This is a genomic window from Pseudonocardia nigra, from assembly GCF_019396355.1.
GTDB lineage: Bacteria > Actinomycetota > Actinomycetes > Mycobacteriales > Pseudonocardiaceae > Pseudonocardia > Pseudonocardia nigra.
On record NZ_JAHKRK010000012.1, the window covers coordinates 1 to 57,671 of the forward strand.

The window sequence follows — 57,671 nt, forward strand, 5'->3', positions numbered from 1 at the left end:
TGCATGACAGCCTCCTCGCTGCTAGCCCAGTGGGGAGGCACCCTTGTGTTCGGTGCCGGGACGCGACTGCCAGTGCGCTCACTGATCGGCGCTCGATGGCGCTCAGCCCTGTCGACGGTCGGCGCGTCCCGGGGAACCACCGGGCCCCGCGAAACTCATGCTGGACGTCGCAGCGTCGAGCGAGCAGGGCGGTGACCCAGGGGCACCTCGGGTGCATCAGCAGCCTGGCGGCTACCGACACAAGGATGGTGCACCAGTGAGCCGCCGCAGCCGGGCGGTCAGCGGGCGCTCGCTGCCCACTCCGCCGACGACGACCCGCAGCCCCTGCCCGGCCAGCGCGTCGCCGAGGCGCGCGAACCGGTCGACGGGCCACCGCCGGGTCGGCGCACTCGCCCCCGGATGCAGCACGGCGTACCCCCCGGGCCGCAGTCCGTGGCGCCGCGCAAGTCCGGCGAGGCGCTCCCGTTCGGCGGCACGCACCGGCACGCCCATCCGGGCGGCGTCGGGCGGGAGCGCGATCCCGAGGTGCTCGACCAGCCGCAGGTGCCGCCACACCTCGTGCTCGGTGACGGGGTAGGGCAGGTGCAGCGCCGCGTCGCGCTCGGGCCGCCACCCGGTGGGGGCGAAACCGCCGACGCGATCCGCGCCGAGCGCGGCGGCCACGGCGTTGGCACCCGGCCGGTCGCCGTAGGCCTGCAGTGCGAGGTCGAACCGGCGCTCGGCGGCGGCGGTCCGGAACCGCGTCCAGCCCGCATGGTCGGCGGGCCGCTCGGGAATGGCGGGGTGCCCTGGGAAGGGCAGCAGGTCCACGTCCGCGCCGTGCAGCCGCTCCACGAGCGGGCGCATCTCGGCGTAGGTGATCACCGTGACGCGCACGTCGGGCCGGGCGCAGCGCAGCGCGCGCCAGGCGGGCAGCGAGCAGAGCCAGTCACCGAGCCCGACCCGAGGCCGCACGAGCGCGACGCGGCGCACGTCGCCGTCGGTGCGGGCGAGGAGGTCGATACCGGCGGCTACCCGCTCGTCAGCGTGCTCATGCCGGCCTACGGGCAGGCCGCCTTCCTGCCGAGGGCGGTGAGCAGCCTGTTCGCCCAGACCGTCGGCGGCTGGGAGCTGATCGTCGTCGACGACGGCTCGCCCGACGACGTGGCGGCCGCGCTGGCCCCGTTCCGGCCCGACCCGCGGATCCGGCTGATCCGCGTGCCCACGAACCGCGGGCTGGGCGCGGCACTCAACATCGGCCTGGTCACCGCACGCGCCCCACTGGTGGCGTACCTGCCATGCGACGATCTCTACGACCCCGAGCACCTCGCCGCGCTGTGCGCCGTGCTCGAGGTCCCCTCCCGGGTGCTGGCCTGGTCCGGCGTGCGCCACCACGACGGCGCGACCAGCCGGGATGGACCGCCGGAGGACGGGCTGCAGCTGGTGCAGGTCATGCACCGGCGCACCCCGGACCGCTGGGTGGAACGGGCCGAGCTCGAGTCCGACGACCTGGAACGGCTGCTGTTCACGCGCCTGCGCGAGCGCGGCCCGGCCGCGGGCACCGGCCGGGTCACCTGCACCTGGACCGACCACCCCGGGCAGCGGCACAAGGCCATCCGTGAGCGCGACGACGGTGGGATCAACGTGTTCCGCAGCCGCTACCGCGTGCCCGGGCCGCTGCGCCTGCACTCGCGCGACAGCGGGCTCGTGGACGAGGTCGGGCTGTACGAGCGGTTCCGGGAGCGGCGGATGCCCGTGGCGCCGGACGCGCTGCGCGTGCTGCTCGTGGGCGAACTGTCGTTCCATCCGGAGCGCGTGCTGGCCCTCGCCGAGCGCGGGGTCGCCCTGTTCGGGCTCTGGACCTGCGACGGGCTCGGCCGCGACAACCGTCGGTCCGGTGCCGTTCGGGCACGTGGTGGACGTCGATCCGGCCACCTGGTGGGAGGACGTGCGCCCGGACGTGATCTATGCCCAGCTGAACTTCCGCGCCGTACGGTTCGCGCACGACGTACTCGCGGCCGCCCGCGGCGTCCCGTTCGTGTGGCACTACAAGGAGGCCCCGCAGCGCAGCATCGCGCGCGGCGACTGGCCCCGGCTCGCGCAGCTGTGCACCGGCGCCGACGCGGTGGTGCTGTCGAGCCCCGAGGAGCGGTCGTGGTTCGAGCTCGCGCTGCCCGGCGGGCTCGACCCCGACCGCACCCTCGTACTCGACGGCAGCCTGCCCAAGGCCGACTGGTTCGCGGGGCGACCGGCCGACCGGCTGTCCACGACGGAGGGGGAGGTGCACACGGTCGTGCTCGGCCGCCCGCTGGGCCTGGAGCCGGACTTCCTCGCGACGCTCGCGGCCTACGGCGTGCACGTCCACTTCCACGGTCTCAGCGACGGGCCCGGTCCCCAGGGCACGTGGCGGCAGTGGCTGGCCGAGGCGCGCAGGCGGGCCCCCGGCCACGTCCACGTGCACGATGCGGTCGACCAGCGCGGCTGGGTGCCGGTGCTGTCGCGCTACGACGCGGGATGGATGCACCGGATCAGCAGCGACAACGGCGGCGACCTGCGCCGCGCCACGTGGGACGACCTCAACCACCCGGCCCGGATCGGCACCCTGATGGCCGCCGGGCTGCCGATGCTCCAGCAGGAGAGCCCGGGGTCCACCGTGGCGGTCGACGAGCTGGTGCGGGCCACCGGCGCCGGCCTCCTCTACAGCGACGCGGAGGACGTCGCCGCCCAGCTGGCCGATGGCACGCCGGCGGCCGCCGCCCGGCGCTCGGTCGCCGCGGTCCGCGACCGGTTCACGTTCGACGCCCACGCCGACGAGCTCATCGGCCTGTTCGAGCGCCTCGCAGGTCGCCGCTGAGCGCGACGGCCCGGTGACCGGCGACGTTCCGCTGCGGTCGGCCTGCGCACGAGCGGGTCGCGGCGCAGGTCCCGGGTCAGCGCGACGGGGACTCGCTCATTCCCCGGCGCCCGCGAGCTGCCGGGTGACCCAGGTGTGGAACTCGCCGATGTGGTGCTCGCTGGGCACCAGCACCCCGCCCTCGGCATAGGCCTTGGACGACGCGGCGAGCTGGCAGCGCTCGCAGGCGTCGAAGTCCTGCTGGTTGACCCGGTGGAACAGCTCCACCGACCGATCCAGATCCTTCCCGCCCTCCACCACCTCGGGCAGATACAGCCAGTCGCACTCCACCACCGTGCGATCCGCCGCCACCGGGTACATCCGATGGAAGATCACATGATCCGGCACCAGGTTGATGAACACCTGCGGGTTCACCGTGATCGCGTAGTACTTCCGGTCGTGCGACTCGTCCACCCCCGGAAGCACCGTCAGCCCCTCCGAGCCGTCCACCGTGAACCCCTTCGCCTCCTCGGCGAACGCCGCCCCGTGCCCCACGAAGTACTGCGCCGCATACCCGTCGGCGAACTCCGGCAACACCTCCGTCAACTCCGGATGGATCGTCGCGCAGTGGTAGCACTCCATGAAGTTCTCAATGATCAACTTCCAGTTCGCCGCCACCTCGTAGCGGACCCGCCGACCCACCACCAGGTTGTCGATGTCCCACCCGTCGATCACATCCGCCCCGCCGAGCCGCTCGGCGACCGCCCCGATCACGGTCTCCTCGAACGAGGGCGGCTCATCGGCCACACACACCCACACGTAGCCCAGCCACTCCCGCAGATGCACCGCCACCAACCCGAACTCGGTGCGGTCGATGTCGGGCATCTTGGTCAGGTTCGGCGCCGCGACCAGCTTGCCGTCCAGCCCGTAGGTCCAGGCGTGGTAGCCGCACTGCAGGTTGCGCTTCGCCACCCCGGACTGCTCCATGCACACCCGCGCACCCCGGTGGCGGCACACGTTGAGGAACGCCCGCAGCTGCCCGTCCCGGCCGCGGACCAGGACCACGTTCTCCCGCCCGACGTCGACGGTGCGGAACGCTCCCGTCCCGTCGATCTCCGCGCTGCGGGCGGCGGCGAACCAGCGGGCCTCGAAGATCTTCTCCTGCTCCTCGGCGAAGATCACGGGATCGGTGTAAGAGGGGCCGGCGAGGGTGGGGATCAGGCTCCCCGGCAGCGCCTTGCGGTCGGTCAGGGCAGTACGAGCGGACACGGAACACACCTCTCGATGCGGAACGTGGGTGGTCGGGTCGATCAGGGGGTCGGTCAGGAGGGGTGGGCGACGGCCGCCCTGGCGGGCACGAGCTGCCGGCGCCACTTGCCGAAGAGCTTCGGCTGGTTCATCGCGAAGACCGCGACGAGCTCGCCGTCGCGCCGGTAGCCGGCCACGAACCGGCGGGACTCGAGGTCGCCCTCGAGGACCTCGACCGCGTCGCCGGGCAGGCGGTGCCCGGCGAACTGCAGGCGCGCCCCGTACTGGTCCGACCAGAAGTAGGGGGCGACCGGACGCGACGTCTCGATCGCCCGCCCGAGCAGGCTCGCCACGGCGGCGACGGGCTGCTGCAGTGCGTGTGCCAATGCTCCTGGCGCAGCGCGGTGCCGGCGAAGGAGCAGTCGGAAAGGGTGCAGTCCCCGGCCGCCACGACCTGGGCGATGTTCGTCGCTCCCGCGGCGTCGGTGCGCACGCCGCCGGGGCCGACCGCGACGCCCGAGCCGGCGAGCCACTCCACGTTGGGCAGCGCGCCGATGCCGACCACGACCGCGTCGGCGGGCTCGACCCGGCCGTCGGCCAGCTCCACCCCGCGCACCCGCCCGTCCCCGAGCAGCCGGGTGACGCCGACGCCACAGATCAACCGGACGCCGTGCTCGCCGTGCAGCCCGGCGCAGACCGCGCCGAGGTCGGGCCCCAGCACCCCGGCCAGCGGCGCCGGGGTCGCCTCGATCACGGTGACGTCCACGCCCAGCGCGCGTGCCGTCGACGCGACCTCGGCGCCGATGAAGCCGGCCCCGATCACCACCAGGCGCGCACCTGCTCGCAGCTCGTCGCGGAGGGCGAGCGCGTCGTCCACGGTGCGCAGGGTGTGCACGCCACCGAGCTGAGCCACGGGGAACGGCCGCGCCCGCGCGCCGGTGGCGACCACGACCCCGTCGGCACCGATCTCCTCGCCGGACGCCAGCACCACGGCTGCGGCCGCACGGTCCAACCGGGCGGCCGGGACGCCCAGCCGCCAGTCGAGGTCCAGGCCGTCGTCGTCGGCCGTGGTGAGCGCGAGGTCCTCGAGCCCGACCTCGCCGGCCAGGAAGTCCTTCGACAACGGCGGGCGGTCGTAGGGGAGCCGGTCCTCCGCCCCCACCACGACGATGCGGCCGTCGAACTGTTGGTCGCGCAGCGCCCGCGCGGCACCGAGGCCGGCGAGCGAGCCGCCGACGATCGCGACCGTGCGCATCAGACCCCTGCCGTGACGGGCGCGGTCACCCGGACGTAGACGAGCCCTTCCTCGACGACCACCTGGTGGGTGCGCACGGGCGTCTTCGCGGGCGGCCCGGACGGCATCCCGGTGCGGAGGTCGAAGCAGGAGGCGTGCAGCGGGCACTCGACCGTGCAGCCCTCGAGCCACCCGTCGGCGAGCGACGCGTCCTGGTGCGTGCAGGTGTCGTCGACGGCGTACAACTCGCCGTCCACGTTGAACACCGCGATCGGCACCGCTGCCTCGACGCGCACGGCCTCCCCGACCGGGATGTCCGCCAGCTGCCCAACGAGGATCATCTCACCCCTCCGTACCGTAATACGCAACGCCTGTCGTGATAGGCAACAGAATGAGTCCGGTGGGCAGCGTCGTCAAGGCCTCTGCGACGGGCGGACGAATTCGCCCCCGTATGGTCGAAGAGTGACGAACGGTGCAGGGCAGAACGACAAGGGCTCAGCCCCGTCGCAGGTGCAGTCGGTGGACCGCGCGATCGCGATCCTGTACCTGCTCGCCGAGCGCGGCACCGCGGGCGTCACCGAGGTCGCCGCCGAGCTCGGCGTGCACAAGTCGACCGCGTTCCGGCTGATCATGGCTCTGGAGAACGGCGACCTGGTCGAACAGGTCGAGGAGCGCGGCAAGTACCACCTCGGACGCGGCATCCTGCGGCTCGCGGGCGCCACCACGGCGCATCTCGAACTCCCCACCGAGAGCCGGCCGGTGTGCAAACGCCTCGCCGTCGAGCTGGGCGAGACGGTCAACCTCGCCATCATCGACACCGGCGAGGCCACCAAGATCCTGCAGGAGTACGGCAGCTCGGCGATCACCGGACGCAACTGGATCGGTCAGCGCACCCCCCTGCACGCCACGGCGAGCGGGAAGGTCCTGCTCACCTGGGGCGACCCCACCGAGACGAAAGAGGCGCTCGCCGCAGTCCTCGAGCGCTACACGCCCGCCACCATCACCGACCCCGCCGTCCTCGACGTCGAGCTGCAGCAGGCCCGGGAACAGGGCTGGGCCTCGACCGTCGAGGAGTTCGAGGTGGGCCTCAACGCGGTCGCCGCGCCGATCCGCAACGCCGCGGGCGACGTCGTCGCCTCCGTCGGGGTTTCCGGTCCGTCGTACCGGCTCACGGTGGAGTCGTTCCCGGAGGTCGCCGAGCGCCTCCTGGACGGGGCCCGGGAGATCAGCGCGCGCCTGGGGTACTTCGGGGCGGCGCAGCAGTAGCGCTACCCCCGTCGTCGGCCTGGCGGAGACGCTGACGAAGGCCGACGGCCGGGAGGTCATCCTCGGAGGATGGGATCGGGAGGTCCGGCAGCCGCAGCCCGGAGAACCGGTCCGGGGTGAACGCGGGCTCGTCCAGCACCGGTGCGCCCTCCAGGATGTCGCGGGCCACCATCTCGGCGGTGATCGGCGCCAGGACGATGCCCCACATGCCGTGGCCCGTGGCCACCACGAGGCCGGGACGGCGGGCGCTGCGCCCCAGCGCCGGGACCCCGTCGGGGGTGCTGGGGCGCAGCCCCGCCCACGTCTCCACGGTGCGCCGCGGCCGCAGTCCCGGGAGCCCGTGCAGCCCGGCGTCGCGGATCGCCTGCACGCGCCCGGCGTGCATCGGGGCGGAGTCGCTGCCCAGCTCGAGGGTGCCGCACAGCCGCAGCCGGTCGGGGTAGGGCGTGGCGACGACCCGGCGTTCCTTGAAGGTCACCGGGATCCGCGGGGCGCCCTCGGCGACGTCGAGGTCGAGCACGTACCCCTTCGCGCCGCGCAGCGGCAGCCGGAGTCCGGCGCCGCGGGCCAACCCGGCGGACCCGAGGCCGGCGGCGAGCACCACGTGGCCCGCGGTGAACGTCCCGTCCGGGGTCTCCACCCCGGTCACCCGGTCGCCGTGGCGCAGCAGCCGCGTGACGGCGACACCCCACCGCACCCGGGCCCCGTCGCGCTGTGCCGCCTCCAGCAGCGCCCGCACGAAGCGGCGGCTGTCGACCTGCGCGTCCTCGGGGTGGTGCACGGCCCCGGCCACCTCGCCGACGGCGGGCTCGAGCCGGCGCGCTTCGGCAGCGTCCAGCAGCTGCGCGCCGGCCGGGACGTGGGTGGCCGCCCGTTCCCAGCGCTCGGGTGAGGAGTAGACGTCGAGCGAACCCAGCTGCTGGTAGCCGGTCTCCAGGCCGGCCGCGGCGTACCCGGCGTGTAGAGCGAGGCTGCGCGTCGCGAGCTGCTGCATCCGCGCGGTCAGCCTCCGCACCCGCTCCGGGGCGGCCGATCGCACGAACCGGGCCAGCCAGGGCACCAGGCGCGGGTCGGGCCGCACGTGGAACGGGCTGCGTGGGGAGAACAGGAACCGCAGCCCGGCGGCGACGTTCGCCGGGGTGGCGAGCGGCTCCACGTGGCTCGGTGAGAGCAGCCCGGCGTTGGCGTAGGAACATCCGGTCGCGGGGTGAGGGCCGCCGTCGAGGACCATGACGGAGGCGCCGCGGCGGGCGCTCTCGTAGGCGATGCTCGCCCCGACAGCGCCCCCTCCCACGACGACGACGTCAGCAGCGCGGTCCGGTGAAGTGGGCACGACCTCTCCTCGGGCATCAGGCGGCGGCCCGGCACGGCCGTCTGCCGGCACGGTAGGCAGGCGGCCGGAGGCGGCGGATCAGCCGCGCGGGATGATTTCCGCAGGAGGAGGGGCGATGGTCGGGAACGCCGGCGGTGACACCGCCAGGATCCGGGTGGTACTGGCCGAGGACCACCCCATCGTCCTGGTCGGGCTGCACACCGTCGTGTCGAGCCAGCCGGACCTCGAGCTCGTGGGCGAGGCCGCCACCGCCGACGAGGTGCTGGCGCTCACCCGCGAGCGGCGCCCGGACGTGGTCGTGCTGCCGCTGCGCCTGGAGGGCGAGCTCAAGGGCGTCGAGATCTGCCGTGAGATCAAGAGTTCCGGCGCGGCGCAGGTGCTGATCTACACGTCCTACAACTCCGGGGAGGACGCCGCGGCCTGCCTGCTGTCGGGCGCCGACAGCTTCGTGCACAAGGGCGAGGACCCGGTCCGGCTGCTGGAGACGATCCGGGCGACCGCGGCGGGCCGCCGGGTCTGGCTACTGGGCGGGGAGACCCGCGACGAGTCGAGCCGCGTGCAGCGGCTCGTGGAGTCCTCCGGGCTCACCCGCCGTGAGCAGGAGGTGCTGGGGCTGGTGTTGCAGCGGCGGACGAACGCCGAGATCGCCCAGGAGCTGTTCCTCGGGCTGCCGACGGTCAAGACGCACGTCAGCAGCATCCTGCGCAAGCTCGGGCTGCGCAGCCGCCAGGAGTTGTTCTAGTGCGTCGCGTCCTCCTCAGGCTGGCTGCGGGGTCAGTGCGCCGCGCCGGGCCAGGAGACCGATCACCACCGCACTCGCCAGCGGGACGGCGGCGAGCGCGAACCAGGCGACGGCGGGCGGCGCGACGGCGGGGTCGAGCAGTGCGCCCGTCGCGGTGCTGCCGACGAGCACGGCGAGCCCGCCCGCCGACGACAGCACGCCGAAGTGGGCACCGAGGCGGCGCTCCCCGGCGAGCCGGGGCACGAGGTCCTGGGCGATCGGCTGGGTGATCATCTCGGCCGCGGTGAGCAGCACGACGAACCCGACGGCCGACCACAGCGCGAACACGCCCGGTGGCGTCGGGAGCAGGACCGCCGTGGCGACGAGCAGGAACGCCAGCGCCATCAGGCCGAAGCCGAGGACGATCGCGGTGCCCGCGGCCCGCTGCCGGGCCCACCGGGTCACGGGCAGCTGCCCGACGATCACCATGACCGAGGCCAGCGCGAAGAGCCAGCCCAGCGCGGTCTGCTCGCCCGTCGCCCGCCCCAGCTCGACGGGCAGGGCCAGGTAGAGCTGGTTGTAGCAGAGCAGGTAGCCGGAGTAGCCGGCGGCGAAGGCGAGGAAGCGGCGGTTGCGCAGCACCTCGGCCCACCCGGCGAGCACCGGCTCGCCGGCGTGCGGGGCAGGCCTGCGGGGCAGCCAGCGCACGTGCGCCAGCCCGATGACGACGAACGCGGCGGCCGCGACGAGGCACGCGAGCCGGAAGTCGGCGAGCAGCAGCAGCGTGCCGAGCAGCGGGCCCACCACCGACCCGACCTGGCCGCTGACGGCGAACATGGCGAACACCTCGGCGCGGGTCGGCCCGCCCTCGTGCCGGCGCTCCCCCGCCTCCCTGGCCAGCGACGACTCGACCGCGGGCGAGAACAGGGCGGCGGCGAACCCGGTGAGCAGCGCCCCCGCGATCACCCCGGTCAGGCTGCCCGCCGCGCCGAGCAGCACGAACCCGAGCACCCGCAGCGCGCAGCCCGCGAGGATCACCGGCTTGGCACCGAAGCGGTCGGCGAGCGTGCCGCCCACGACGAACAGGCCCTGCTGGCTGAACGTCCGCAGCCCCAGCACCAGCCCGACGACGCCGCCCGCGAGCCCGAGGTCGTCGACGAGGTGCGCGGCCAGGTACGGCAGCACCATGTAGAAGCCCACGTTGAACGCGAGCTGGGTGAGCACCAGCAGCCGCATGGCGGGCCGGAGGCGCTTCAGCCCGCCGAGGACGCTCCAGCGGCGCAGGCCGGACGAGGCGGCGGTCACGGGCGGCTTCCGGTCACAATCGCCAACATCTAGCACCTGCTCAGAGTAGGTGACAGAATGGGGTGCCCATTCATGCGCCGGCGCGCACATGATTGACAGTCCGTTCAGATGGTCAGATGATCCTGGCCGTAGTGATCCCGGAGCCGCCACCGATGCCGCTCCCGCCCGGCCGCCGGGCGCCCCTGCCGGAAGGCCCACACGTGTCCGACCTCGCCGCCGCGCGGCCCCGCCATGCCCCCCGCACCGCACTGGCGTCGCTGCTCGCCGTCGTCACCCTGCTGCTCGCCGGGTGCGGCAGCGGTTCCGCGCAACCGCCTGGCGCGCCCGTCGCCGATGGCACACTGACCGTCGCCCTGCCCTTCGCACCCCGCTCGGGCTACGCGATCGACACCGACGACGCCTTCGGGCTGAGCCAGCTCGGTGTCACCGAGACCCTCGTCGGCACCGGCGAGGACCTGCAGGCCGAGCCCCGGCTGGCCACGGCCTGGACCCAGGTCGACCCCCTCACCTGGCGGTTCGAGCTCCGGCCCGGCGTGCGTTTCCACGACGGCACCCCGATGACGCCCGAGGCCGTGGCGGGCGCGCTGAACTGGGTGGCGGGCGTCGCCGCTCCCCCGCGCGCCGTGCGCGGCATCGGGCTCACCGCCACCCCGGACGGCGAGGCGGCGGTGCTGGTGGGCACGACCGCGCCGGACCCGATCCTGCCGCTGCGGCTGACCAGCCCGAACACCGCGATCCTCGCCCCGTCGGCCTACCGCGGCGACGGCCCGCCCGACGTGCTCGGCACCGGCACCGGCCCGATGCGACTGACGGTCGTCGAGGGCGTGCGGGGCGCCACGCTGGAGCGGTTCGACAGGTACTGGGGCGGCCGCCCGCAGCTCGCCGTCGTGGACGCCCGGTACGTGCCCGACCCGTCCGCACGCGCGCTCGCCTTCCGGGCCGGCGACGTCGACATCGCGCTGGGCCTGCCGGAGGCCGCGGTGCTGGAGCTGGCGGCGACCGCGGGCGTCGAGGTGCAGACAGTGTCGGCGCCACGGACGGTGTCGCTGCTGATGAACCAGTCGGCCCCGCCGTTCGCCGACGTGCGGGTCCGGCGCGCGGTGCAGCAGGCGGTGGACCGCACCGCGCTCGCGGAACAGGCCCTCGCCGGGGCCGCGCTGCCGGCGGCGGACCTGTTCGGCCCGGCCGTGACGTGGGGTTCCGAGGAACCGCCGCCCCCGCCGGACCCGGCGGCCGCGCGGGCGCTGCTGCAGGAGGCGGGCTACGGCCCGGACAACCCGCTCACCGTGCGCCTGGCGACCTACCCGAACCGGCCGGAACTGCCGGTGCTCGCCACCGCGGTGCAGGCGATGCTGGCCGAGGTGGGGATCGACGCCGAGATCCAGGTCGGCGAGTACGCCACGCAGGAGCCGGACCTGCTCGCCGGCCGCTACGACATGTTCCTGCTGTCGCGCAGCTACCTCACCGACCTCCCGGACGCGGCGGGCGTGCTCACCAGCGACTACACCTGCGCGGGCTCCTACAACATCGACCACTACTGCTCGCCGGAGTTCGACGCGCTGGTCGCGAGCCTGTCCGGGATCACCGAGCCCGATCGCCGGCGCGAGGTGTTCGCGCAGGCCGCGCAGCTGCTCGTCGACGACGTCGCCGGCGTGCCGCTCGTCCACTCGCAGGAGAGCGCGGCCGCCCGCGACGTCACCGGCTTCACGCTGGACCCCACCGCGCGCTCGCTCGTGACCGCCCGGCTCGCGAAGACCGCCTGAGGCATGCTCGCGACGCTGGCGCGCCGGCTGGCGCCCCTGCCCGTCGTGCTGCTCGTGGCGTCGGTCGTGGTGTTCCTGCTGCCGCGGCTGGCCGGGGTGGACACGGTGCGGGCGGTGCTGCGCGCCCGGTCCGCCGAGTCGATGCCGGACCCGGCCGTCGCCGAACGGATCACCCGCGAACTGGGGCTCGACGCGTCGCTGCCCGAGCAGTACCTGCGCTGGCTGGGCCGGGTGCTGCAGGGCGACTTCGGGCTGTCGTTCGCCACGCGCACGCCGGTCGGCCCGCAGTTGCTCGACGCGCTGGGGGTGTCGGCGCTGCTCGCCGCGGTCGCCGTCGCGCTGGCCGCGGCCGTCGGGATCCCGGCGGGGGTGCTGGCGGCCCGCAGGCCCGGCGGCCCGCTCGACCGGGCGGTCACCGGGCTGTCCGTGCTCGGCGTGGCCGTGCCGGAGTTCATCCTGGCCCCGGTGCTGGTCCTCGGCTTCGCCGTCGCGCTGCCGCTGCTGCCCGCGACCGGCTGGGGCGGGTCCGCCGACGTGGTGCTGCCCGCCGTGACGCTGGCGCTGTTCCCCGCGGCGCTGGCCGCGCAGCTCACCCGCGCCGAGATGCTCGACGTCCTCGCCCGCCAGCACGTCGTCCTCGCCCGTGCGAAGGGGCTGACCGAGCGGCGCATCCTGTGGGCGCACGGCGCGCGGCTGGCGTGCACCTCGGTGACGTCGCTGTCGGGGATGTTCTTCGCGGGGCTGCTCGGCGGGGCCGTCGTGGTGGAGGTGGTCTTCGCGCTGCCGGGGCTGGGCAGGCTGCTCTACGACGCCGTCATCGGCCAGGACCTGCCGATGGTCCAGGCCGGGCTGCTCGCGGTGATCGCGGTGGCGGTGCTCGCCAGCGCGCTCGCCGACGCGCTGCAGCTCGCCGCCGATCCGGTCGCGCGGACCAGGGTGGGCGCGTGAGGCGCGCCGCCCCGATCGCGGTCGGCGCCTGCGTGGTCGCGCTCGCGCTGCTCGTCGGCGCACTGCTGCCGTTCGACGCCGTCGCCACCGACCTGTCCGACCGGTTCGCCGGGCCGTCGCTCGCGCACCCGCTCGGGACCGACCACCTCGGCCGCGACGCCCTCGCCCGGCTCGCGGCGGGCGCGCGGCTCTCGGTGGGGTTCACGCTGCTCGCCGTGGCGATCTCGGCCGTGGCCGGGACGGCGCTGGGGCTGCTCGCGGGCTACCGGGGCGGCTGGCCGGCGCAGGTGCTGCAGCGGATCGTCGACGTGCTCATCGCCGTGCCGTCGATCGTGATCGGGCTGGTCCTCGCGGCGGTCCTGCGGCCGGGAGTCACCACGCTGCTGCTCGCCGTGCTCGTCACCGGGTGGACGCCGTTCGCGCGGCTGGCCGCCGGACTCGCGGTGCGCGAGGCGGGCGCGGAGTACGTGACGGGCGCGGTGGCGCTCGGGGCGGGCGACGCGCGGATCCTCGCCCGGCACATCCTGCCCAACGCGGTGCGTCCGCTCACCGCGCACGCCTGCCTGCGCTTCGCCAACACCCTGCTCGCGGTCGCCGGGCTGTCCTTCCTGGGGCTGGGACCGCAGCCGCCCACACCCGAGTGGGGCGCGATGCTGAACGAGGCGCGCCCGTACCTGTTCCTGCGACCGGGGCTCGTACTCGTCCCGGCCGTGGCGATCGTGGGCGTCGCCCTGCTGGTCACCCTGCTCGGTCGCGCCCTGGACCGCCGATGGAACTAAGGTGGCACCTGCACATCAGATGCGACAGCCGGGAGGTGGCGTGGCCGAGATCGGGAGCGACGGGCGGCGACGGGGGACGGTGCGGCCCGAGCTGAAGGAGCTGCTCGCGCCGCTCGGCGTGGTGCCCGCGCGGGCCGAGCCCGGCGAGGCGCGCGCGGTGCTGGAGCGCGACGGCGCGGTGATCCTGTCCGGCCAGGGCGACGACCCGGAGGAGCTCGTCGTGGCCGCGGCCCGGCTGCTCGGCGGCAGGCTGCGCGAGGTGTTCGGGATCCGCGGCCAGCACGGCGTCGACGCACCCGCGCTCGGGCTGCACTCCGACGGCGCCACCGTGGTGGTCGACGTCCACGCGCGCCAGGTGCGGCTGCGCGACCCCGACGAGGACTACCTGCTCATGCTCTGCACCGACCCGGCGCAGGAGGGCGGCGACTCGGTGCTCGTCGACGGCTACGGCCTCGTCGACGAGCTGCGCACCGCCCGGCCGCAGCTGCACGCGTTCCTCACCGGGTGCGACGTCGACTACTTCGGCGGGTGGACCACGCCCGCCCGCGGCGTGCCTGCCGTGCCGCTGGTCCGCAGGCTCGTCGAGTACACCCGCGGCGGGCGCCGGGTGGTGCGCGCCAGCGACTACGCCGCGCCGGTCCCCCGCGAGCCGCGCTGGGCCGAGCACGTCGCGTTCCTCGACGAGTACGCCGACGTGCTGGCCACCGCGCAGGAGTGCGGCGCCCGGTTCCGGCTGGACGCCGGAGAGCTGCTCGTGCTGGACAACTACCGCTTCCTGCACGGGCGCGACGCCTTCCGCGGGGAGCGCAGGCTGCATGTGCTGACGGTCCGCACCACCGAGGCGTTCTGATCAGACATCTGAGGAGACGTTGATCTCATTGCGCTGAGCCTCCGGAGGCCCCGAGGATCATCGCGGCACGATCCCCGTGCGCGGCCCTCGACGAGGAGAGCAGTGGATCTTCAACTCCTGCTGGCACTGGTGCTCGGCATCGCGACGATCGTCGTGATCGTCCTGCGGACGCGGCTCGACGCGTTCGTGGCCCTGCTGATCGCCGCACTCGTCACGGGTGCGGTGGCGGGGTCGAGCCCGTCCGACATCATCTCCTCGATCACCACCGGCTTCGGCAACACGCTCGCCTCGATCGGGATCGTGATCGGGCTCGGCGTCGGCATCGGGAAGATCCTCGAGGTCTCCGGCGCCGCCGACTCGCTCGCCCGCGCGTTCGTCCGGCTGCTGGGCCCCGGCCGGGAGCCGTGGGCGATGGCGGGTACGGGCGCGCTCGTGTCGATCCCGGTGTTCTGCGACTCCGGCTACGTCATCATGAACCCGCTCGCGCGGTCGATCGCCCGGGTGCAGCGCGCCGGGTACGTGACGCTGGCGCTCGCCCTCGGCTGCGGGATGACGCTGACCCACCACCTCGTGCCGCCGACCCCCGGTCCGCTCGGCGTGGCCGGCATCATCGGCGCCGACCTCGGCGCGCTCATCCTCGCCGGGCTCGTCTTCTCGGTGATCCTGCTGCCGGTGGTGGTCCTGTACGCGAAGTGGATCGGCCCGACGCTCGAACCGCAGATCGACCCGGTGGTCCGCACCGCCGTCTACGGCCGCGAGCACGAGCGCACGGTCACCGTCGACGGCCACGGCGGCTCCGGCGGTGCGGGTGGCTCCGGCGACGAGCGCGACGACCCGGCCGCCGACGACCCGGCCGACGACCCGGCCGCCGCGCTCGGCACCCCGCCCGCGGGCGCGCCCGCCCACCGCGTCGGCGCACTGCTGGCGTCCGTGCCGCTGCTCGTGCCGCTGCTGCTGATCGTCGCCAACACCGTCGGCACGGCGATCGACCGCAACAACCAGGGCGTGCTGAGCGGGAGCGACTACGAGGCGTCGGGCTGGGCCGCCGCGCTCGCCTTCATCGGCAACCCGGTGATCGCGCTGATCATCGGCATCGCGCTGGCCGTCTACCTCCTGCTCCCTCGCTGGACGCCGCGGGGCAAGGTGCACGGCTGGCTGGCCGAGGCCGCCGCGTCCGCCGGGCTGATCATCCTCATCACCGGGGCCGGCGGCGCGCTGGGCCAGGTGCTGCGTTCGTCGGGGGTCGGCGACGCCCTCGCGGAGGCGATCGCGGCGATCAACCTGCCGGGCGTGCTGGTGCCGTTCCTCGTGGCCACGCTGGTCCGGCTGGCCCAGGGCTCGGGGACAGTGGCGATGATCACCGCGGCGTCCGTGACGGCGCCGCTCGTCGGGACGCTGGGGCTCAGCCCGTTGATCGCGGCGCTGGCGTGCTGCGCCGGGTCGATGGTGTTCAGCTACTTCAACGACTCGTACTTCTGGGTCGTCACCCGGTTCACCGGCCTCGAGGGCGTGGCGGCGCTGCGCGGATGGTCGGGCATCACCACGGCGGCCTGGCTGGGCTCGCTGCCGCTGCTGCTGGTGGCCGACCTGCTGATCGGCTGAGCCGCACGGCCGAGTAGGTGGGGCGACCTCGGGTAACCCCGGGGCCATGAGTGCAACCCGACCACTCGCCCTCGTCACCGGCGCCTCGAGCGGGATCGGCCTGGAGCTGGCGAAGCAGTTCGCGCAGCACGGCTACGACCTGGTCGTCAACGCCGAGGACGCCACCATCGAGATCGCGGCGCAGGATCTCGCCACAGCCGGCGTGGACGTCCGGGCGGTCCGGGCCGACCTGCGCACCGACGACGGCGTGGCAGAGCTCTACGCCGCCGTCACCGCCACCGGCCGTCCGCTCGACGCGGCCGCCCTCAACGCGGGCGTCGGCCAGGGCGGCGCGTTCCTCGACAACGACCTCGCCGCCGAGTTCGCGATCATCGACCTGAACATCCGTTCCACCGTGCACCTGGCCAAGCGCGTGCTGCGGGACATGGCCGCCCGCGACGCCGGGAAGGTGCTGATCACCTCGTCGATCGCCTCGACGATGCCGGGCACGTTCCAGGCGGTCTACAACGCCTCCAAGTCCTTCCTCCAGTCGTTCGCCGAGGCGCTGCAGAACGAGCTGAAGGACACGGGCATCACGATCACCTCACTGATGCCCGGCCCGACGGAGACCGAGTTCTTCCACCGGGCCGACATGGACGACACCCGAATCGGCCAGGCCTCCAAGGACGACCCGGCCAAGGTCGCGAAGCAGGGCTTCGAGGCGCTGATGAAGGGCGAGGACCGGGTCGTCGCCGCGTCGGTGTCGACCAAGGCACAGGAGGCGGTGGGCAAGGTGCTGCCGGACAAGGCGAAGGCCGCCATGCACCGGCGGATGGCCGAGCCCGGTTCCGGCGACAACTAGACCTGCGGAGGTTCCCCGATGAAGGCCGTTACCTGGCACGGCAAGCGCGACGTGCGCGTCGACACCGTCCCCGACCCCCGCATCCAGGATCCGACCGACGTGATCGTGCGGATCACCTCGACCGGCCTGTGCGGCTCCGACCTGCACCTGTACGAGGTGCTCGGACCGTTCCTCGGCGAGGGCGACATCCTCGGCCACGAACCGATGGGCGTGGTCGCCGAGGTCGGCCCGGACGTCACCGAGCTGAGCGTGGGCGACCGCGTGGTGGTGCCGTTCAACGTCTCCTGCGGCACCTGCTTCATGTGTGGCCTGGGGCTGCACTCGCAGTGCGAGACCACGCAGGTCCGCGAGCACGGCAGCGGCGCGGCGCTGTTCGGCTACACCAAGCTCTACGGGCAGGTGCCCGGCGGGCAGGCGGAGTACCTGCGGGTGCCGTTCGGCAACACGCTGCCGATCAAGGTGCCGGACGGGCCGCCGGACGACCGGTTCGTCTACCTCTCCGACGTGCTCCCCACGGCGTGGCAGGCGGTGGAGTACGCCGCCGTTCCGCCCGGCGGCAGCCTGGTGGCGCTCGGGCTGGGCCCGATCGGCGACATGTCCACGCGGATCGCGCGCCACCGCGGCGTCGAGACGGTCATCGGGGTCGACCTGGTGCCCGAGCGCCTGGAGCGGGCCCGGAAGAACGGGGTGGAGGTGCTGGACCTGCGCGGGCACGGCCAGCACCTCGGCGACGCCGTCCGGGAGCTCACCGGGGGCCGGGGCGCCGACTCGGTGATCGACGCGGTCGGCATGGAGGCCCACGGGTCACCGCTGGGCAAGCTCGCCCACCAGATGACCTCCCTGCTGCCGGACGCGATCGCGGCGAAGCTGATGACGACGGCGGGCACCGATCGGCTCGGCGCGCTCTACTCCGCGATCGACCTGGTGCGCCGCGGCGGCACGATCTCGCTCAGCGGCGTGTACGGCGGGATGGCCGACCCGCTGCCGCTGCTCACCCTGTTCGACAAGCAGATCCAGCTGCGCATGGGGCAGGCGAACGTGCTCCGGTGGGTGCCCGACATCCTGCCGCTGCTCACCGACGACGATCCGCTCGGGACGCAGGACTTCGCCACCCACCGCCTACCGCTGGAGGCCGCGCCCGAGGCGTACTCGCGGTTCCAGCAGAAGCAGGACGGGATGGTCAAGGTGCTGTTCCAGCCGTCAGGGGCCTGAACCCGTCCGGCCGTGCACACCCCGGCGTGGCCGTGCACACGGCCGGAGGTGTGCACGGCCGTCGCGCGGTGTGCACGGTCGCGTCACGCGTCGCGGTGCACCGTGTCGGGCGCGAACGCCGGCAGGCACACCGCCACGTACTCGGCGCCGTCCCGGCCTGGCGAGCTGTAGCGGATCCACTCCCCCGGCGCGGTGTGCACCGCCTGCCCGGCCTCGACCGTGATCTCCCCGCCCTCGTGCTCCACGCGCAGGGCACCCCGCAGGACCAGCGTGAACTCGTCGAACTCGGGGCGCTGCCCCGGCTCCGACCACCCCGACGGGCTGCGCATGTGCGCCATCGAGACCCTGTCGTCGCCGGTGTTCACCCGGCCCACGTACTCGTCGATGGTCTTCGGCGGCTCGCCCGCCGCCGTCACCCGGCTCGGATTCGTGATCAGTCGCGGCACGCCGCCATCCTGCCAGTCCCGGTAGCCTCGGCGGTGTTCTCCGGCATGGGGGGAGAAGCACGTGAGCGACGCGTACTGGCAGCGCTACGAGTCCGTGATCGACCAGCAGGTCCGCAAGGCGCAGGAGCGCGGCGACTTCGACGACCTGCCCGGCAAGGGCAAGCCGCTGCCCGGGCTGGACGGCCCGGACGACGAGATGTGGTGGGTCAAGGGCTACATCCGGCGGGAGGGGCTGTCCACCGACGCCCTGCTGCCCACGCCGCTGCAGCTGCGCAAGGAGATCGAGCGCCTCCCGGAGACGGTGCGCGACCTGCGTTCCGAGCGGGAGGTGCGCGACGTCGTCGCCGACCTCAACCGGCGGGTCGTGGACTGGCTGCGCGCGCCGTCCGGCCCGCCGGTGCCGATCGGGCCGGTGAACGTCGAGAACGTGGTGGCCCGCTGGCGGGCGGACCGGCCCGCCGCAGATGTGCCGGCGCCCGCGCCCGTCGAGGAGCGGGTGCGCACCCCGTGGTGGCGCCGGCTCCTCGGCCGGACCTGACGCCCTGCGGCACCCGCCATCCGAACGCCGGCAAGGTGGCGATGCTGCCACTGGACGGCAGCATGGCCACCTTGCTGCGACACGGGCGCGGGGTCCCGACAGCCACCCCGGCGTCGGCGGCTACGGCACCAGGAGCTGCGGCTCCGCCACCGCGGCGGGCCGGGCGGTGTTCGTCAGCGCCACCCCGGCGAGGATGAGCGCGCCGCCGAGCGCCTGCACGGCCGTGGGCACCTGCCCGAGCAGCAGCCAGGACGCGACGGCCGAGGCCACCACCTCCAGCAGCGCCACGAGCGCCCCGCGCGCCGCGCCGATCCGGGCGATCGCGGCCACGCCGGTGAGGTAGGCGATCACCGAGGACACCACGACGAGCAGCGTGGCGGCCACCGGCCACCCGACGTCCACGCCGGCCAGCAGCACGGGCGACGCGGCGGTGTCGATGACGATGGGGAGCACCCCGGCCAGGCCCAGCAGCGCCACGACGACGGTGCCCACCGTCATCCCGACGCCCGCGAGCACGAGCGGCGGGGTGGCGCTGCCCGCGCGGTCGGCCACGAGGAAGTACGCGGCCTGGCACACGGCGGCGGCGAGCCCCCAGGCGAGGCCCTCCCACCGCAGCCCGACCCCGGACCACACCTCCACCACGAGCGACAGCCCGACCAGCGCGACGCCGGCCCCGAGCACCGTGCGCGGGCTGGGCGGCTGCTTGCGCACCAGCCACACCCACGCGATCACGATGATCGGCCCGGTGTACTCCAGCAGCAGCGCGATGGCGACGGGCAGGTACTGCAGGGCGTTGAAGAACGCCACCTGCACACCCGCCATCGCGAGCATGCCGTACAGCACCAGCGCGGGGCCGTCGGCGCGCAGCGCGGCGACCACCCCGGGCCGGGTGACGGCGAGGACGACGAGCAGGATCGCCGCGGCCCCACCGAGCCGCACCAGCACGGCCCCGTTGGCCGACCAGCCGGCGTCGGTGAGCGCCTTGGCGAACGGGCCCGACAGCCCGAACGTGACGGCCGAGACCAGCGCGAGGGCGAGCCCGGCCCCGGTGCGGTCCCCCCGGGTGACGAGAGCCGTGGCGGTCAGTCCTCGGCTCCCGTCTGGGCGACGAGCCCGGCCGCCTCGATCCCGGCTACGGCTGCGGCCTCGTCGTTGAGCGACGCGTCGCCCGTCACGCCGACGGCGCCGAGCAGCCTGCCCTCACCGTCACGGACGAACACCCCGCCGGGCACCGACAGGATCCGCCCGCCGGCCAGCGCCGCCACCGAGGTGAAGAACTCCGGCGAGTCGGCGGCGCGGGCGGCGATCGCCCGGTTCGTCATGCCCATCCCGAGCACGCCCCACGCCTTCGCCACGGCGATGTCCGGGCGCAGGTTGCCCGAGCCGTCCTGCCTGGCGAGCGAGACCAGCGCGCCGCCGGGATCGAGCACCGCGACTGTGAGCGGGTTGAACCCCTGCTCCGTGCCGTGCTCCAGGGCTGCGCGCGCGATCGTCTGGGCCTGGTCGAGCGTGATGGTCACGGGGTGTGCACCTCCGGGTCGTGGGAACGCGCTGCTCGGTGCTCAGCCCAGCCGGCTGAGCACGAACACCGGGATCGTCCGCGTGGTCTTCTGCTGGTACTCCGCGAAGCCCGGTGCCGCTGCCACCACACGCTGCCAGATGGCGTCGCGCTCCTCGCCCTCGACCTCCGTGGCCACGACGGGCAAGGTCTCGGCGCCCACCTCGACGTCGATCTTCGGGTTGGCCCTGAGGTTGTGGTACCACGCGGGGTGGTTCGGGGCCCCACCCGCCGACGCGATGATCGCCATCTGGCCGTCGTCGTGCGGGAACCACACCAGCGGCACGACCCGCTCGACGCCGGACTTCGCGCCGATGTGGTGGATGAGGATCATGCGGGCGCCCTCGAACATGCCGCCGACGCGGCCTTCGTTCGCGCGGAACTCGTCGATGATCTTCTGGTTACAGTCGTTCGGTGTCGTCATGGTGTCCCCCCTGGGTTCGGCTACAGCAGCAGGATCAGGGCCGCGATGATCACGGCCCCACTCGCAGCCAACCCGAACAGGCCCGTCCACATTCCGCCGGGTACTCCCGTGAGCCGCGCGAGCGCATCGGCGTCCGAGGTTCCCCGGTGGCCGCGCCGGAGCCCGCGCTGCAGCTCCCGGACCGCGCGCAGGCCGCCGAACAGCAGGAACCAGCACAGCGCCGCCGCGAACCCGTCCTGCAGCCGCGGTTCGCCCCACCAGGACACCGCCCCCACCAGCGCGCCGGTGGCGAGCACCACCAGCACGCCGTAGAGGTTGCGGATGTGGATCAGGGTGGTGGCGAGCAGGCCGAGCGCGATCCACAGCATCAGCGCGGCGCGGTCGGCCGCGACCAGCGCCGCACCCCCGACACCCAGCAGCGACGGCGCCGGGTAGCCGCCGAGCAGGGTGAACACCAGCCCCGGACCGCGCCGGGCGCCGGTGGACACCGTGAGCCCGGACGTGTCCGCGTGCAGCCGGATCCCGGTGAGGCCGCGGCCGGCGAGCACGGCGACCAGCGCGTGCCCGCTCTCGTGGGTGATCGTGACGACCGTGCGGGTCCAGCGCCACACCGCCGACCACCCCACGGCGAGCAGGGCGAGCGCCATCGCGAGCAGCACGGCGGGGCGATCGGCGAGCACGGCCGTCACGGTCGAGGCGTCCACGGTCGACGATGATGGCGGGGAACACAGTTGACCTTCCAGTCAGTGGAGACATGAGGATCGATCACATGGCTCACCCGACCCTGCTCACCATCGGGCAGCTCGCCCGCCGGTCGGGCGTGCCGGTCCGCACGATCCGGTTCTGGTCGGACGAGGGCGTGCTGCCCGAGACCGACCGCTCCACCGGTAACTACCGCCGCTACGACGCGCGCGCCGTCGCGCGTCTCGACCTCGTGCGTACGCTGCGCGAGCTCGGCATGGGTCTCGACGACGTCCGCCTCGTGCTGGAGCGCAGGCGCAGCGTCGAGGACGTGGCCGCGGCCCACGTGCAGGCCATCGACGACCAGATCCGCACCCTGCGGACGCAGCGCGCCATCTGCACGCTGCTCGCCCGCGGGGTCCCCTCCGCCCGGAAGGCAGCCCTCATGAACGACCTCGCCCGGCTCTCCGCGGCCGAGCGCCGCCAGATGATCGACGAGTTCGTCGACGCCACGTTCGCCGGCACCGACCCCGAGGCCCCCGGCGCCGGGATCGCCGGCATCATGCGCACGCTGCCCACCGACCTGCCCGACGACCCCAGCACCGACCAGGTGGAGGCGTGGGTCGAGCTCGCCGAGCTGATCGGTGACCCGACCTTCCGGGCCAGGGCGCGGGAGATGGCGGTGACGGGGGCGCAGTCCCCCACCCCGCCGGCCGAGGCCGACCCCGCCGCGGTGCAGGAGCACGCCGGTGCCGCCGTCGCCGCCGGGATCGCCCCGGACTCGCCCGAGGGCCAGGCCGTGCTGGCCCGGATCGTCGGCGACGACCTCGACGGCCCGGCGCGCGACCGGCTGGCGGACACGATCGCCACGTTCACCGACCGCCGCGTGGAGCGCTACTACCAGCTGCTCGGGATCCTCAACGGCTGGGAGCCGTTCCCGGCGAGAGTCCCGGCGTTCGAGTGGTTCATCGAGGCCCTCCGCGCCCACCCCTGACCGACGCGAGTCGCCCGCTTCCACCGCGCGAGTCGCCCGCTTCCACCCCGCGAGTCGCCCGGTTCCGCCGCACCAGTCGCCCGCTTCCACCCCGCGAGTCGCCCGCTTTCGCCCGGCGAGTCGCCCGCTTCCACCCGCGAGTCGCCCGCTTTGGCCCGGCGAGTCGCCCGGCTCGCCCACCGGACCACTGCCCCGTCCCGCACCGGGGCGGGCGCGATCTGCAACCCGGGGCAAGATCAGCGCCGTGGTGAAGCCGTTGCTCACCAGCGCGAGCACCGTCGCGCGTTCTCGGCCGGCGACTCGCGTGTCAGGAACGGGCGACTCGCCTGTCTGCAACGGGCGACTCACGTGTCAGGAACGGGCGACTCACGTGTCGAGGACGGGCGACTCACGTGTCGGGGACGGGCGACACGCGGGGGTCGTCGTCAGTCCTTGCGGCCGGTGAAGGCCAGCCCGGCGCCCATCACGATCATCATGACGCCGCCGATCCCGCCCACCCGGCGCAGCCGGGCGGGCCGAGGTGGCGAACCAGTCGCGGGCGGTGCCCGCGGCCAGGCCCCACAGGCTGTCCAGTCCCGCGGCGATCACCGCGAAGAGCAGGCCGAGCACCAGCATCTGCGTGACCGCGCTGCCCGCGTCCGCGTCGACGAACTGCGGGAGCACCGCGGCGAAGAACACCAGCACCTTGGGGTTGGTGAAGCCCACCACGACGCCCTGCCAGAACATCCGGCGGTCCGGGCCCACGGCGGGGCTGCCGAGTGCGGCGACGAGATCGCCCCGCTTGCGGACCGTCTGCACGCCCAGGTACACGAGGTACGAGGCGCCCACCAGTTTGATCGTGGTGAACACAACGGCCGACTGCGCCGCCACGGCCCCGAGGCCGAGCGCCACGACCACCACCACGAGCGACGCACCGGTGGTGTTGCCCGCGACGCTGGCGAGCGCGGCACGCCTGCCGTGGGCGAGCGCGCGGCCCACGATGAACAGCACGCTGGGGCCCGGGATCGCCACGAGCACGATGCCGGCCAGGGCGAACGTCAGGAGCGTCTCGACGGAGGGCACGTCGGCACGGTAGCCGCCGATGCGGCCGTGCTCAGCTCGTTTGCGCAAGCCGTCCAGCCACCACTCCGTGCCGACTCGCGGGGGTTGGGGCGCGCGCTACCAGCCGTAGAACACCCGCTCCACCACGGCGCGGGCGCGGCGGGTGGTGCGGCGGTAGTCGTCGAGGAAGACCCCGGGATCCCCGCTGGGCGGGTAACCCAGCGCCGCCGCGACGGCGGCGAGGTCGCGGCCCGGCCGCGGCAGCTGGTCGCCGGGCTTGCCCTTCACCAGCATCACCGCGTTACGGGCCCGCGTCGCCATCGTCCAGCCCGCGGCCAGCTCCGCGGCGTCCTCGGCGCTCAGCAGCCCCGCCTCGTGCGCCTCGCGCAGCCCGTCGAGGGTGGAGGTGGTGTGCAGCGCGGCGATCTCGCCGGCGTGCTGCATCTGCAGCAGCTGGACGGTCCACTCGACGTCGGCGAGCCCGCCGAGGCCCAGCTTGGTGTGCGTGTTGCGGTCGGCGCCGCGGGGCAGTCGCTCGGCGTCCACCCTGGCCTTGATCCGGCGGATCTCGGTGACCGTGGCCGTGTCGATGCCCCCGGCCGCGTACCGGATCGGGTCGATCATCTCGACGAACCGCTGCCCCAGGCCCTCGTCCCCCGCGATCGGCCGGGCCCGCAGCAGCGCCTGCGCCTCCCACGGCTCCGACCAGCGCCGGTAGTAGCCGCGGTAGGACTCCAGCGTCCGCACGAGCGGGCCGGACCGCCCCTCGGGCCGCAGGTCGGCGTCGACGACGAGCGCCGGGTCCGGGCTCGCGGCGCCCAGCCTGCGGCGGACGGTCTCGGCCACCGTGGTGGCGTACTTGACCGCGTCGGCGTCGCTCACGCCCTCGACCGGTTCGCACACGAACAGCACGTCGGCGTCGCTCCCGTAGCCGAGCTCCGCTCCGCCGAGCCTGCCCATCCCGATCACGGCGAGCCGGGCGGGCCGGGGGCCGTCGTTCAGCGTCCGCTCGACCGACGCCAGCGTCGACTGCAGCACCGCGACCCACACCGAGCTCAGCGCCGCGCACACCTGCTCGACCGACAGCTCCCCGAGCAGGTCGGCGCACGCCACCCGCAACATCTCGTGCCTGCGCAGCGACCGGGCCGTGGCCGCCGCGGCGTCCGGGTCCTGCTGGCGGGCCACGGTGGCGCACAGCGAGGTCGCCACCTCCGCGGGGTCGCGGGTGAGCTCGGCGGGATGTCCCGCGCCGGGCGCGGCGAGCAGCCGGAGCACCTCGGGTGCGCGCACCAGCAGGTCCGGGACCAGCGCGGACGTGCCGAGCAGCCGCATCAGCCGCTCCGCGACGAGCCCTTCGTCGCGCAGCAGCCGCAGGTACCAGGGGGTGGTGGCGAGCGCCTCCGACACCCGCCGGTAGGCGAGCAGCCCCCGGTCCGGATCGGGGCTCAGCGCGAGCTCGTCGAGCAGCACCGGCAGCAGCGTCTGCTGGATCGCCGCGGCCCGCGAGACGCCCGCCGTGAGCGCCCTGAGGTGGCCCAGCGCTCCCTCGGGGGACGCCCAGCCCAGCGCGCCGAGGCGCTGCACCGCCGCCGTCTCCGACAGCCGCGCCGTGTCGGCCGACAGCCGGGACACCGCCGTCAGCAGCGGCCGGTAGAACAGCTTCTCGTGCAGCCTGCGCACGCGCAGCGCGTTGCGCGTCCACTCGGCCATCAGCACGCCGACGACGTCGCGCCGCCCGTCCGGGCGCAGCCGCGCCGCCCGCGCGAGCCAGCGCAGGGCCGAGGTGTCGTTCTCGGCGGGCAGCAGGTGCGTACGGCGCATCCGCTGCAGCTGCAGGCGGTGCTCCAGCAGTCGCAGGAACCGGTAGGACGCGGCCAGGTTCGCGCCGTCGTCGCGGCCGACGTACCCGCCGTCGGCGAGCGCGCACAGCGCCTCCAGCGTCGACGGCGAGCGCAGCTCCTCGTCGGTGCGCCCGTGCACGAGCTGCAGCAGCTGCACGGCGAACTCGACGTCGCGCAGGCCCCCCGGCCCGAGCTTCAGCTCACGCTCGGCCTGGTCGGGCCGGATGTGCTCCTCGACGCGGCGGCGCATGGCCTGCACGTCGGCCACGAAGTCGTCGCGGCCCGCCGCGTTCCACACCAGCGGGGCCACGGCCTCGGCGTATGCGGCACCCAGCTCCGGGTCGCCCGCCACCGGCCGGGCCTTGAGCAGCGCCTGGAACTCCCAGGTCTTGGCCCACCGCTTGTAGTACGCCACGTGCCCCTCGAGCGTGCGCACGAGCGCGCCCTGGCGGCCCTCGGGACGCAGGTTCGCATCCACCTCGAAGCAGGCCTCGCCCGCGATCCGCATCATCCGGCTCGCCAGCCGCGTGGTCGCCTGGTCGGCGGGCTCGGCGACGAACACGACGTCCACGTCGCTCACGTAGTTGAGCTCGTGGCCGCCGCACTTCCCCATCGCGATCACAGCCAGCCGTCCGGGCTCGCCCCCGGCTTCCGCCACCGCGACGGCCAGCGCGGCCCGCAGCGCCGCGGCAGCGAGGTCGGCCAACTGCGCGGTGACGTCCTCGACATCGACGACCGGGAGCTCCGGCTCCGCCACCGCGGCGAGATCCGCTCCGGCCAGGACCACCAGCTCGTCGCGGTACGCGGTGCGCAGCGCGGCGATCGCCTCCGACCCGGTGACCGTGGCCGCGGCCCCGCCCGGCGCCCCGGGAGGTGGGGCGTCCGGGTCGGCTCCGACGGCGGCCAGCAGGACGGCCGTGGGCGGCCTCGTGGGGTCGCCCGTGAGCCGCTGCCAGCGGTCGGGATGGGTGACGAGGTGGTCGCCCAGCGCCGTGGAGCTGCCCAAGAGCGCCAGCAGCCGCCCGCGCAGCACAGTGTCGGTGCGCAGCGCGGCGTCCAGCGCGGGGCGGTCCGGGGCGGCGTGCATCAGCCGCTCCACCGCGCGCAGGGCGAGGTCGGGGTCGGGGCTGCGGGCCAGCGCCCACATGATCGGCTCGGCGCCCTCCGCCGGCCGGTCCCCGTCCCACCAGCCGAGCTCGGTGAGCGTGTCCTCGGCCCACGACTCCGTGAGCCCCAGCCGGGCGGGCGAGGTGCCGGTGCGCGTCACGGGCGCCGATCCTGCCGCACCCGGCGGCGCCGCGTGCGGGTCGGTCCCCGGCGTCCCCACGTCAGCGTGACGCGTACCGCGGCCGGTCGACGTCGGCGGTGTCCCGGCGCACGACGTCGGCGAACGCGGACGTGTCGCGCTCGACCTGCCGCAGCGCGGCCACCGTCGCCGTCATCGCCGTCGCCCTCCTCGGCACGCCGCTGTTCGCCGTTCACCCTTCCCCGGCGACACCGCCTCGGTCAACGAGCGATCCGCCCGGATCGGCACATCGAGCGTCAGCCGTGGTCGAACTCCCCGGCCCGCACACCCGCCACGAACGCGTCCCATTCGGCCGCGGTGTAGCGGTGCGGGGCGAGGCTGCGGTCCTTCGTGTCGCGGACGGCCACGCCGCCATCGGGGTGGAAGGCGACCTCGACGCATCCGTCACCGCCGCCGTTGCCCTGGCTGAAACTGCTCTTCCGCCACTCGAGGCCAGGCGGGACGGGTGCGGGCATCGGGCACCTCTCGGTCGGCTACATCTCGGCCGCCACCCGCTCGACGAGAGCAACGGACTCGGCCGGGCTGAGGGCCACCGAGCGGACACGGTCGAACACGAGCCTAGCGCGGGCCACGTCCTGCGCCTTCTCGATGTGCACCGCACCCATCGAGTGCTCCACGTAGGCCATGTCCGGTTCGCCCAGCCCGTCGAAGTTGAGCACGGTGAACGCCCCACCCATCGCGGCGTGCGCGCCCACCCCGCTCGGCACGACCTGGAACGTCACGGTGTCCAGCCCGGCGGCGTCGATCAGGTACCGCAGTTGGGCACGCATCACGGCGGGGCCGCCGACCGGCCGGTGCAGCACCGCCTCGTCGACGATCGCCGCCAGCTCCAGTGGATCGGTGGCCGAGGTCAGCCGCTCCTGGCGGATCATCCGGACCTCCACCTCACGCTCGACCGCGTCCGGGCTGTGCGGGGTCACCGAGGCCGCGAACAGCGCTCTGGCGTAGTCAGCCGTCTGCAACAGGCCGGGCACGTAGGTAACGGTGAAGTCCCGGACCGACCCGGCGGCGGCCTCCAGAGGGACGTAGCACTGGTCGCTCAGCCCGTACTGCCGCCACCAGCCCCGCTGTGCCGCCTCCCGGGTGAGCGCGATGAGCTCGCCCCAGCGGTCGCCCCCGACGTCGTAGAGGTCGAGCATGCTGCGCACCGCGTGCACGTCGACCGCCTGGTGGGCGTTCTCGATGCGGCTGAGCTTGCTCGGCGACCAGTCGAGCTCCGGCGCCGCCTCCTCGAGCGTCATGCTCGCCGACTCGCGCAGCTCCCGCAGCTGCCTGGCGAGCCGTCTCCTCGGCACCGTCGCCCCGCTCCGCACGCGCACACTCCGCTCTCCGCCCCCGGCCGATGACCGATCGTGGCAGGTGGGTGACCGGAAGTGAAAGTTGCAGGTCCGGTCAGGCTAAGACGAGGTCCACGGCGTCGTGCACGGGCCGGTAGCCGATCCGCGGGTACAGCCGGTTGGTCGTCGGGTTGGCGAGGTCGGTGAACAGCAGCACCCGCTGCGCGCCCGCGTCCAGCGCCCACTGCGAGGCCGCGGCCGTGACCGCGGCCGCGTAACCGCGCCGCCGGTGCTCGGGCGGGGTGTAGACCGGCCCGATCCGCGAGATCCCGGAGACCACCGGCCGGGCGCACGCCTGGGCCACCGGCCGGCCGTCGACCTCCCAGAGCATCTCGCCCGCGCCCAGCCGCAGGGACCGGACCACCGTCTCCCGTGGCGACAGCGGGTCCGTCCAGTCGCGCCGCTCCTCGTCGACGAACGCCCGCCGCCAGCCGGCGAGCACGTCGGCGTCGCCCTCGTCCGCCGCGCGGGCCACCCCCGGGACACCGGACGGCGGCGCGAGATCCCCCAGAGCGAACAGGCGCATCCGCCGGTCCACCTGTACCCGCGCACCCGTCGCGGCCGTATGAGCGGTGGCGAACGCCTCGGCCTCCGCCGTCGGCCCGCTCGCTCCCGCCACGTCCGGATCGGCGGCGCGCAGCGCGTCCACGACGGCGGCCGCGTGCGACGGCGGGACGGCGGAGACGAGCGCGGGCCGGCCCGGGGTGCGCAGCGCCGCGGCGACGAGCTCCCCGCCGTTGCACACGGTCACCAGCGCCGCGACCGGACCGCCACCGCGACAGAGCGTGTCGAGCACGGTGAGCGCCATGTTGTGGCGCAGCGGGTCGGCGTCCAGCAGTGGCCGGGCGACGCGGGCGAACGCGACGGCGTCGTCGTGCAGCACGATCTCCACGCCCCCGACTGTGCAGCCCGCCGCCGTTGCAGCAAAGCCACTTTCCCGCAACGTGGTGGCGTGAAAGTGGCTTTGCTGCAACCCGGGACGCCGCGAGCGCCGTGGACTCAGAGCACGGGCAGGTACGTCGCCAGCTCGTACGGGGTGACCTGGCGGCGGTAGTTGTCCCACTCCACCCGCTTGTTGCGCAGGAAGAAGTCGAAGACGTGCTCGCCCAGGATCTCGGGCACCAGCTCGGAGTGCTCCATCGCGGCGAGCGCCTCGGTGAGGTTCTGCGGCAGCGCCTCGTAACCCATCGCCCTGCGCTCGGTCTCGGTGAGCGACCAGACGTCGTCCTCGGTGGCGGGCGCCAGCTCGTAGCCCTTCTGCACACCCCTCAGGCCGGCGCCGAGGATCACGGCGAAGGCGAGGTAGGGGTTGCAGGCGCTGTCGAGCGTGCGGATCTCCACCCGTCGCGTGGAGGCCTTGCCCGGCGAGTACATCGGCACGCGCACCAGTGCGGAGCGGTTGGCGTGGCCCCAGGAGACGGCCGTGGGCGCCTCCCCGCCGGTGATCAGCCGCTTGTAGGAGTTGACCCACTGGTTGGTGACGGCGGTGATCTCCCGCGCGTGCCGCAGCACCCCCGCGACGAACGCCTTGCCGGTGTCCGACAGCTCGTAGGGGTCGTTCGGGTCGTGGAACGCGTTGCGGTCGCCCTCGAACAGCGAGAAGTGGGTGTGCATCGCCGAACCCGGGTGCGCCGAGAACGGCTTGGGCATGAACGACGCCCGCACGCCCTGGGTGAGCGCGACCTCCTTCACCACGTACCGGAAGGTCATGATGTTGTCGGCCATCGTGAGGGCGTCGGCGTAGCGCAGGTCGATCTCCTGCTGGCCCGGGCCGCCCTCGTGGTGGCTGAACTCCACCGAGATGCCCATCGACTCGAGGGTCTCGATCGCGTTGCGCCGGAAGTGCGGCGCGACGTCGTGGCTGGCCTGGTCGAAGTAGCCGCCGGAGTCGGCCGCGATCGGCGGCGTGCCGTCGTCGGGCAGGCTCCGCAGGAGGTAGAACTCGATCTCCGGGTGCACGTAGCAGGTGAACCCCGCCTCGCCCGCCTTGGACAGGGCACGGCGCAGCACGTGCCGCGGGTCGGCCCACGAGGGCGAGCCGTCGGGCATCGCGATGTCGCAGAACATCCGGGCCGAGTAGTGCTCGCCCGCGGGTGACTCCCAGGGCAGCACCTGGAACGTCGACGGGTCGGGCCGGGCCACCATGTCCGACTCGTAGACCCGCGCGAAGCCCTCGATCGCGGAGCCGTCGAACCCGATGCCCTCGGCGAACGCGCCCTCCAGCTCGGCGGGTGCGACGGCCACCGACTTCAGGTAGCCGAGCACGTCGGTGAACCAGAGCCGGACGAAGCGGATGTCGCGTTCCTCGAGGGTGCGGAGCACGAACTCCTGCTGGCGGTCCATGGGCGCCGAGCCTAGGAACGCCGCGTTACAGGCATGTTTCGCGCCTGCTCGGACGGTGCGACTCCGGTCACCGGTGTGCTCCTCACAGCGTGCAGCTCGCGCCCTCGGCGGGCAGCTGCAGGTCGATCAGGTAGGCGTTGACGATGTCGTCGATGCAGGCGTTGCCCTGCAGCGCCGCGGTGTGCTGGTTGCCCTCCACGGACAGCAGGCTCCCGCCGAGGGCCTCGGCGAGGTCGACGCCCGCCTGGTACGGGGTGGCCGGGTCGCCGGTCACGGAGATCGTCAGCGTGGGCGGCAGCCCCTCGACCTGCGGGATGTGCGGCTCGCTCGTCGGCGGGGCCGGCCAGAACGCGCACGGGTCGAGCGCGGCGACCACGCCGCGGCCGTCGTCGCGGAACGGGGCGGCCTCGTTGGCGCGGCGGATCAGCTCGGCCTGCTCCGCGCGGTCGGTGATCCGCTCCTCGTCGACGCAGCTGATGACGACGAAGGCCTCGATGCTGTTGCCGTACGTGCCGTCCTGGGCGCGGTCGTTGTAGATGTCGGCCAGCCGCAGCAGGATCGTGCCGTCACCGGAGGCGAGCCCGGAGATGCCGCGGGACAGCACCGGCCACAGCTCCTCCAGGTACAGCGCCTGGATCGTGCCCGTGACCGCGTCGGGGTAGGACAGCGTCCTGGCCCCGCCCTCGGCCGGGATCGGGGCGTCGATCAGCGGCCGGGTGAGCGCCTGGAAGGCGGCCGTGGCCTGCGCGGGGTCGGTGCCCAGCGGGCAGTTCGGCTGCTTCGCGCAGTCGGCGGCGTACGCCTCGAACGCCTGCTGGAAGCCCGCGTTCTGCGCCACGGTGCGCTCGACCGTGGTCTGGGTGGGGTCCAGCGCACCGTCGAGCACGAGCGCGCGGACGTTCTCCGGGAACGCCTCGGCGTAGGCCGAGCCGATCCGCGTGCCGTAGGAGTAGCCGACGTAGTTCAGCTTCTCGTCGCCGAGCGCCTCGCGGAGGATGTCGAGGTCGCGCACGACGTCACGGGTGCCGACGTTGGCGAGCACGTCGGCGCCGCCGGACCGCTCGGTGCACTGCTGGGCGTACTGGCGGTTCTCCGCCTCGGTCTGCTCCACGCCCGCGGGCGAGGGGTCGACGTCGAGGTCGGCCCGCTCGGCCTCCCACTCGGCGTCGTTGAGGCAGTCGATGGTCGGGGTGCTGGCGCCGACGCCGCGCGGGTCGAACCCGACGAGGTCGAAACGCTGGCTGAGCGGGCTCGTGGCGAGGCTGCCGGCCAGGGAGGCCACGAGGCTCATGCCGGACGCGCCGGGGCCGCCGGGGTTGAACAGCAGCGAACCGACCTTGTCGCCGGTGGCCTTCTGCCGCAGGACGGCGACCTGCGCGGTCTCGCCGTCGGGCTGGGCGTAGTCGAGGGGGACCTCCAGGCGGGCGCACTCGAACGTGTCGGCGGCGAACGCACTGCGGTCCATGTCGCTCGTCGCGTAGTCGGCGCACGGCCCCCAGGACAGCTCCTGGTCGTAGAACCGCTCCAGGCCGGGCGTGCTCTCCGACTCCGGGGCGGCAGTGCCCGTCGTCGACTGGGCGCAGCCGGCCAGCACAGCCACAACGCAACAGAGGGCGGCGGCGAGGACGGGGGAGCTTCTCCGTACGGGCACCCGGCCAGCATGCCAGGACGGGATCGGCTCGCATCTCCTGCCGCGCCGACCGGCCGGGTTCGGCGCACCGCCACGGCCCCCGCCGCGTGTGAACCTCGTCGCACGGCCGGTACCTGAGCGCGTCGCGGTGTCACGCTCGGCGGGGTCAACACCTGACGACCCGGGGACCCGCAACGGGCCTCGAGGGAGGACGGACGATGATGTCTGAGAAGCCCACCAGCGCGCCCGCGATCTCAGCCGAGGTGGCGCCGCCGTACCGCTCGGGGCCGCTCGCCCCCGCGGCCGGCAGGCCGAAGCGGACTCGCATCCACCACCTGCGCGAGCTCAAGGAACGCGGCGAGCGGTGGCCGATGCTCACCGCGTACGACATGTACTCCGCGGAGATCTTCGACGAGGCCGGCATCCCGGTACTGCTCGTCGGCGACTCCGCCGCCAACAACGTCTACGGCTACGACAACACGCTGCCGGTGACCGTCGACGAGCTCCTGCCGCTGGTCAAGGCCGTCGTCCGGGGCACCCGCTCCGCGCTCGTCGTGGCCGACCTGCCCTTCGGCAGCTACCAGATCGGCCCCGAGCAGGCGCTCGACACCGCCTTCCGGTTCATGAAGGAGGGCGGCGCGCACGCCGTCAAGCTGGAGGGCGGCGCGCGCTTCGCCCCGCAGGTGGAGGCGCTCGCCGCGTCCGGAATCCCGGTCATGGCCCACCTCGGGTTCACCCCGCAGAGCGAGCACGCGCTCGGCGGCTTCCGGATCCAGGGCCGCTGCGACGCCGCCGAACAGCTCGTCGAGGACGCCCTTGCCCTGCAGGCCGCGGGCGCGTTCTCGGTGGTGCTGGAGATGGTGCCCGCCGACGTCGCGAAGCGGGTGACCGCCGAGCTCGCCATCCCGACAATCGGCATCGGCGCCGGACCCGACACCGACGCCCAGGTGCTCGTCTGGTCGGACATGGCCGGCATGAACCGCGGCCGCAAGCCCCGGTTCGTCAAGCAGTACGCCGACCTCGGCGGGGTCCTGCTGGACGCCGCGAAGCGGTTCGGCGACGACGTGCGCGGCGGCGCCTACCCCGACGCCGAGCACTCGTACACCTGAGACCTCCCGCACGGGCGCGGACCTCGAGCCGCGCCCGTGCGGTGACGTACCCCGCGAGTCGCCCGATCCCGACACGCGAGTCGCCCGATACCGACACGCGAGTCGCCCGATCCCGACCCGCGAGTCGCCACGATCGGGCGCGAATCCCCATCGAGCGCGACCGTGCGGCCGTGATCGCGGCCGGCTCGGGCCGGGGCAGGCGCGATCACGGGCAACGGGCCGCCCGCAGCGCCGTGGCCGCGGCCGTCCGGCCGTGATCGCACCCCCGCCCGGCGGCCCGCCGTCGATCAAGGCGCGAACGTCGACCGTGAATCGCTCCAGCACGACATCGACGCCTTGATCGGCGGATCGGTCGCAGACGCGGGCGAGACCGGCACGATCACGGGCGAAGGGTCGCCGGGGCCCATCCAGGAGCAGCCTTCTCGCCGTGATCAACCGCCCGCCGGCCTTCACAGCCGAAATCACGGCCACCGGGCTGGCTGCCCGCAGCGCCCGTGTCGACACCATCCACCCGTGGTCGCGGAGCCGCGCCCGTGCGCGTCCAGCGAGGCGGCCTCACGCCCGCCGCAGGCCCACCACCGGCTCGCCCGCCTCGTACGCGGCCAGCATTGCGACGGCCGGGCACTCCCGGCGCGTCCACCGCTCGCGCAGGGCGTCGAGCCGGGCGAGGTCGGCCGCCCGGCCGGCGAGCGCGATCTCGGCGGCGTCGAGCAGCGCGCCCGTGCCCGCGTGCACCTCGTCGTCGGCCAGCCCTGCGCGCGCGACGTGGCGGTGCGCCGCGGCGTCGGGGGTGGTGCGCCTGCCGCCGAGCGTCTCGTCCAGGACGAGGCCGGTGAGCAGGCTGAGCAGCTCCCCGTACAGCGCCGGGTCGGGGCAGGCGTCGAACGCCTTGAACTCGATGCGCCCCACCTCCGCCGGGATCCGCGCCTGCTGGGTGAGGGACGGGTCGGACGCGACCTGCTCGTCACCTTCGGCAAGGAACACCAGCGCGGCCGGTCGTTGCCCGGTGCGCACGGCGGTGCGCACCGACAGCTCCCCCGACGGCGCCCCGTCGCGGAACGGAGAGGAGAACGACAGCGGCACCAGCCACGGGCTGTAGTGCGTGAGCTTGCGTGCGACGTCGACGAGACCCGCCGCGTCGAGGTGTGCGCACGACAGGTTGAGGTCGGGACCGTAGGTCGACATGTGCACGTGCGCCGTGCGCTCCTCGGGCGAGCCGAGCCGGTGCCCGCGCTCCCACGCGTTGAGCGGCGGCTCGATCGCGTACTCCGACCGGATCGGGTTGAACGCGACGACCGCCGTGCACAGGCCCGCCGGGGCGAGCGCGCCGTCGAGCCGCGCGAGGTCGGCCCGCAGCGCGCCGACCGCGGCGTCCACCGAGTCGTGGATCCGCGTGCGGACCTCGATGCCCTTGGGATCGCAGCGCACCAGCCCGCCGTGGTCGTCGAACCGCTCGTAGCCCTCCACGTACCAGCGCTTGCGCTTGATGCCCTGGTCGCCGACCCGCAGGTCCGGGTAGTCGCCCGGGTCCTCGGGCAGGCCGTCGATCACGCGTTGGAGCTCGTCGAAGGTGGTGTCGGTGTAGTCGGCGAACCGGCCGTCGGCGTGCAGCAGGGCGCACTCGTGCTCGATGCCGTAGCGGAACGCGCGGTCCTGCACGTGTCGACCTCCGAAGGGGATGGGGGCGGATCGATCTGCCATCGAGTGAGGGTAGCCTTATCTGAACCCGACGTTGGGAGTTTGCGTGGTTCTCGGCAACATCCCGGGCGCGCCGGTCGTGGACGACCCGCTCGCGCTGCTGCGCGACCGACGGTCCCGGCCCGCCCTGACGGCCCCGGCACCCGACCGCGACGTGCTGCGCCACCTGCTGACCGCCGCATGTTCGGCCCCGGACCACGGACGGCTCCGCCCGTGGCGGTTCATCGTGGTCGACGACGCCGCCCGCGGTTCGCTCGGCGACTCCTTCGCCGCAGCCCACGCCGAGCGCGACCCGTCCGCAGACCCCGCCGAGCTCGACCGGACCCGCGCCAAGGCGCTGCGCGCGCCCATGATCGTGATCGTCGTCGGCACGACCCGGCCGCACCCGAAGGTGCCGGAGTGGGAGCAGCGCGCGGCCGCCGCGTGCGTCGCCCACGGCGTGGTGCTGGGCGCCCACGCACTCGGTTTCGGCGCGATGTGGCGCACCGGCTGGTTCGGGGAGGCGCCGAAGGTCCGCGCCCACCTCGGCCTGGCCGACGGCGAGGAGGTCACGGGGTGGATCTACCTCGGCACCCCCGCCGGCGCGGCCCCTGCGCCCCGGCCGGCGACGGAACCGCCGGTGACGTGGCTGGGCTAGAGCCGCCGGCCCGCTCGACGGCCGTCCCCAGCGGTGATCAAGGCACAAACGTCCCTGTTGGATCGATCCAGCACGACATCGGCGCCTTGATCACGGCATAGCTCGCCCGTCCGCCGGTCGGCCCCAAGATCACCGCGAGATACGCGTCCCCGCACCCGGAACGACGACAACAGCACTCTCGCGGCGATCACCCTCCCCAAGATCACCACAAGATGACCCGATCCGCGATCTCAACGACAACAACAGCACTCTCAGGACGATCACCGCCCCGGTAGCCGCCCAGCCGGCAAGATCACGCGAGATACGCGTCCCAGCACCCGGAACGACGGGAATAGCACTCTCGCGGCGATCACCACCCCCGCGATCGCCATGAGATGACCCGATCGGCGGTCTCAACGACAACAACCGCACTCTCGCGCCGATCACGGCGTCCGGTCAGGCGGTGGTGAACTCGATCCGGCCCGTCTCCGGGTCGACCTCGGCCAGCCGCACCCGCACGACCGCCCCGGCGCGCAGGGGCCCGCTGCACCTGGCCAGCACCGGCGGGTCGGGCACGTAGATCTCCCCCGGCTCACCCTCGGGCCCGCCCGGCCGCAACACCACCGCGGCGAACTCCTGCCCGACCCGCCCGGCGAGCACGGCGGCCTCCGTGCGGTCGACGCACGCCCGGTCGACCTTGCCGGCGAGCGCATCGGAGGCGGCCATGAGATCGGGCAGGGTGGGCAGCGCCTCCCGCAGCCACGACGGCGGCTCCTCCCCCGCCGTCACCGCGAGGCACAGCTCGGTGCAGAACCGGTCGGCGAGCCGCCGCAGCGGCGCCGTCACGTGCGCGTAAAGGGCGCCGACTCCGCCGTGGCCCGGGTCGGCGGGCGGCTCCACCCCGCCCGCCCGGTCGAAGGCCGCGTACCCGGCGCCGCGCAGCAGGGTGGTGGCGGCCCGGCGCAGCGCCAGCGCCGCCGGGGTGTCGGACGGCAGGTCGGCCAACAGCTCGGCGACGCTCGCGCCCTCGGGCCAGGTGAACCCCAGCTCACCCGCCGTCTCGCGGAACGCCGCCAGCGCCTCCGGATCCGGGGTGGGCAGCGTGCGCAGCAGCCCGACCCCGGCATCGAGCATGATTCGCGCCGCCGACATCCCGGCCAGCAGTGAGATCTCGGCGTTCCAGTTCTCGACGTCGAGCCGCCGCCGCACCTGGACCGTCCACCCGCCCGCGCCGTCGGGCACGACCTCCTGCTCGGGCAGCTCCAGCTCGACGGCCTCGCGCCGCACGGCGAGCGCGCGCCGCAGCGGCCCGAGCTCGGGCAGGGCCGCCAGCGCGGGGTGCACCGTCCCGGCGTCGATGTCGGCCTGCACGCCGGCGTAGTCCAGCCGGGCCCGCGACCGCACGACGGCCCGCCGCACGTCCACCGCGACCGACTCGCCCGCATCGTCGAGGTCGATCGTCCACAGCACGGCCGCGCGCGGGCCGTCGGGCAGCAGGCTCGCGGCGTCCTCCGACAGCACCGGCGGGTGCAACGGCACCGACCCGTCGGGCAGGTAGATCGTCTGCCCGCGCTCGCGCACCTCGCGGTCGACGGCGCCGCCGGGCGTCACGACGGCGCCCAGGTCGGCGATCGCGTAGTGCACCCGGAACCCGTCGGGGCGGCGGGTGACGCCGAGGGCCTGGTCGAGGTCCTTGGACCCCGGAGGGTCCACCGTCACCAGCTCGATGTCGGTGGCGTCCACCCGGCCGGGCCCCGCCTCCGGTCGTGCGGCGGCAGCCGCGGCCGCCTCGGCCAGCACCGCCGGCGGGAACTCGGCGGGCAGCGCGAACTCGGCGCGGACGGCGTCGAAGTCGGGATGCACGGATGCAGCCTGGCACGGGACGGCGGCCCGGCGCCCGCGGACCGGCCGATCAGCGCCGCGGACGGCCCCGACCGCCGTCCGCGCTACAACCAGCGCGGCAGGGCGGGCGGGCGCGTGCCCTCCGTGGTCCGCAGCACCTTGCCCGCCGACCGGCCCATGAGCCACGCGGCGAGCTCGGCGACGCGACCGCTCACCTCGGTGCCGCTGCCGTCGCCGAGCACCCACGCCGCGTCCCGGTCGGTGGCGCGCAGCCGCAGCGACGGACAGTCCGGCTTCGCCCCGACGGTGCGGGTCGCGTCCGCCATCAGCGCGTCCAGCATCGGCGCGGGCAGGTCGGCGAAGGACGCCCCCACGTCGAGGTCGACGGCGTGGATCCACATCTCCCGCGCCCGCAGCCACGGGATGTCCACGGCGGCGATTTCCACGCCCTGCACGTTGCGCACCCGCGCCGACCACGCCTGCGCCGGCATCGCGCGGACGACCTGCGCCAGCCGGTCCGACGACTCGATCACGTCGGCCCGGATCTCCGCGGGCGTGCGCCCGGCGCCGGCCTCGATGTCGGCGTTGCGCTGCTCGACGCTCGCGTAGGCCGGGGTCGGGACGCCGGTGCGCGCCCACGTCAACAGGTTGATCATCCCGTCGGCGTTGCGGGCGATGTGGGTGAGCACGTGCGCACGGCTCCAGCCCGGCAGCGCCGAGGGGGCGCGGAACGCCTCGTCGCCCATGCGCGTCATCAGTCCGCGCAGGTGGGCCGCGCCGTCGCCCGCCCAGGCCAGGCCGTGCGCCAGTGACGGGCCCGGGGTCACGCTTTCTCCTCGGCCCGACAGGTGTTGCGGCACTCGCCGACCCCGGCGACGGCGGTGACGATCACGGCCCCGTCGGTCAGGTAGCGCGGGGGCTTCCGCGCGTGGCCCACGCCGCCCGGCGTGCCCGTGGCGATCACGTCACCGGGGTTGAGCGTGAGGATCGTCGAGAGGTAGACCACGAGGTCCACGGGGCCGAACACCAGCTCCGCGGTGCTGGAGCGCTGCATCGTCTCGCCGTCGAGCGTGCTGCTGATCTCCCAGCCGCCCTCGGGGAGCTCGTCCGGGGTGACCAGCCACGGGCCGAGCGGCGTGGAGCGCTCGAACGTCTTGCCCTGCAGGAACTGCTTCGTGCGATACTGCCAGTCGCGCACGCTCACGTCGTTCAGCACCGTGTAGCCGGCGATCGCCTCGCGCGCCTGCTCCGGCCTGGCGTGCCGGACCGGGCGGCCGATCACGACGGTGAGCTCGGCCTCCCAGTCGATCTTCTCGGAGACGGTGGACAGCACGATGTCGTCGTAGGCGCCGACGAGCGCAGGCGCGAACTTCGCGAACACCGTGGGGTACTCGGGCAGCGTGTTGCCCATCTCCTCGATGTGGTCGCGGTAGTTCAGCCCGACGCAGATGATCTTCTCGGGGGACGGCACGAGCGGCGCGTAGTCGACGTCGCCCAGGGCGTGCACCGGGCCCGCCGCGGCCGCCGCGTGCTCGGCCCAGTCCGGACGCTCCAGCAGCGCCCGGACGTCCGCCTCGCCGGTCTCCACAGCGGCGTCGGCGTCCACCCGCACCGCCCGGTTGCCCGTCGCCGTCCGGATCGTCGCCAGCCTCATCGCGTCTCCTCACCAAAGGTCACGGCGGCAGTCTGGCGGAGTGGTCATCCGGACACATCTCGGGGGCGGCCACCAGGGCGTGACCCTGAGTGGCCGTCCCGCCTGCTGAGATCGTGGTCCGGTCGGTCCGCCGTCAGATCTGCCCGGCCCCGTCGTCGGCGGCGGCGCCGGTGCGCACGGGCAGCGTCGCGAAGACCGCCGGCGGCTCCCGCCACGGGTCGGCCAGGCTCCCCGCCCGCGCGTCCCGCACCGCCCGCCAGACCCGCTCCGGGGTGCACGGCAGGTCGACGTGGCGCACCCCCAGCGGGCGCAGCGCGTCCACCACCGCGTTCTGCACCGCGGGCGTGGCGCCCACGGTCGCCGACTCCCCGATGCCCTTCGCCCCCAGCGGGTTGAGCGGGGTCGGCGTCTCGGTGTTGGCGGTCTCGAACGTGATGAGGTCCGGGGCGGCCGGCATCCGGTAGTCGGCCAGCGTGCCGGTGAGGGGCTGCCCCTCCGGGTCGTGGACGACCTCCTCGTACAGCGCCTGCGCGATCCCCTGGGCCAGCCCGCCGTGCTGCTGGCCCTCGACGAGCAGCGGGTTGAGCACGCGGCCGCAGTCGTCGACCGCGATGTGCCGCACCGGCGTGACCCGGCCGGTCTCGGTGTCGACCTCAACCACGGACACGTGCGCCCCGAACGGGAACGTCGCGTTCTCCTGGCGGAAGTCCAGACCCGCCGCGAGCTCGGCGCCCTCGGCCTCGGCGGCGCCCGCGACCTGGGCCCAGGTGAGCGTGACGCTCGGGACGCCGCTCACCCCGAACTCCCCGGACTCCGTGAGCTCGACGTCGTCCTCCGCGGCCTCGAGCATCGCCGCCGCCCGCCGCCGCGCCTGCTCCAGCACGTCGTCGGCCGCGGAACGCACGGCGTTGCCCGCCATCTGCAGCGACCGCGACCCGCCCGTGCCCCCGCCACGCGGCACGGCCGCGGTGTCGGACTGCACGAACCGGATCTTCTCCATCGGGATGCCGAGCCGGTCGGCGACGACCATCGCGAACGCGGTCGCGTGGCCCTGGCCGTGCGCCGACGTGCCCGCGGAGATCGTCGCGGAGCCGTCGGCGTGCACTGCGACGGAGCCGAACTCGCTGCCGCTGCCCGCGGTGATCTCCACGTAGACGCTCAGCCCGATGCCGAGCTGCACCGGGTCGCCCGCCTCCCGGCGCGCGGCCTGCTCCTCGCGGAGCTTGTCGTAGTCGGCCAGCCGCAGCGCCTCGCGCAGCGGCAGGTCGTAGTCGCCGATGTCGTACTGCGCGCCGGGCACCGTGGTGTGCGGGAAGCCCGCCGGATCGAGGAAGTTGCGGCGTCGGATCTCCACCGGGTCCAGGTCCAGCTCGGCCGCGGCGAGATCCATCATCCGCTCGATGTGCGCGGTGGCCTCCGGCCGGCCCGCGCCCCGGAACGCGCCCATCGGCGTGGTGGTCGTGAGCGCGACGGCGGCATCGAAGCCGATCTTCGGGATCCGGTACACACCTGGGCTCATCGTGTAGGTCGAGGCGAACACGAGCCCGCCGCCGAACCCCGCGTACGCGCCGGCGTCGGCCACCACCCGGGCCCGCAGCCCCGTGATGACGCCCTCGCGGGTGAGTCCCAGCTCGTAGTACGCCACCTGGCCACGCCCGTGCGGCATCGACTGGAGGTTCTCCGACCGGGTCTCCACCCACGTGACCGGACGCCCGAGCGCGAGAGCCACCCCGACCGCCGCGGTGTGCTCGGCGAGCATCCCCGCCTTGCCGCCGAAGCCGCCGCCGACGTGCGGGGCGATCACCCGGACGCGCTCGGCGTCGCGTCCGAAGAGCTTCGCGGCCTGGTCGCGGAAGCCATGCGGCATCTGCGTGGACACCCAGATCGTGAGGTCGTCGCCGTCCGGCTGCACTGCGATCGCGTTGCCCTCCAGGGGCATGACCGCGAGGCGCTGGTTGACCAGACGCGCCCGGACGACGACGTCGGCGTCGGCCAGCACGTCCTCCTCCGGACCGCGCTCTCCGGCGGCGAGGTTGGTGCCGAGCGCGGGGAACTGCAGCTCCGCGTCCGGCTCGAGGGCCGCCTCCGGGTCGACGACGGCGGGCAGCGGGTCGTACTCGACCTCGACGAGCTCGACGGCGTCGACCGCCGCGGCCTTCGACTCGGCCACCACGACGGCGACGGCCTCGCCGACGAACCGCACGCGGTCGGTGGCCAGCGGCGGGCGCGGCACGTCGGGGTTGACGACCATCAGCCCGTGGTGGGCGGGCAGGTCGAGATCGGCGGCGGTGTACACCGCGACGACACCGGGCGCCGCCGCTCCGGCGGAGGCGTCGATGCCGGCGATCACGGCATGGGCCAGTGGCGAACGCACGAACGCGAGGTGCAGCACGCCGTCGAGGGCAAGGTTGCCCACGTACGTGCTCGCCCCGGTGATCAGGTCGAGATCCTCGACCCGGCGGACAGAGGTACCGAGAATCGATCCAGGCATGCCTGCAGACCCTACGGATCCGGACGCGTCCCTCCCAGCGGTTGACGCATCACGGTCGGACAGGAGAGGGTCTGCGTCCGGAGAGTCTTCGCGCGGCGCCGGCTTTCGTGGTGCCCGCGCGCCCCCCGGGAGGTCGGACTGGTCGGGGGCCGGTCCGGCCTCCCGACCATCTTGTTAGTTTCCTGGGGTGCCCGTGTTCCGCTACACCGACGTGCTCCCGCTGGGTCAGGACGACACCTCCTACCGCAGGCTCGACCTCCCGCCCGGCCGGGTCGTGGAGGCTGCGGGCCGCACCTTCCTCGAGATCGATCCCGCCACGATCACCGCGCTCGTCCGCGAGTCCGTGCGCGACATCCAGCACATGCTGCGCCCGTCGCACCTCGCCCAGCTGCGCGCGATCGTCGACGACCCCGAGGCCTCGCCCAACGACCGGTTCGTCGCCACCGACCTGCTGCGCAACGCCTGCGTCTCGGCCGGCGGCGTGCTGCCGATGTGCCAGGACACCGGCACCGCGATCGTCGTCGGCAAGCGCACCGAGACGGTGCTCACCGGCGGCACCGACGAGGAGGCCGTCTCCCGCGGCATCTTCGAGGCCTACGACGAGCTGAACCTGCGGTACTCGCAGATGGCGCCCACGTCGTTCTGGGACGAGCGCAACACCGGCACCAACCTCCCGGCGCAGGTCGAGCTGTACAGCGCGCCCGGCCAGGCGCCCAAGTACGAGTTCCTGGTGATGGCCAAGGGCGGCGGCTCGGCGAACAAGACCTTCCTCTACCAGGAGACGAAGGCACTGCTGAACCCGAAGAAGCTCGCCGCGTTCCTCGACGAGAAGCTCCGCTCCCTCGGCACCGCAGCCTGTCCGCCCTACCACCTCGCGATCGTCGTCGGCGGGATGTCGGCCGAGTACACGCTCAAGGTCGCGAAGTTGGCCTCGGCGCGCTACCTCGACGCGCTCCCGGCGGAGGGCTCGGACCTCGGGCACGCGTTCCGCGACCGCGACCTCGAGCAGCAGGTGCTGGAGCTGACCCGCGAGTTCGGCATCGGCGCCCAGTTCGGCGGCAAGTACTTCTGCCACGACGTGCGCGTGATCCGGCTGCCCCGCCACGGCGCCTCGCTGCCCGTCGGCATCGCGGTGTCCTGCTCGGCCGACCGGCAGGCCAAGGCGAAGATCACCCCGGAGGGCGTGTTCCTGGAGCAGCTCGAGCGCGACCCGGCCCGGTTCCTGCCCGAGACCACCTCGGAGGACCTGTCCGACGAGGTCGTCCAGGTCGACCTCAACCGGCCGATGGCCGAGATCCGCGCCCAGCTCTCGCAGCTGCCGGTGAAGACGCGGGTGTCGCTGACCGGCCCGCTCGTCGTGGCCCGCGACATCGCCCACGCCAAGATCGCCGAGCGGCTGGAGGCGGGCGAGCCGATGCCGCAGTACCTGCGCGACCACCCGGTCTACTACGCCGGACCGGCCAAGACCCCCGAGGGCTACGCGTCCGGCTCGTTCGGGCCCACCACGGCGGGGCGGATGGACTCCTACGTGGAGCAGTTCCAGGCCGCCGGCGGCTCGCTGGTGATGCTCGCCAAGGGCAACCGCTCCAAGCAGGTCACCACCTCCTGCGCCACCTACGGCGGGTTCTACCTCGGCTCGATCGGCGGCCCGGCCGCGCGGCTCGCGCAGGACTGCATCCGGAAGGTCGAGGTGCTCGAGTACCCCGAGCTCGGCATGGAGGCGGTCTGGAAGATCGAGGTGGAGGACTTCCCCGCGTTCGTGGTGGTCGACGACAAGGGCAACGACTTCTTCGCCGGGGTCAGCCAGCCGACGCTGCAGGTGACTTTCCGCCGCTGACCGCACACACCGTCCGGCGGCGGCACACACCGCCGGCGGTGGGTGCCGTCCCCACGGGGTGTGTGCCGTTGCGTCCGCCTCAGCGGAGGCGGCGAGGGCCGCGGTCGCGGCGGGTGGGCGGCGGACCCAGGGTCACGCGCGCGCCGGTGACGAACACCCCCTCGGCGGAGGCGAGCACCGGGTTGAGCCGCAGGGACCGCACCTCGGGCAGGTCCTCGGCGATCTTGCCGACCCGGAGCACCAGGTCCTCCAAGGCGTCGAGGCGCGCGGGCTCCGTGCCCCGATACCCCGCGAGCAACGGCGCGGCGCGCGGGGCCCGGACGAGCGTCGCGGCGTCCTGGTCGGACACCGGCACCACCCGGAAGGCCCGGTCACCGAGCAGCTCCGTGGCCATCCCGGACAGCCCGAACGACAGCAGCGAGCCGAACGAGGGGTCGTCCACGACCTCCAGCACGCAGGACACGCCCTTGGGCGCCATCCGCTGCACGTAGACCTCGCTCTGCCCGGTGAGCGCGGCGAGGGAACCGTGCGCGCGCCGGACACCCGCCGGAGCGCCGAGGTCGAGCCGCACGCCGACGAGGTCGGTGCGATGGCGCCAGCGGTCGCCCACCGCCTTGAGCACGACCGGGTAGCCGAGCTCCTCGGCGGCCGCGACGGCGGCGTCGGGCCCGTCCACCCGGCGGAAGTCGGTGACCGTGATGCCGTAGCACCCGAGCAGCTCCAGCGCCTCGGCGTCGGCGAGCTCGTGCTCCTCGGCCGCACCGAGCCGCGCCACCACCTCCCTGGCGCGCTCGGTGTCGACCCCGTCCGGCGTGACGAACTCCCCGACCGGGCTGGCCCGCCAGCGGGCGTACCGCGTGACCCTGGCGAGCGCGGCGGCGGCCCGCTCGGGGCTGGGATAGCTGGGCAGCGAACCCGGGCCGGGCGAGCCGTCCTGCTGCGCGACGGCGAGCTCCGCCGGCACACCCTCCACGGCGAGGAACACCGCGACGACCGGCTTGTCCGCGTCGGCGACCGCCTCCCGCAGCGCCCGGGCGTAGTCGGCGACCGGCGTGGCCACCGGCGGGACGAAGACGACGATCAACGAGTCGGACCCTCGGTCGCCCATCGCCTCGCTCACCGCCGCCGCGAGCCGCTCCGGCGGAGCCGCCGCCCCGACGTCGGCCGGTGGGCCGGCGGGCTCGAGCCCTTCGTCGAGCAGCGCGTCGGTGACGAGCACGCCCAACGCGCTCGAGTTGCCCACGACCGCGACCCGACGGCCGGCGGGCAGCGGCTGGTAGGCGAGCAGCAGGGCGGTGTCGAACAGCTGCGACAGGGTGCCGACCCGGATGACGCCCGCCTGCTCGAACAGCGCCTGCACGCTCGCGTCGTCGATCGGCACCGCGCTGGCCGCCAGCGCCGGGGTGGGCGCGGAGTGCCGCCCGCTCTTGACCGCGACGATCGGCTTGGTGCGGGCGAGCCTGCGCGCCAGCCGCGCGAACTTCCGCGGGTTGCCGAACGTCTCCAGGTACAGCAGCACGACGTCGGTGGCCGGGTCGGTCTGCCAGTACTGCAGCAGGTCGTTGCCCGAGACGTCGGCGCGGTTGCCCGCCGAGACGAACGTGGAAAGCCCGAGCCCGCGCTCCTTCGCGGTGGCGAGGATCGCGATGCCCAATGCCCCGGACTGGGAGAAGAAGCCGACGCGGCCCCGTCCCGGGACGTCGGGCGCGAGCGTGGCGTTGAGCCGCACGTCCGGGTCGGTGTTGGCGACGCCGAGCGCGTTGGGCCCCACCACCCGCATCCCGTGCGCCCGTGCCTCGCTGACCAGCCGCCGCTCGTGCACCGTGCCGCCGACGCCGGCGTCGGCGAACCCCGAGCTGATCACGACGAGCGCCTTGACGCCCTTCGCCATGCAGGAGTCCATCACCTCGTCGATCCCGGCCGCGGGCACCGCGACGACCGCGAGGTCGACCTCGTCGGGGATCTCGGTGACCGACGCGTACGCCCGCACCCCGCGCACCGAGCGGGCGTCGGGGTTGACCGGGAAGACCGGCCCGGTGAAGTTGCTGCGCAACAGGTTGGCCAGGACCGCGTGCCCGATCTTGGACTGGTCGGTGGACGCCCCGATCACCGCCACCGACGACGGGTGCAGGACGTTGTGGACGCTGCGGGCCTCCGCCCGCTGCTCCCGGGCGTCGCGGACGGCCAGCGAGCGCTCGGTGGGGTCGATGGCGAACTCCAGGTGCAGCACACCCTCGGCGAACTCGCGGCTGACCTGGTATCCGGCCTCGCGGAAGACCCGCACCATCTGGTGGTTCTCCACCAGCACCTCGGCCTCGAAGCGACGCAGCCCGTTCTCCCGCGCGGCCGCCGCGAGGTGTTCGAGCAGGATCGACCCGAGCCCCCGGCCCTGGTGCTCGTCGCGTACGACGAACGCGACCTCCGCCGAGTCGCCGGCCGGGGTGCCGGTGGTGCCGCCCGAGCCGCCGTCACCGGGGATCCCCTCGTACCGGCCGACGGCGATGATCTCGTCGCCGAGCAGGCAGATGAATGCCACGCGGAAGTGGTGGTCGACGGTGGTGAAGCGCTTCAGGTCGCGCGGGGGGATGCGCGGGTACGGGCCGAAGAAGCGCAGGTAGCGGGTGCGCTCGGACAGGCTGTCGTGGAAGCGCAGCAGCGCGTCGGCGTCGCCGGGCAGGATCGGCCGCAGGTGGACGATGCCACCGTCGGACGCCACGACGTCGGCCTCCCAGTGGCGGGGGTAGCCGGGGACCTGGCCTGCGACGTCGGTGGCGGCGGGAGTGCCGGGCTCGTCGTCGGGCTGCGGGACGGGTGGAGTGGTCATGTCAGTCCCGCGGGTCGTCGGGGTCGAGTCCGTGCAGCGGGAACACCGCACGGCGGGTCTCCAGAACGGCGCTGTCGACGCGGTCGCCGCCCCCGCCCCACGGCTCGTGGCTCGGGTCGCACCCGTCGGTCATGGAGATCGGCAGCTGCTGCCCGGTGAGCCCGGCGGTGTGGGCGATCCAGCCGGCGGGCAGCGGCCGGTCCGGCTCGACGTCGCGGTCCAGCACGGTGGCGACCAGGTGCGTCCAGGAGCGGGGCACGACGCGGAACAGCCCGTACCCCCCGCCACCGACGGCCAGCCACTTCCCGCTCGCGGCGTGCACGGCGAGCTCCCGCAGCTCGCGGTAGATGGCGCGGTGCCCGTCGACCGAGAGCCCCAGGTTGGCCAGCGGGTCCTCGGCGTGCGTGTCGACCCCGCACTGCGTGACCAGCACCTGGGGGCGGAACGCGGTGACCAGTGACGGCACCACCGCGTGGAAGGCGCGCATCCACCCGCTGTCGGCGGTGCCCGGCGGCAGCGGCAGGTTCACCGCGTAGCCCGCGGCGTAGCCCTGCCCGTACTCCCCCGGCCACCCGGTGCCGGGCCACAGCGTGAGCGGATGCTGGTGCAGCGAGATCGTGAGCACGCGCGGGTCGGAGTAGAACGCGGCCTGGACGCCGTCGCCGTGGTGGACGTCGACGTCGACGTAGGCGATGCGGTCGAACCCGTGGTCGAGCAGCCACGAGATCGCGACCGCGACGTCGTTGTAGACGCAGAACCCCGCGGCGTGGTCGGCCATGGCGTGGTGCAGGCCGCCCGCGATGTTGACCGCGCGATCGGCCCGGCCCTCGGCGATCTCCTGCGCGGCGAGCAGCGACCCGCCGCAGACCAGGGCACTCGCCTCGTGCATGCCGAGGAAGATCGGGTTGTCGTCGGTGCCCAGCCCGTGGCCGACGCCGAACGGCGCCTCGGGCGCCGACTTCACCGCGGTGAGGTAGGAGGGCACGTGCACCCGCCGGACCTCCTCGTCGGGCGCCTGCTGCGGCACCAGCGGCTCGACGCCCTCCAGCACCCCGAGGTCGGTGGCCAGCCGCATCGTGAGATCGAGGCGGATGGGGTCGAGGGGGTGGTCGTCCCCGAGGTCGTAGCGGAGGAACTCGGGGGTCCAGACCACGGCGGCTCGGGGACTCATGGCAGCGACCGTAGGCGACGTGCCGCCGTCCCGCGGGTCACGGCGCCGCCCCTGTGGCCGCGGGCCGCTGCGGATCGGCCGACCAGTTCGACCACGAGCCGGTGTAGAGCGCGATGGGCCGCGACGGCGGCCGGACCCCCGCATACTCGGCCGCGAGCACCAGTGCGGCCGCCGTGACCCCGGACCCGCAGTAGGCACCCACATCGGCCACGTCGGCCCCGAATCCCAGGCCCGCGAACCGTTGCGCCAGCACCTGGGGCGGCAGCCAGTGCCCGTCGGGGCCCACCAGCTCCGTGGCGGGCGCGTTGCGCGCGCCGGGGATGTGTCCCGCCCGCGGGTCGACCGGCTCGACCTCCCCCCGGTACCGGGCGGCGGCGCGCGCGTCGAGCAGCACCCCGGTGCGGCCCAGCTCCGCGGCGCCGTCGGCGTCGACGACCGGCATGCCGCCCGGGCGCACCGTGACGTCGCCCGGCTCGGGACGCGAGGGCTCCGCCGTGGTGGGCAGGCCCGCGGCCACCCAGCCCGCGTAGCCGCCGTCGAGCACAGCCACCCGGTCGGCGGGCAGTCCGGCCCAGCGCAGGAGCCACCAGGCCCGCGCCGCCACGGACCCGTTGCCGTCGTCGTGGGCGACCACCCGCGACCCGTCGCGCACACCCGCTCCGCGGAGGGCGGCCTGCAACCGGTCCGCCGCGGGCAACGGGTGCCGGCCGGCCGGCCCGGGCGGGTCGGAGAGATCGGTATCGATGTCGAGGAACACCGCCCCGGGCAGGTGCGCGGCGTCGTGGTCGGGCCGTCCGGGCGGGCCGCCCAGCCGGTGTCGGACGTCGAGCACCACCGGCCGGTGCGCCGGGTCGTCGGCGGTCAGGAGCGCCGCCAGCTCGTGCGGCGGGATCAGGGGAACCATCGGTGCGACCACGTGGTCATCCTGCCCGGGATGGCCGGACCCCGGCGAGGTGTTCGGTGGATAGGATGGGAGCCAGACGAAAGGGCCGCGGGTGAACGAGCTCATCGATACCACCGAGATGTACCTCCGAACGATCTACGAACTCGAGGAGGAGGGCGTCGTACCCCTGCGCGCGCGGATCGCGGAGCGCCTCGGCCAGAGCGGGCCGACGGTGAGCCAGACCGTGGCGCGGATGGAGCGCGACGGCCTCGTCGTCGTGGCCGGCGACCGCCACCTCGAGCTCACCGACGCCGGGCGTTCCCGCGCCGTGGCCGTGATGCGCAAGCACCGGCTGGCCGAGCGGCTGCTGATCGACGTGATCGGGCTCGAGTGGGAGTTCGTGCACGCCGAGGCCTGCCGCTGGGAGCACGTGATGAGCGACGCGGTGGAGCGCAAGCTCGTGCAGCTGCTCGACAACCCCACGATCTCCCCGTACGGCAACCCCATCCCCGGTCTCGACGAGCTCACCAGCAGTCCCAGCGTCGCGGCCACCGCCGTGTTCGCCCCTCCGGTGCTGGAGGTGGGCCTGCAGCGGCTCGACGAGTTCGCCCGCCGCGGCGGCGGTCGCGTGGAGGTGCGCCGCATCGCGGAGCACGTGCAGGTGGACGCCGACCTGATGGCCGAGCTCAAGGGCGCGGGCATCGTGCCGGGCAACGACGTGGAGGTGCAGCCGATCTCCCGGTTCGGCGAGCCCGTGCCGGTGGGCGCCGACGGTGGCGGCTCCTCGGTCGCCCCGTTCATCGCGCACGCGGTGCTGGTGCGCGCCCGCTGAGTGGGGCTCGCGCAGCTTCCGTCCGCCGCTGGGCGGGCTGGGCGTCGGTGACCGACTGCCCTCGACGCAGGCGCACCGCTGCCCCGTGAGACGGTGACCCCCGCCGACGCGACCGGCGGGCGCACGTCCGCAGGTGCAGCGGCCACCGACCACGCCCCGAGGAGGACTCCCGTGAAGCTGCTCGTCACCGGCGGAGCAGGCTATGTCGGCAGTGTGTGCGCCGCGCACCTGGTGGACGCCGATCACGACGTCACGGTGCTCGATGATCTCTCCACCGGCCACCGGGACGCGGTGCCCGACGGCGCCCGGTTCGTGGAGGCCGATCTCGCCACCGCCGCCGAAGAAGTGCTCGCCGAGGGGTTCGACGGCGTGCTGCACTTCGCGGCCCGTTCGCTGGTGGGCGAGTCGGTGCAGCGGCCGGAGCTCTACTGGTCGGGCAACGTGGTGACGTCGCTGCGGCTGCTCGACGCCATGCGCACGCACGGCACCCCCCGGCTGGTCTTCTCCTCGACCGCGGCCACCTACGGGGAGCCCGAGCAGGTGCCGATCCGTGAGGACGCCGCGACCCGCCCCACCAACCCCTACGGCGCGAGCAAGCTCGCCATCGACCATGCGATCACCTCCTACGCCGAGGCGCACGGCCTGGCCGCGGTGAGCCTGCGGTACTTCAACGTGGCGGGCGCGCACGGCCGGTTCGGGGAGCGCCACACCGTGGAGACCCACCTGATCCCGCTGGTGCTGCAGGTGGCCGCGGGCGCACGGGATGCGGTGCAGGTGTACGGCGACGACTGGCCCACCCCGGACGGCACGTGCGTGCGCGACTACATCCACGTGGACGACCTCGCCGAAGCCCACCTGCTCGCCCTGCAGCACGCCCAGGCGGGGCGGCACGACGTCTACAACCTCGGCAGCGGTACCGGGTTCTCCGTCAGCCAGGTGATCGAGGCCTGCCGGGCCGTGACCGGCCACCCGATCCCGGCGACGACGGCACCGCGCCGAGGTGGCGACCCCGCGGTGCTCATCGCGTCGAGCGAGGCCGCGATGGCCGATCTGGGTTGGCGTCCCCGGCGCACCGATCTCGCCACCATCGTGGGAGACGCCTGGCGCTTCGCCCAGAGCCGGCAACCGGTCTGAGCAGCGGGGGGAGGCGCTGACCATCACCGCAGCCCCTCCCCGCCGGAGCGACGCCCGCCCGGCCCGGGTACCTCCGACCCGCTTCGCACCCACTCCCTGACCTCGTCGGGGTGGGGACCCGTCGCCACGAGGGCGCTCAGCATGCCGGCCAGCCGGTGTCCCGGCCAGGCCCGCTCCGCGCGGTCGATGGCGACGTTGGCCAGTGCGCCGTCGCCGCGCAGCAGCGCCGACACGGCCAGCAGCGCGGCGGGCTCGGCGGCCTCCGGGTCGGGTGTCTCGCGCACGAGCGCCGTCCAGAGCCGCTCCGCCGCCAGCGGCGCCGGGCCGGCGCACCGCAGCAGGGCGACGTCGCGGACGGCCGGGTCGCCGAGCGCGATGGCCAGCGATACGACGCGCTCGTCGTCGAGATCGAGCCGCCCGGCACTCGCCTCGACGATGGCGGTGTCGACCACCGCTACAGCCGTGCCGTCGGCTCCGGCAACGGCCTCGTGCGCCGCGCCATCGCCGTCCGGCCCGATGTCGAGAACGTGCCGGGCGACCAGCTCGTCGACGGCCCGGACGAGCAGTTCCTCGCGGCGCCGGATCCGCTCGGGATCGGCGGGGGCGACCATCCGCTCCAGGTCGCCGCGGTCGTCGCGGACCACGGTGCCGGACGCCACTGCGGCCGCGACGTACGCGGTCGACGCGGGATCCGGGAGCACCCCGGTGCAGCCGCACGGCCCGTAGCACGCCCACCGGGTACCTCCGGTGATGCTCTCGACCCACATCACGGTGGGCACCGGGACGTCCTGGCGTTGGAGGCCGCGCACGACCAGATCCACGAGTGCGGCGTGGGGTGGATCGGCCCCGGTGCGGCCGGCCACCACGATCACTGCGGCGCCGGCAGGCCGGTCGCGGAGCACGGTGCGGACGACGGTGTCCGCGACGTCGGCGGCGTGCTCCGGCGGCGGTAGGTCGGCCCGCAGTGTGAGCCCCAGGGTGCGGCCTGCGGCACCGCCGAGCGCGAGGACCACGAGCGACTCGCGGGGGCGGAACCCCATCACGGCCGGGATCGCGGCGATGAGTTCGCCCGGGTTGCGGACGGTGACGGTGTCGGCGCCGCGGTCGACGGACCGCGGGAGGTCGGGAGAAGCCATACGAGGAGCGTGGACGGCGGCGGGGCCGCATGGCGGGTGCTGCTCCGTTCGGCTGTGGACGGCGTCGCTCGGAGGGCCCGGATCGCCCGCGAAAGGAGCGGGTGTGGACAGCCGGATCGCGCGCGCGGCCGACTGTCGGGGTGCCGTGGTACCGGTCGCCTCCCGCTTGCCCGCCCGTCCGCCTGCCACGACGCTGACGCGGTGGACGGCGACCGCCGGGCCCCCGGCCGGCGCCGCACCGATCTGGGGAGGACCGTCGGGTGTACGACTACGACCTGCTGGTGATCGGCTCGGGCCCCGGCGGGCAGAAGGCGGCGATCGCGGCCGCCAAGCTCGGCAAGCGGGTGGCCGTGGCGGAGCGCCGCGACATGATGGGCGGCGTCTGCGTCAACACGGGCACGATCCCGTCCAAGACACTGCGGGAGGCCGTCCTCTACCTCACCGGGTTCGCGCAGCGCGACCTGTACGGCGCGAGCTACCGTGTGAAGTCGGAGATCACCATCGGTGACCTGCTGGCGCGCACCCAGCACGTCGTCGGCCGTGAGGTGGAGGTGATCCGCAACCAGCTGCTGCGCAACCACGTCGACCTGCTCGCCGGCACCGCCCGCTTCGAGGACGCGCACACCGTCACCGTGGCCGGCGAGGCGCGCGGCGACCACACGACGGTCACCGCCGAGCACGTCGTGATCGCGACGGGCACGAAGCCCGCCCGCCCGGCGCAGGTGGAGTTCGACGACCACAAGGTGCTCGACTCCGACGCCGTCCTGCGGATGGAACGGGTACCGGCGTCGCTGGTGGTCGTGGGCGCCGGCGTGATCGGCATCGAGTACGCGTCGATGTTCGCCGCGCTCGGCACCCGAGTCACGGTGGTGGAGAAGCGGCCGCAGATGCTCGACTTCTGCGATCCGGAGGTCGTCGAGTCGCTCAAGTTCCACCTGCGCGACCAGTCGGTCACCTTCCGGTTCGGCGAGGAGGTCGCGAAGGTCGAGGTCGCGCCGAAGGGCACGGTCACCAGCCTCGCGAGCGGCAAGCGGATCGCCGCCGACATGGTGATGTACTCCGCGGGCCGGCAGGGCGTCACCGAGGAGCTCGACCTGGAGAAGGCGGGGCTGTCGGCGGACGCGCGCGGTCGCATCTCCGTGGACGACCGGTACCGCACGGCCGTGCCCCACATCTACGCGGTCGGCGACGTCATCGGCTTCCCCGCGCTCGCTGCCACGAGCATGGACCAGGGGCGGCTCGCCGCCTACCACGCGTTCGGCGAACCGGCGCGGGAGCTGCAGGACCTGCAGCCGATCGGGATCTACACCGTCCCCGAGATCTCCTACTGCGGCCGCACGGAGGCCGAGCTGACGACGTCGTCGGTGCCCTACGAGGTCGGCACGGCGCGTTACCGCGAGCTCGCGCGCGGCGCGATCGTCGGCGACTCCTACGGCATGCTCAAGCTGCTCGTGTCCACCGACGACCGGACACTGCTCGGCGTGCACGTCTTCGGCACCGGCGCCACCGACCTGGTCCACATCGGCCAGGCGATCATGGGCTGCGGCGGCACCGTGGACTACCTCGTCGACACGGTGCTCAACTACCCCACCCTGTCGGAGGCCTACAAGGTGGCCGCGCTGGACGCCACGAACAAGATCCGGGCGCTCGAGGCCTTCGGCACCGCGTGACGCGGATCAGCTGTACCCGATCCCGTGCTCGTCCAGCCACGGCCGCGGGTTGATCTTCTTGCCGCCCGGGGTGACGACCTCGATGTGCAGGTGCGGGCCGGTGGAGCGGCCGCGGTTGCCGACCTCGGCGATCACCTGGCCCGCCCCGACCTCCTCGCCCACGCTCACGTGGGAGCGGTTGATGTGACCGTAGACGGTGATCGTGCCGTCGGCGTGCTTCACCCGGACCCACATCCCGAAGCCGCTCGCCGGGCCCGAGTCGATCACGGTGCCCGCGAGGGGGACGCGGATCGGGGTGCCGATCGGTGCGGCGATGTCGAGGCCCTGGTGCTGCGACCCCCACCGGGCGCCGAAGCCGGACGTGACCCGGCCCGTGACCATCTGGACGGCACCGCCCACGGACGCCGCAGCGGCCTGCTCGGTCTGGCGCGCGGCCTCCGCGGCGCGTGCGGCCTCAGCGGCACGGGCGGCCTCAGCGGCGACCTTGGCCGCCTCTGCGGCACGGGCTTCCTCGGCGGCGCGCGCGGCGGCCTCGGCGGCGGCCTGGTGCAGGTCGGCGGCCTTGACCAGGTCGGCCACCTCCGCGACGACCGGCTCGGGGGCGACCGGCGCGATGGCGCCCACCGGCTCGGCGACCAGTTCGGTGGCCGCGGTGGGGGTCTCACCGGCCAGTTCCTCGACGCCGAGACGAAGCGCGTTCGTGTCGTCCGCGATCGCCGGGAGTGCTTCGGCGAGCGCGTGCTGGCCGGTGGCGGCGAGTGCGCCGCCCGCGACCACCGTCGCGACGAACCGAGCGGGCAGTGACGTGTTCAGCTGCGGGAGCGAAACCGAGCGGCCGCCACCGGTCCCCGCTGCCGCCATAGCGACGGACAGCGGGGACCCGAGGTGCGCGCGCCGGCCCTTGGGGGAGCGGTGCCGTGCCACGACCTTTCCTTCCGGATCTCGTCGGCTCGGCCCGGACATCCCGTCGGGGCGGGCGGACCGCCTGGGGTGCGGTCCGTGTCCGGTCTGTGACCGAGCCGTTATCGATCCGGCGACGACGCTAACCCCGTCCGCTCCCCCGGCAACCCTTCTCGGAGCGTCACTGAGACCGCCGGGGCGCGCGGCGCGACGAGCGGCAATCTCGGCGTGTCGCACGCGACACGCCGAAGCGGGACTCGCCGTTCACCGCACCGTTGCGCCGTGTCCCCCGCTACGCGCGCCTTTTCGTCACGGTCCGTGCTCGGACGGAGACGGCGATACCGACGAACGGAGCAGCGTTCCCCGGTCGACCGCTCGGGATCTGCGCCGGGCGGAGCGGGACGAAGATCGAGATTGACGCGCGCGCCGCGCGTCAAGGGCTTGCGCGCCGACGACGGCAGCCTCCGGAGTGCGGCGCGAACCGGGCGCGGGAGGGGGCGCTGCGGGTACGGTTCGAGGAGCCCGGCGTGCGAGGGGAGCGAGTTGTTCCGCAGGTCCGATCGCAGGGACACGCCTCCCGACGAGCAGACGCTGGCCGCGCGGCACGCCGCCACCCAGGGCTTCCTCGCCCTCGACGACGAGCAGCGCGCCGCAGCGGCGGCTGTGCACGCCGCCGACGAGCTGGGCACCGGACGCAGCCTCGCCGCGGCGTGGGCGGAGGTCGCGGCGACCGGCCACGCGGCCACCGAGGCCTACCTCGGCGCGACCAGCCGCTTCCCGCTCGACGGCACCGGCCCCGTCGCGGGCGCACGTGCCGCCGACGAACAGGCTTTGCGGGAGATCGAGCGGGCCAGACAGGCGATCCGCCGGTTCCGCTCGGCCCACTCCCGCGCCCTCGACGAAGCCGAGTTCGCGCTGACGAGCCTGCCCCGCACGATCCAGGAGGCCCGCACCGCGCTCGTCGCGGCGCGGTCGGCCGTTCGGGAGGCGGAGGCGTCCGGGGTCCGCTCGCGACGGGCGGCCGAGCAGCTCGCGGAGGCCGAACGGACCGCGGGCCTCCTCGACGACGGCGGCCTGCGCGCGCGGCGCGCCAACGCCCAGCGCACGCTCGACCTCGCCCGGTCGGCCGCCACCCTGGCCGCCGAGGCGCCCCGCACCGCGGCGTCCGTCCGGTCGGCCCTCAGCAGCATCGCCACCCGGCGCGCGGCGGCCGCGACGAAGGCCGAACGGATCGAGCCGTCGATGTCGGCGCTGCGCCGCGAGTTCTCCGAGCCGTGCTCGCGCGACCTCACCGGCGCCGAGGCCCAGGCGCTCGAGGCCATCGCCGACGCCGACACCGCGATCGCCGAGGCCCGCCGGCTGGCCGAGCACGGCGCCTGGGACGACGCGGCGGACCAGGTGACGGCCGCGCGTTCCGCACTGGGCCGTGCCGAGGACCGGCACGACGTCGTCACCGGCAGGCTCGCGGAGCTGCGCGACGTGCGCGCCGACCCCGCGACATTCGCCGCCGACACCCGCTTCGTCCTGCGCGACGCCCAGCGGCTGGTGGTCGATCGCGGCCTCGTCACGGAGTTCGGCCCGATCCTCGACGCACAGTCGGTGCGGCTGCAGAACGCGCAGGAGCGGCTGACGGGCGTGCACCCGGACTACTACCTCTACCTCACCGAGCTGCAGGGCATCCGGGAGCGGGTCAGGGACGTGGTCGCGCAGGCGAGGACGGCCCGGCCGCGCCGCTGAGGCGAGGCCCCGACGCGCGGAACCAGCCCGGGCGGGTGAGCGGGTTGCGAACCAAGGATTTCCTGCTGCAGCTCGGCGCCCCCCGGCGCCCCACGCCGCTCAGGCCGGACGGTGGGGCTGCGGGCCCGCCTCACGGGACGGATCGTGGCGGCGGGCGCGCCGAAACCGGTGATCGAACCACCCCGGTGATCCCTCGGCCGGCGACCGGGCGAGGATCGGGCCGTGCTCGACGAGGACGAGGCCGTGCGGCAGCAGCTGGCGCTGGCCGGGCGGGTCCGCATCCCGGACGGCCCCGTCGAGCCGCCCCGCACGATCGCGGGTCTCGACGTCTCCTACGCGGTCGGCTCGGACCGGCTGGTCGCGGCCGCCGTGGTCGTCGACGCGACGGGCGGGGTCGTGCTGGACGAGGTGGTGCTGCCGGGCGCCGCCACCGTCGCGTACCGGCCGGGACTGCTGGCGTTCCGGGAGGTCCCGCCGCTGCTCGCCGCGCTGAACCGGCTGCAGGTCCAACCCGACCTGCTGCTGGCCGACGGCCACGGCGTCGCCCATCCGCGGCGCTGCGGGCTCGCCTGCCATCTGGGCGTGGAGACGGGCCTGCCGGCCGTCGGGTGCGCAAAGAGCCATTTCGTCGGCACCTACGACGAGCCGGGGTGCCGCCGCGGTGACCGGGCGCCGCTGCGCGACGCGGGCGAGCGCGTGGGCACGGTGCTGCGCACGCGGGACCGGGTGCGCCCCCTGTACGTCTCCGCCGGGCACCGGATCGGGCACGACCAGGCCGCCGACATCGTGCTCGCGGCCTGCTCGGCGTACCGGCTGCCCGACCCGATCCGGAGGGCCGACCACCTCTCCCGCCGGGCACTGCTGCGGATGCCCTAAACGGTCAGCACGAGCTTGCCGGTCGTGTGCCCCAGCTCGCCGGCGCGGTGCGCGAGCGCGGCACGCTCCAGGGGGAACGTCTCGGCCACCAGCACCCGCAGCCGCCGGTCGTCGACGAGCCGGGCGAGCTCGTCGAGGCCATCGCCGTCGGGCTCGACGAGCATGCCGGTGGCGCGCAGGCCGCGTTCGGCAGCCGCGGCGATGGCGTCGGCCGCCGCGGCCGAGGGCAGGCAGATCATCCGGCCGTCCGGGTGCAGCACGTCCAGCGAGCGCACCGCGACCTCACCGCCGATCAGGTCGAGCACGACGTCGACCGGGTCGACCACCTGCTCGAACCGCTCGGCGCGGTAGTCGACGGCCTCGTCCACGCCGAGATCGTGGAGCAGGTCGTGCTTGCCGCTCGACGCCGTGCCGATCACGTGGGCGCCCCTGGCCTTGGCGATCTGCACGGCGAGGTGCCCCACCCCGCCCGCCGCGGCGTGCACGAGCACCCGCTGCCCCGGCTGCACAGCCGCGATGTCGACCAGGCACTGCCAGGCGGTGAGCCCCGCCAGCGGGAGCCCTGCGGCCTGCACCTCGGTGAGACCCGCCGGACGGCATGCGAAGTGCCGCGACGGGGCCGTGACGAACTCCGCGTACGCACCGGCCTGCCGGGGGAACCACGGCATCCCGAACACCGCGTCACCGACCGAGAAGCGGGTGACGCCCGTCCCGACCGCGTCGACGGTGCCGGCGACGTCCCAGCCGATGGTGAAGGGCGGCGGGCCGAGTACGGCGGCCATCCCTCCGCCCGCGCGGGTCTTCCAGTCCACCGGGTTCACCCCCGCGGCCGCCACGCGCACGCGGATCTCGGTGGGCAGCGGCTCGGGTACCTCCGCTTGCCCGAGCTCGAGCACCTCGGGCCCGCCCGTCGACAGCTGCGTGATCACGCGCATCGTTGCCACGCCCGATGCCTACCACCGCGGACCGACGGTCTCCGGCCCGGGCTCCGATTCTCGGGTCGCCCCGGCGCCGGGTTCCCGCTGCCCGCCCAGCGCCGCCCGGATTCGTCGTGCGCATCACCGTGGAGCGGATCGGCGGTGTGGGCCCGTGGACACGCCGCTGACCTGCCCCGATCAGCGCTCGACGCGGCCGGCCTCGGTGCTCTCCCACTCCAGGTACCTGTCGGTCTCGGCGAGGAACGCGCCCCCGAGCCACATCGCGACGAG

The 57,671-nt window shown here is 74.3% G+C and carries 50 protein-coding genes and 2 pseudogenes (1 of these 52 running past the window's edge); 21 read left to right on the top strand and 31 right to left on the bottom strand.

Annotated features, from left to right (window positions below):
• Window positions 1-231: 231 nt before the first annotated feature.
• Window positions 232-846 carry a glycosyltransferase family 9 protein gene (locus KME75_RS46595; RefSeq protein WP_372452565.1) on the bottom strand — a complete coding sequence of 205 codons (615 nt, stop codon included), beginning with the start codon at window positions 844-846 and terminating at the stop codon, window positions 232-234.
• 186 nt (window positions 847-1,032) lie between these two features.
• On the opposite strand from KME75_RS46595, the pseudogene KME75_RS46600 reads away from it, so the two are divergent.
• Window positions 1,033-1,350: pseudogene (locus tag KME75_RS46600) on the top strand (glycosyltransferase family 2 protein); the annotation flags it as partial.
• Between the two features lie 526 nt (window positions 1,351-1,876).
• Window positions 1,877-2,833 (top strand): glycosyltransferase family protein, encoded by a 957-nt coding sequence (locus tag KME75_RS05195; RefSeq protein ID WP_219413376.1) that lies wholly within the window; start codon window positions 1,877-1,879, stop codon window positions 2,831-2,833.
• A 96-nt stretch (window positions 2,834-2,929) separates the two neighbouring features.
• On the opposite strand, the gene KME75_RS05200 is transcribed toward KME75_RS05195, so the two are convergent.
• The 4 genes and pseudogenes from KME75_RS05200 to KME75_RS05210 form a co-directional block, all read right to left on the bottom strand.
• A complete protein-coding gene (locus tag KME75_RS05200) occupies window positions 2,930-4,081 on the bottom strand; it encodes an aromatic ring-hydroxylating oxygenase subunit alpha (protein ID WP_308282566.1) in 1,152 nt (383 codons plus the stop codon).
• A gap of 53 nt (window positions 4,082-4,134) precedes the next feature.
• Complete coding sequence (locus tag KME75_RS46605; RefSeq protein ID WP_372452566.1) at window positions 4,135-4,593, bottom strand: oxidoreductase C-terminal domain-containing protein; 459 nt, start codon at window positions 4,591-4,593, stop codon at window positions 4,135-4,137.
• Window positions 4,521-5,315: pseudogene (locus tag KME75_RS05205) on the bottom strand (NAD(P)/FAD-dependent oxidoreductase); the annotation flags it as partial. The gene KME75_RS46605 and the pseudogene KME75_RS05205, both read right to left, overlap by 73 nt.
• A complete protein-coding gene (locus KME75_RS05210; RefSeq protein WP_219413377.1) occupies window positions 5,315-5,635 on the bottom strand; it encodes a bifunctional 3-phenylpropionate/cinnamic acid dioxygenase ferredoxin subunit in 321 nt (106 codons plus the stop codon). The pseudogene KME75_RS05205 and the gene KME75_RS05210, both read right to left, overlap by 1 nt.
• Window positions 5,636-5,756: 121 nt before the next feature.
• Here KME75_RS05210 and KME75_RS05215 point away from each other — a divergent pair, with 121 nt between their 5' ends.
• A complete protein-coding gene (locus KME75_RS05215) occupies window positions 5,757-6,560 on the top strand; it encodes an IclR family transcriptional regulator (protein WP_308282567.1) in 804 nt (267 codons plus the stop codon).
• Here KME75_RS05215 and KME75_RS05220 read toward each other — a convergent pair.
• Window positions 6,520-7,893, bottom strand: a complete 1,374-nt coding sequence (locus KME75_RS05220) for an NAD(P)/FAD-dependent oxidoreductase (RefSeq protein WP_219413379.1) — start codon at window positions 7,891-7,893, stop codon at window positions 6,520-6,522. The two genes, KME75_RS05215 and KME75_RS05220, sit on opposite strands and share 41 nt — an antisense overlap.
• A 115-nt stretch (window positions 7,894-8,008) precedes the next feature.
• On the opposite strand from KME75_RS05220, the gene KME75_RS05225 reads away from it, so the two are divergent.
• Entirely contained in the window at window positions 8,009-8,635 is a 627-nt protein-coding gene (locus tag KME75_RS05225) for a response regulator (protein WP_219413380.1), read from the top strand.
• 15 nt (window positions 8,636-8,650) lie between these two features.
• Here the strand turns inward: KME75_RS05225 and KME75_RS05230 are convergent, their stop codons facing one another.
• The gene (locus KME75_RS05230) at window positions 8,651-9,919 is read right to left on the bottom strand and encodes an MDR family MFS transporter (protein WP_308282568.1); all 1,269 of its coding nucleotides are present in this window, start codon (window positions 9,917-9,919) and stop codon (window positions 8,651-8,653) included.
• Window positions 9,920-10,035: 116 nt separating this feature from the next.
• Here KME75_RS05230 and KME75_RS05235 point away from each other — a divergent pair, with 116 nt between their 5' ends.
• The 7 genes from KME75_RS05235 to KME75_RS05265 all read left to right on the top strand — a co-directional run bounded on the left by KME75_RS05235 (window position 10,036) and on the right by KME75_RS05265 (window position 17,914).
• Window positions 10,036-11,682, top strand: a complete 1,647-nt coding sequence (locus tag KME75_RS05235) for an ABC transporter substrate-binding protein (protein ID WP_246631501.1) — start codon at window positions 10,036-10,038, stop codon at window positions 11,680-11,682.
• A 3-nt stretch (window positions 11,683-11,685) separates the two neighbouring features.
• Window positions 11,686-12,630, top strand: coding sequence for an ABC transporter permease (locus tag KME75_RS05240; RefSeq protein WP_219413382.1), 945 nt, complete (start codon window positions 11,686-11,688; stop codon window positions 12,628-12,630).
• A complete protein-coding gene (locus KME75_RS42635) occupies window positions 12,627-13,409 on the top strand; it encodes an ABC transporter permease (RefSeq protein ID WP_219413383.1) in 783 nt (260 codons plus the stop codon). The genes KME75_RS05240 and KME75_RS42635 overlap by 4 nt, the downstream gene beginning before the upstream one ends.
• Before the next feature lie 40 nt (window positions 13,410-13,449).
• Entirely contained in the window at window positions 13,450-14,259 is an 810-nt protein-coding gene (locus tag KME75_RS05250; RefSeq protein WP_219413384.1) for a TauD/TfdA family dioxygenase, read from the top strand.
• Window positions 14,260-14,361: 102 nt separating this feature from the next.
• The gene (locus tag KME75_RS05255) at window positions 14,362-15,861 is read left to right on the top strand and encodes a GntP family permease (RefSeq protein ID WP_219413385.1); all 1,500 of its coding nucleotides are present in this window, start codon (window positions 14,362-14,364) and stop codon (window positions 15,859-15,861) included.
• Window positions 15,862-15,907: 46 nt separating this feature from the next.
• Window positions 15,908-16,702 carry an SDR family NAD(P)-dependent oxidoreductase gene (locus tag KME75_RS05260; protein ID WP_219413386.1) on the top strand — a complete coding sequence of 265 codons (795 nt, stop codon included), beginning with the start codon at window positions 15,908-15,910 and terminating at the stop codon, window positions 16,700-16,702.
• Between the two features lie 18 nt (window positions 16,703-16,720).
• The gene (locus KME75_RS05265) at window positions 16,721-17,914 is read left to right on the top strand and encodes a zinc-dependent alcohol dehydrogenase (RefSeq protein WP_219413387.1); all 1,194 of its coding nucleotides are present in this window, start codon (window positions 16,721-16,723) and stop codon (window positions 17,912-17,914) included.
• A gap of 83 nt (window positions 17,915-17,997) precedes the next feature.
• Here KME75_RS05265 and KME75_RS05270 read toward each other — a convergent pair whose 3' ends face one another.
• Window positions 17,998-18,360, bottom strand: a complete 363-nt coding sequence (locus tag KME75_RS05270; protein ID WP_219413388.1) for a cupin domain-containing protein — start codon at window positions 18,358-18,360, stop codon at window positions 17,998-18,000.
• A 61-nt stretch (window positions 18,361-18,421) separates the two neighbouring features.
• Here KME75_RS05270 and KME75_RS05275 point away from each other — a divergent pair, with 61 nt between their 5' ends.
• Entirely contained in the window at window positions 18,422-18,898 is a 477-nt protein-coding gene (locus tag KME75_RS05275; protein ID WP_219413389.1) for a DnaJ family domain-containing protein, read from the top strand.
• 120 nt (window positions 18,899-19,018) lie between these two features.
• On the opposite strand, the gene KME75_RS05280 is transcribed toward KME75_RS05275, so the two are convergent.
• Genes KME75_RS05280 through KME75_RS05295 form a run of 4 tightly spaced genes read right to left on the bottom strand, consistent with a single transcriptional unit; the run spans window position 19,019 to window position 21,584 of the window.
• A complete protein-coding gene (locus tag KME75_RS05280) occupies window positions 19,019-19,984 on the bottom strand; it encodes an EamA family transporter (protein WP_219413426.1) in 966 nt (321 codons plus the stop codon).
• Window positions 19,981-20,418 carry a GlcG/HbpS family heme-binding protein gene (locus KME75_RS05285; protein ID WP_219413390.1) on the bottom strand — a complete coding sequence of 146 codons (438 nt, stop codon included), beginning with the start codon at window positions 20,416-20,418 and terminating at the stop codon, window positions 19,981-19,983. The genes KME75_RS05280 and KME75_RS05285 overlap by 4 nt, the downstream gene beginning before the upstream one ends.
• Before the next feature lie 42 nt (window positions 20,419-20,460).
• Window positions 20,461-20,880, bottom strand: a complete 420-nt coding sequence (locus tag KME75_RS05290) for a nitroreductase family deazaflavin-dependent oxidoreductase (protein WP_219413391.1) — start codon at window positions 20,878-20,880, stop codon at window positions 20,461-20,463.
• 20 nt (window positions 20,881-20,900) lie between these two features.
• Window positions 20,901-21,584 (bottom strand): M50 family metallopeptidase, encoded by a 684-nt coding sequence (locus KME75_RS05295; protein ID WP_308282569.1) that lies wholly within the window; start codon window positions 21,582-21,584, stop codon window positions 20,901-20,903.
• A gap of 65 nt (window positions 21,585-21,649) precedes the next feature.
• On the opposite strand from KME75_RS05295, the gene KME75_RS05300 reads away from it, so the two are divergent.
• Window positions 21,650-22,555, top strand: coding sequence for a helix-turn-helix domain-containing protein (locus tag KME75_RS05300; RefSeq protein WP_219413392.1), 906 nt, complete (start codon window positions 21,650-21,652; stop codon window positions 22,553-22,555).
• Between the two features lie 366 nt (window positions 22,556-22,921).
• On the opposite strand, the gene KME75_RS05305 is transcribed toward KME75_RS05300, so the two are convergent.
• The 7 genes from KME75_RS05305 to KME75_RS05335 all read right to left on the bottom strand — a co-directional run bounded on the left by KME75_RS05305 (window position 22,922) and on the right by KME75_RS05335 (window position 32,023).
• Window positions 22,922-23,617 (bottom strand): LysE family translocator, encoded by a 696-nt coding sequence (locus KME75_RS05305; protein ID WP_308282570.1) that lies wholly within the window; start codon window positions 23,615-23,617, stop codon window positions 22,922-22,924.
• 96 nt (window positions 23,618-23,713) lie between these two features.
• Window positions 23,714-26,704, bottom strand: a complete 2,991-nt coding sequence (locus KME75_RS05310; protein ID WP_219413393.1) for a bifunctional [glutamine synthetase] adenylyltransferase/[glutamine synthetase]-adenylyl-L-tyrosine phosphorylase — start codon at window positions 26,702-26,704, stop codon at window positions 23,714-23,716.
• Between the two features lie 275 nt (window positions 26,705-26,979).
• Window positions 26,980-27,198, bottom strand: coding sequence for a DUF397 domain-containing protein (locus KME75_RS05315; RefSeq protein ID WP_219413394.1), 219 nt, complete (start codon window positions 27,196-27,198; stop codon window positions 26,980-26,982).
• A gap of 18 nt (window positions 27,199-27,216) precedes the next feature.
• Window positions 27,217-28,056: a helix-turn-helix domain-containing protein gene (locus KME75_RS05320; protein WP_308282571.1), complete on the bottom strand. Its 840-nt coding sequence runs from the start codon at window positions 28,054-28,056 to the stop codon at window positions 27,217-27,219.
• A gap of 79 nt (window positions 28,057-28,135) precedes the next feature.
• Window positions 28,136-28,972: a GNAT family N-acetyltransferase gene (locus KME75_RS45630; RefSeq protein WP_219413395.1), complete on the bottom strand. Its 837-nt coding sequence runs from the start codon at window positions 28,970-28,972 to the stop codon at window positions 28,136-28,138.
• 107 nt (window positions 28,973-29,079) lie between these two features.
• Window positions 29,080-30,423, bottom strand: coding sequence for a glutamine synthetase family protein (locus KME75_RS05330; protein ID WP_219413396.1), 1,344 nt, complete (start codon window positions 30,421-30,423; stop codon window positions 29,080-29,082).
• A gap of 82 nt (window positions 30,424-30,505) precedes the next feature.
• Window positions 30,506-32,023, bottom strand: a complete 1,518-nt coding sequence (locus KME75_RS05335) for an alpha/beta hydrolase (protein WP_308282572.1) — start codon at window positions 32,021-32,023, stop codon at window positions 30,506-30,508.
• A gap of 251 nt (window positions 32,024-32,274) precedes the next feature.
• Here KME75_RS05335 and panB point away from each other — a divergent pair, with 251 nt between their 5' ends.
• Window positions 32,275-33,162 (top strand): 3-methyl-2-oxobutanoate hydroxymethyltransferase, encoded by an 888-nt coding sequence (panB, locus tag KME75_RS05340; RefSeq protein WP_219413430.1) that lies wholly within the window; start codon window positions 32,275-32,277, stop codon window positions 33,160-33,162.
• 555 nt (window positions 33,163-33,717) lie between these two features.
• Here panB and KME75_RS05345 read toward each other — a convergent pair.
• Complete coding sequence (locus KME75_RS05345) at window positions 33,718-34,863, bottom strand: glutamate-cysteine ligase family protein (protein ID WP_219413397.1); 1,146 nt, start codon at window positions 34,861-34,863, stop codon at window positions 33,718-33,720.
• 43 nt (window positions 34,864-34,906) lie between these two features.
• Here KME75_RS05345 and KME75_RS05350 point away from each other — a divergent pair, with 43 nt between their 5' ends.
• The gene (locus tag KME75_RS05350; RefSeq protein WP_219413398.1) at window positions 34,907-35,497 is read left to right on the top strand and encodes a nitroreductase family protein; all 591 of its coding nucleotides are present in this window, start codon (window positions 34,907-34,909) and stop codon (window positions 35,495-35,497) included.
• A gap of 435 nt (window positions 35,498-35,932) precedes the next feature.
• Here KME75_RS05350 and KME75_RS05355 read toward each other — a convergent pair whose 3' ends face one another.
• The 4 genes from KME75_RS05355 to KME75_RS05370 form a co-directional block, all read right to left on the bottom strand.
• Complete coding sequence (locus KME75_RS05355) at window positions 35,933-37,339, bottom strand: RNB domain-containing ribonuclease (protein WP_219413399.1); 1,407 nt, start codon at window positions 37,337-37,339, stop codon at window positions 35,933-35,935.
• 83 nt (window positions 37,340-37,422) lie between these two features.
• Window positions 37,423-38,145: a maleylpyruvate isomerase family mycothiol-dependent enzyme gene (locus KME75_RS05360; RefSeq protein WP_308282573.1), complete on the bottom strand. Its 723-nt coding sequence runs from the start codon at window positions 38,143-38,145 to the stop codon at window positions 37,423-37,425.
• Entirely contained in the window at window positions 38,142-38,972 is an 831-nt protein-coding gene (locus KME75_RS05365; RefSeq protein WP_219413400.1) for a fumarylacetoacetate hydrolase family protein, read from the bottom strand. Before KME75_RS05365 ends, KME75_RS05360 begins: the two co-directional genes overlap by 4 nt.
• Before the next feature lie 133 nt (window positions 38,973-39,105).
• Entirely contained in the window at window positions 39,106-41,463 is a 2,358-nt protein-coding gene (locus tag KME75_RS05370) for a xanthine dehydrogenase family protein molybdopterin-binding subunit (protein WP_219413401.1), read from the bottom strand.
• 187 nt (window positions 41,464-41,650) lie between these two features.
• Between KME75_RS05370 and KME75_RS05375 the strand changes: the two genes are divergently transcribed.
• A complete protein-coding gene (locus tag KME75_RS05375) occupies window positions 41,651-43,300 on the top strand; it encodes a fumarate hydratase (RefSeq protein WP_219413402.1) in 1,650 nt (549 codons plus the stop codon).
• A gap of 79 nt (window positions 43,301-43,379) precedes the next feature.
• Here KME75_RS05375 and KME75_RS05380 read toward each other — a convergent pair whose 3' ends face one another.
• The 3 genes from KME75_RS05380 to KME75_RS05390 are packed head-to-tail and all read right to left on the bottom strand — an operon-like array spanning window position 43,380 to window position 48,199.
• Window positions 43,380-46,124, bottom strand: a complete 2,745-nt coding sequence (locus tag KME75_RS05380; protein ID WP_219413403.1) for a bifunctional acetate--CoA ligase family protein/GNAT family N-acetyltransferase — start codon at window positions 46,122-46,124, stop codon at window positions 43,380-43,382.
• A 1-nt stretch (window position 46,125) separates the two neighbouring features.
• Window positions 46,126-47,295: an acetoin utilization protein AcuC gene (locus tag KME75_RS05385; RefSeq protein WP_219413404.1), complete on the bottom strand. Its 1,170-nt coding sequence runs from the start codon at window positions 47,293-47,295 to the stop codon at window positions 46,126-46,128.
• A gap of 37 nt (window positions 47,296-47,332) precedes the next feature.
• The gene (locus KME75_RS05390; protein WP_219413432.1) at window positions 47,333-48,199 is read right to left on the bottom strand and encodes a sulfurtransferase; all 867 of its coding nucleotides are present in this window, start codon (window positions 48,197-48,199) and stop codon (window positions 47,333-47,335) included.
• A 91-nt stretch (window positions 48,200-48,290) separates the two neighbouring features.
• Between KME75_RS05390 and KME75_RS05395 the strand changes: the two genes are divergently transcribed.
• On the top strand, window positions 48,291-49,010 hold the full coding sequence (locus tag KME75_RS05395; protein ID WP_219413405.1) for an iron-dependent transcriptional repressor DtxR: 720 nt from the start codon (window positions 48,291-48,293) through the stop codon (window positions 49,008-49,010).
• 171 nt (window positions 49,011-49,181) lie between these two features.
• Window positions 49,182-50,144: a UDP-glucose 4-epimerase GalE gene (gene galE, locus KME75_RS05400; protein ID WP_219413406.1), complete on the top strand. Its 963-nt coding sequence runs from the start codon at window positions 49,182-49,184 to the stop codon at window positions 50,142-50,144.
• A gap of 23 nt (window positions 50,145-50,167) precedes the next feature.
• Here galE and KME75_RS05405 read toward each other — a convergent pair whose 3' ends face one another.
• Complete coding sequence (locus tag KME75_RS05405) at window positions 50,168-51,280, bottom strand: DUF4192 domain-containing protein (RefSeq protein ID WP_219413407.1); 1,113 nt, start codon at window positions 51,278-51,280, stop codon at window positions 50,168-50,170.
• A 260-nt stretch (window positions 51,281-51,540) separates the two neighbouring features.
• Between KME75_RS05405 and sthA the strand changes: the two genes are divergently transcribed.
• Complete coding sequence (gene sthA / locus KME75_RS05410; RefSeq protein ID WP_219413408.1) at window positions 51,541-52,950, top strand: Si-specific NAD(P)(+) transhydrogenase; 1,410 nt, start codon at window positions 51,541-51,543, stop codon at window positions 52,948-52,950.
• Between the two features lie 6 nt (window positions 52,951-52,956).
• Here the strand turns inward: sthA and KME75_RS05415 are convergent, their stop codons facing one another.
• Entirely contained in the window at window positions 52,957-53,874 is a 918-nt protein-coding gene (locus tag KME75_RS05415; RefSeq protein ID WP_308282574.1) for a M23 family metallopeptidase, read from the bottom strand.
• 519 nt (window positions 53,875-54,393) lie between these two features.
• On the opposite strand from KME75_RS05415, the gene KME75_RS05420 reads away from it, so the two are divergent.
• Window positions 54,394-55,587, top strand: a complete 1,194-nt coding sequence (locus KME75_RS05420) for a coiled-coil domain-containing protein (RefSeq protein WP_219413410.1) — start codon at window positions 54,394-54,396, stop codon at window positions 55,585-55,587.
• Window positions 55,588-55,809: 222 nt separating this feature from the next.
• Window positions 55,810-56,463 carry an endonuclease V gene (locus KME75_RS05425; RefSeq protein ID WP_219413411.1) on the top strand — a complete coding sequence of 218 codons (654 nt, stop codon included), beginning with the start codon at window positions 55,810-55,812 and terminating at the stop codon, window positions 56,461-56,463.
• Here the strand turns inward: KME75_RS05425 and KME75_RS05430 are convergent.
• Window positions 56,460-57,398, bottom strand: coding sequence for an NADP-dependent oxidoreductase (locus KME75_RS05430; protein ID WP_219413433.1), 939 nt, complete (start codon window positions 57,396-57,398; stop codon window positions 56,460-56,462). The genes KME75_RS05425 and KME75_RS05430 overlap by 4 nt on opposite strands.
• 180 nt (window positions 57,399-57,578) lie before the next feature.
• A protein-coding gene (locus tag KME75_RS45635) for a YkvA family protein (RefSeq protein WP_308282575.1) crosses the window boundary here: on the bottom strand, window positions 57,579-57,671 show its 3' end. It continues 285 nt past the right edge of the window; only the last 93 of its 378 coding nucleotides appear in the window; its start codon lies beyond the right edge, outside the window; it ends in the stop codon at window positions 57,579-57,581.

Bases quoted from the DNA above. Each gene is read 5' to 3' on its own strand.
- KME75_RS05390 (WP_219413432.1), bottom strand. From the start codon at position 48,199: ATGGTTCCCCTGATCCCGCCGCACGAGCTGGCGGCGCTCCTGACCGCC.
- panB (WP_219413430.1), top strand. From the start codon at position 32,275: ATGTCTGAGAAGCCCACCAGCGCGCCCGCGATCTCAGCCGAGGTGGCG.
- KME75_RS05300 (WP_219413392.1), top strand. From the start codon at position 21,650: ATGGCTCACCCGACCCTGCTCACCATCGGGCAGCTCGCCCGCCGGTCG.
- KME75_RS05430 (WP_219413433.1), bottom strand. From the start codon at position 57,398: ATGCGCGTGATCACGCAGCTGTCGACGGGCGGGCCCGAGGTGCTCGAG.
- KME75_RS05315 (WP_219413394.1), bottom strand. From the start codon at position 27,198: ATGCCCGCACCCGTCCCGCCTGGCCTCGAGTGGCGGAAGAGCAGTTTC.
- KME75_RS05235 (WP_246631501.1), top strand. From the start codon at position 10,036: ATGATCCTGGCCGTAGTGATCCCGGAGCCGCCACCGATGCCGCTCCCG.
- KME75_RS05365 (WP_219413400.1), bottom strand. From the start codon at position 38,972: ATGAGGCTGGCGACGATCCGGACGGCGACGGGCAACCGGGCGGTGCGG.
- KME75_RS05330 (WP_219413396.1), bottom strand. From the start codon at position 30,423: ATGGACCGCCAGCAGGAGTTCGTGCTCCGCACCCTCGAGGAACGCGAC.
- KME75_RS05385 (WP_219413404.1), bottom strand. From the start codon at position 47,295: ATGAGTCCCCGAGCCGCCGTGGTCTGGACCCCCGAGTTCCTCCGCTAC.
- KME75_RS05370 (WP_219413401.1), bottom strand. From the start codon at position 41,463: ATGCCTGGATCGATTCTCGGTACCTCTGTCCGCCGGGTCGAGGATCTC.
- KME75_RS46595 (WP_372452565.1), bottom strand. From the start codon at position 846: ATGCGCCCGCTCGTGGAGCGGCTGCACGGCGCGGACGTGGACCTGCTG.
- KME75_RS05405 (WP_219413407.1), bottom strand. From the start codon at position 51,280: ATGGCTTCTCCCGACCTCCCGCGGTCCGTCGACCGCGGCGCCGACACC.
- KME75_RS05345 (WP_219413397.1), bottom strand. From the start codon at position 34,863: ATGGCAGATCGATCCGCCCCCATCCCCTTCGGAGGTCGACACGTGCAG.
- KME75_RS05290 (WP_219413391.1), bottom strand. From the start codon at position 20,880: ATGACGACACCGAACGACTGTAACCAGAAGATCATCGACGAGTTCCGC.
- KME75_RS05260 (WP_219413386.1), top strand. From the start codon at position 15,908: ATGAGTGCAACCCGACCACTCGCCCTCGTCACCGGCGCCTCGAGCGGG.
- KME75_RS05265 (WP_219413387.1), top strand. From the start codon at position 16,721: ATGAAGGCCGTTACCTGGCACGGCAAGCGCGACGTGCGCGTCGACACC.
- KME75_RS05240 (WP_219413382.1), top strand. From the start codon at position 11,686: ATGCTCGCGACGCTGGCGCGCCGGCTGGCGCCCCTGCCCGTCGTGCTG.
- KME75_RS05210 (WP_219413377.1), bottom strand. From the start codon at position 5,635: ATGATCCTCGTTGGGCAGCTGGCGGACATCCCGGTCGGGGAGGCCGTG.
- KME75_RS05380 (WP_219413403.1), bottom strand. From the start codon at position 46,124: ATGACCACTCCACCCGTCCCGCAGCCCGACGACGAGCCCGGCACTCCC.
- KME75_RS05225 (WP_219413380.1), top strand. From the start codon at position 8,009: ATGGTCGGGAACGCCGGCGGTGACACCGCCAGGATCCGGGTGGTACTG.